The 57,025-nt window shown below is 72.4% G+C and carries 48 protein-coding genes and 1 tRNA gene (1 of these 49 cut by a window edge); 30 read left to right on the top strand and 19 right to left on the bottom strand.

Features of this window, described 5'->3' with window-relative positions; translation table 11 throughout:
* Positions 1-817, bottom strand: the 5' portion of a protein-coding gene (locus E1287_RS14720; protein ID WP_131965483.1) for a protein kinase. Its footprint begins 431 nt before the window's first position; the window shows 817 of its 1,248 coding nt (coding positions 1-817); the start codon lies at positions 815-817; its stop codon lies beyond the left edge, outside the window.
* A gap of 307 nt (positions 818-1,124) precedes the next feature.
* Between E1287_RS14720 and E1287_RS14715 the strand changes: the two genes are divergently transcribed.
* A complete protein-coding gene (locus E1287_RS14715; RefSeq protein WP_131965482.1) occupies positions 1,125-1,964 on the top strand; it encodes a DUF6338 family protein in 840 nt (279 codons plus the stop codon).
* A gap of 7 nt (positions 1,965-1,971) precedes the next feature.
* Here the strand turns inward: E1287_RS14715 and E1287_RS14710 are convergent, their stop codons facing one another.
* Positions 1,972-5,487 (bottom strand): indolepyruvate ferredoxin oxidoreductase family protein, encoded by a 3,516-nt coding sequence (locus E1287_RS14710; protein WP_131965481.1) that lies wholly within the window; start codon positions 5,485-5,487, stop codon positions 1,972-1,974.
* 102 nt (positions 5,488-5,589) lie between these two features.
* Between E1287_RS14710 and E1287_RS14705 the strand changes: the two genes are divergently transcribed.
* The 4 genes from E1287_RS14705 (at position 5,590) to E1287_RS14690 (ending at position 8,288) form a co-directional block, all read left to right on the top strand.
* The gene (locus tag E1287_RS14705) at positions 5,590-6,099 is read left to right on the top strand and encodes an Lrp/AsnC family transcriptional regulator (RefSeq protein WP_243719021.1); all 510 of its coding nucleotides are present in this window, start codon (positions 5,590-5,592) and stop codon (positions 6,097-6,099) included.
* A 111-nt stretch (positions 6,100-6,210) separates the two neighbouring features.
* Positions 6,211-6,849 carry a helix-turn-helix domain-containing protein gene (locus tag E1287_RS14700; RefSeq protein WP_207934219.1) on the top strand — a complete coding sequence of 213 codons (639 nt, stop codon included), beginning with the start codon at positions 6,211-6,213 and terminating at the stop codon, positions 6,847-6,849.
* A gap of 58 nt (positions 6,850-6,907) precedes the next feature.
* The gene (locus tag E1287_RS14695; protein WP_131965478.1) at positions 6,908-7,723 is read left to right on the top strand and encodes an alpha/beta hydrolase; all 816 of its coding nucleotides are present in this window, start codon (positions 6,908-6,910) and stop codon (positions 7,721-7,723) included.
* A 1-nt stretch (position 7,724) separates the two neighbouring features.
* Positions 7,725-8,288 (top strand): dihydrofolate reductase family protein, encoded by a 564-nt coding sequence (locus E1287_RS14690; RefSeq protein WP_131965477.1) that lies wholly within the window; start codon positions 7,725-7,727, stop codon positions 8,286-8,288.
* A 105-nt stretch (positions 8,289-8,393) separates the two neighbouring features.
* Here the strand turns inward: E1287_RS14690 and E1287_RS14685 are convergent, their stop codons facing one another.
* Positions 8,394-8,579 carry a DUF397 domain-containing protein gene (locus E1287_RS14685; RefSeq protein WP_131965476.1) on the bottom strand — a complete coding sequence of 62 codons (186 nt, stop codon included), beginning with the start codon at positions 8,577-8,579 and terminating at the stop codon, positions 8,394-8,396.
* Complete coding sequence (locus E1287_RS14680; RefSeq protein ID WP_165969006.1) at positions 8,570-9,382, bottom strand: helix-turn-helix transcriptional regulator; 813 nt, start codon at positions 9,380-9,382, stop codon at positions 8,570-8,572. Before E1287_RS14680 ends, E1287_RS14685 begins: the two co-directional genes overlap by 10 nt.
* A gap of 122 nt (positions 9,383-9,504) precedes the next feature.
* Between E1287_RS14680 and E1287_RS46610 the strand changes: the two genes are divergently transcribed.
* The gene (locus E1287_RS46610; RefSeq protein WP_131965474.1) at positions 9,505-9,939 is read left to right on the top strand and encodes an ATP-binding protein; all 435 of its coding nucleotides are present in this window, start codon (positions 9,505-9,507) and stop codon (positions 9,937-9,939) included.
* Between the two features lie 380 nt (positions 9,940-10,319).
* Positions 10,320-10,898, top strand: a complete 579-nt coding sequence (locus E1287_RS14670; RefSeq protein WP_131965473.1) for a hypothetical protein — start codon at positions 10,320-10,322, stop codon at positions 10,896-10,898.
* A gap of 24 nt (positions 10,899-10,922) precedes the next feature.
* On the opposite strand, the gene E1287_RS14665 is transcribed toward E1287_RS14670, so the two are convergent.
* Complete coding sequence (locus E1287_RS14665) at positions 10,923-11,999, bottom strand: acetate/propionate family kinase (RefSeq protein WP_347813972.1); 1,077 nt, start codon at positions 11,997-11,999, stop codon at positions 10,923-10,925.
* The gene (locus E1287_RS14660; RefSeq protein ID WP_131965472.1) at positions 11,987-14,422 is read right to left on the bottom strand and encodes a phosphoketolase family protein; all 2,436 of its coding nucleotides are present in this window, start codon (positions 14,420-14,422) and stop codon (positions 11,987-11,989) included. Before E1287_RS14660 ends, E1287_RS14665 begins: the two co-directional genes overlap by 13 nt.
* Before the next feature lie 432 nt (positions 14,423-14,854).
* Between E1287_RS14660 and E1287_RS14655 the strand changes: the two genes are divergently transcribed.
* Positions 14,855-16,165, top strand: coding sequence for an amidase (locus tag E1287_RS14655; protein WP_131965471.1), 1,311 nt, complete (start codon positions 14,855-14,857; stop codon positions 16,163-16,165).
* On the opposite strand, the gene E1287_RS14650 is transcribed toward E1287_RS14655, so the two are convergent.
* The 4 genes from E1287_RS14650 to E1287_RS14635 form a co-directional block, all read right to left on the bottom strand.
* On the bottom strand, positions 16,155-17,699 hold the full coding sequence (locus tag E1287_RS14650) for a toprim domain-containing protein (RefSeq protein ID WP_131965470.1): 1,545 nt from the start codon (positions 17,697-17,699) through the stop codon (positions 16,155-16,157). The two genes, E1287_RS14655 and E1287_RS14650, sit on opposite strands and share 11 nt — an antisense overlap.
* Positions 17,700-17,754: 55 nt before the next feature.
* Positions 17,755-20,514 carry an AAA family ATPase gene (locus E1287_RS14645; RefSeq protein ID WP_131965469.1) on the bottom strand — a complete coding sequence of 920 codons (2,760 nt, stop codon included), beginning with the start codon at positions 20,512-20,514 and terminating at the stop codon, positions 17,755-17,757.
* Positions 20,515-20,666: 152 nt separating this feature from the next.
* Positions 20,667-21,554: a serine hydrolase gene (locus E1287_RS14640; RefSeq protein ID WP_131965468.1), complete on the bottom strand. Its 888-nt coding sequence runs from the start codon at positions 21,552-21,554 to the stop codon at positions 20,667-20,669.
* The gene (locus E1287_RS14635) at positions 21,551-22,546 is read right to left on the bottom strand and encodes a LysR family transcriptional regulator (RefSeq protein WP_131965467.1); all 996 of its coding nucleotides are present in this window, start codon (positions 22,544-22,546) and stop codon (positions 21,551-21,553) included. The genes E1287_RS14640 and E1287_RS14635 overlap by 4 nt, the downstream gene beginning before the upstream one ends.
* 110 nt (positions 22,547-22,656) lie before the next feature.
* Between E1287_RS14635 and E1287_RS14630 the strand changes: the two genes are divergently transcribed.
* Complete coding sequence (locus E1287_RS14630) at positions 22,657-24,321, top strand: penicillin-binding transpeptidase domain-containing protein (protein ID WP_131965466.1); 1,665 nt, start codon at positions 22,657-22,659, stop codon at positions 24,319-24,321.
* A gap of 6 nt (positions 24,322-24,327) precedes the next feature.
* Here E1287_RS14630 and bla read toward each other — a convergent pair whose 3' ends face one another.
* Both bla and E1287_RS14620 read right to left on the bottom strand, forming a co-directional pair.
* Entirely contained in the window at positions 24,328-25,299 is a 972-nt protein-coding gene (gene bla, locus E1287_RS14625; protein WP_131965465.1) for a class A beta-lactamase, read from the bottom strand.
* A gap of 12 nt (positions 25,300-25,311) precedes the next feature.
* Entirely contained in the window at positions 25,312-26,358 is a 1,047-nt protein-coding gene (locus E1287_RS14620; RefSeq protein ID WP_131965464.1) for a LacI family DNA-binding transcriptional regulator, read from the bottom strand.
* A 109-nt stretch (positions 26,359-26,467) separates the two neighbouring features.
* Here E1287_RS14620 and E1287_RS14615 point away from each other — a divergent pair, with 109 nt between their 5' ends.
* On the top strand, positions 26,468-27,673 hold the full coding sequence (locus tag E1287_RS14615) for an MFS transporter (protein WP_243719019.1): 1,206 nt from the start codon (positions 26,468-26,470) through the stop codon (positions 27,671-27,673).
* Positions 27,674-27,694: 21 nt separating this feature from the next.
* On the opposite strand, the gene E1287_RS14610 is transcribed toward E1287_RS14615, so the two are convergent.
* Positions 27,695-29,398 carry a phospholipid carrier-dependent glycosyltransferase gene (locus tag E1287_RS14610; protein ID WP_131965463.1) on the bottom strand — a complete coding sequence of 568 codons (1,704 nt, stop codon included), beginning with the start codon at positions 29,396-29,398 and terminating at the stop codon, positions 27,695-27,697.
* A gap of 84 nt (positions 29,399-29,482) precedes the next feature.
* Between E1287_RS14610 and rsmI the strand changes: the two genes are divergently transcribed.
* Together rsmI and E1287_RS14600 are read left to right on the top strand one after the other, a co-directional pair.
* On the top strand, positions 29,483-30,331 hold the full coding sequence (gene rsmI, locus E1287_RS14605; RefSeq protein WP_131965497.1) for a 16S rRNA (cytidine(1402)-2'-O)-methyltransferase: 849 nt from the start codon (positions 29,483-29,485) through the stop codon (positions 30,329-30,331).
* Positions 30,332-30,397: 66 nt separating this feature from the next.
* Entirely contained in the window at positions 30,398-30,700 is a 303-nt protein-coding gene (locus E1287_RS14600; protein WP_131965462.1) for a hypothetical protein, read from the top strand.
* Positions 30,701-30,725: 25 nt separating this feature from the next.
* Here E1287_RS14600 and E1287_RS14595 read toward each other — a convergent pair whose 3' ends face one another.
* On the bottom strand, positions 30,726-32,516 hold the full coding sequence (locus E1287_RS14595; protein ID WP_243719017.1) for a glycosyltransferase family 39 protein: 1,791 nt from the start codon (positions 32,514-32,516) through the stop codon (positions 30,726-30,728).
* 365 nt (positions 32,517-32,881) lie between these two features.
* Between E1287_RS14595 and E1287_RS14590 the strand changes: the two genes are divergently transcribed.
* Complete coding sequence (locus tag E1287_RS14590) at positions 32,882-34,273, top strand: glycosyltransferase family 2 protein (protein ID WP_243719015.1); 1,392 nt, start codon at positions 32,882-32,884, stop codon at positions 34,271-34,273.
* 207 nt (positions 34,274-34,480) lie between these two features.
* Positions 34,481-36,337 (top strand): hypothetical protein, encoded by a 1,857-nt coding sequence (locus E1287_RS14585; protein ID WP_131965461.1) that lies wholly within the window; start codon positions 34,481-34,483, stop codon positions 36,335-36,337.
* Here E1287_RS14585 and E1287_RS14580 read toward each other — a convergent pair.
* Complete coding sequence (locus E1287_RS14580; RefSeq protein ID WP_131965460.1) at positions 36,334-37,959, bottom strand: glycosyltransferase family 39 protein; 1,626 nt, start codon at positions 37,957-37,959, stop codon at positions 36,334-36,336. The two genes, E1287_RS14585 and E1287_RS14580, sit on opposite strands and share 4 nt — an antisense overlap.
* A 130-nt stretch (positions 37,960-38,089) precedes the next feature.
* Here E1287_RS14580 and metG point away from each other — a divergent pair, with 130 nt between their 5' ends.
* From metG to E1287_RS14535, 9 genes are all read left to right on the top strand, one after another.
* Positions 38,090-39,892: a methionine--tRNA ligase gene (gene metG / locus E1287_RS14575; RefSeq protein WP_131965459.1), complete on the top strand. Its 1,803-nt coding sequence runs from the start codon at positions 38,090-38,092 to the stop codon at positions 39,890-39,892.
* Entirely contained in the window at positions 39,889-40,713 is an 825-nt protein-coding gene (locus tag E1287_RS14570) for a TatD family hydrolase (RefSeq protein WP_131965458.1), read from the top strand. The genes metG and E1287_RS14570 overlap by 4 nt, the downstream gene beginning before the upstream one ends.
* 136 nt (positions 40,714-40,849) lie before the next feature.
* Positions 40,850-41,668, top strand: a complete 819-nt coding sequence (locus tag E1287_RS14565) for a resuscitation-promoting factor (RefSeq protein WP_243719013.1) — start codon at positions 40,850-40,852, stop codon at positions 41,666-41,668.
* Positions 41,669-41,684: 16 nt separating this feature from the next.
* On the top strand, positions 41,685-42,569 hold the full coding sequence (gene rsmA / locus E1287_RS14560; RefSeq protein WP_131965457.1) for a 16S rRNA (adenine(1518)-N(6)/adenine(1519)-N(6))-dimethyltransferase RsmA: 885 nt from the start codon (positions 41,685-41,687) through the stop codon (positions 42,567-42,569).
* 72 nt (positions 42,570-42,641) lie between these two features.
* A complete protein-coding gene (locus E1287_RS14555; RefSeq protein WP_243719012.1) occupies positions 42,642-43,829 on the top strand; it encodes a hypothetical protein in 1,188 nt (395 codons plus the stop codon).
* A gap of 51 nt (positions 43,830-43,880) precedes the next feature.
* A complete protein-coding gene (locus E1287_RS14550; RefSeq protein WP_131965492.1) occupies positions 43,881-44,801 on the top strand; it encodes a 4-(cytidine 5'-diphospho)-2-C-methyl-D-erythritol kinase in 921 nt (306 codons plus the stop codon).
* Between the two features lie 177 nt (positions 44,802-44,978).
* Positions 44,979-45,164 carry a hypothetical protein gene (locus tag E1287_RS14545; RefSeq protein ID WP_131965456.1) on the top strand — a complete coding sequence of 62 codons (186 nt, stop codon included), beginning with the start codon at positions 44,979-44,981 and terminating at the stop codon, positions 45,162-45,164.
* Positions 45,165-45,242: 78 nt separating this feature from the next.
* Positions 45,243-45,464: a hypothetical protein gene (locus E1287_RS14540; RefSeq protein ID WP_131965455.1), complete on the top strand. Its 222-nt coding sequence runs from the start codon at positions 45,243-45,245 to the stop codon at positions 45,462-45,464.
* 52 nt (positions 45,465-45,516) lie between these two features.
* On the top strand, positions 45,517-47,337 hold the full coding sequence (locus tag E1287_RS14535) for an ABC-F family ATP-binding cassette domain-containing protein (RefSeq protein WP_207934218.1): 1,821 nt from the start codon (positions 45,517-45,519) through the stop codon (positions 47,335-47,337).
* 25 nt (positions 47,338-47,362) lie between these two features.
* On the opposite strand, the gene E1287_RS14530 is transcribed toward E1287_RS14535, so the two are convergent.
* Entirely contained in the window at positions 47,363-47,851 is a 489-nt protein-coding gene (locus tag E1287_RS14530; RefSeq protein WP_131965453.1) for a MarR family transcriptional regulator, read from the bottom strand.
* A 128-nt stretch (positions 47,852-47,979) separates the two neighbouring features.
* On the opposite strand from E1287_RS14530, the gene E1287_RS14525 reads away from it, so the two are divergent.
* From E1287_RS14525 to E1287_RS14515, 3 genes are read left to right on the top strand one after another with little or no spacing between them, the layout of a single operon-like run.
* Positions 47,980-50,184: an MMPL family transporter gene (locus E1287_RS14525; protein ID WP_131965452.1), complete on the top strand. Its 2,205-nt coding sequence runs from the start codon at positions 47,980-47,982 to the stop codon at positions 50,182-50,184.
* A gap of 4 nt (positions 50,185-50,188) precedes the next feature.
* The gene (locus tag E1287_RS14520; RefSeq protein ID WP_131965451.1) at positions 50,189-51,382 is read left to right on the top strand and encodes a sensor histidine kinase; all 1,194 of its coding nucleotides are present in this window, start codon (positions 50,189-50,191) and stop codon (positions 51,380-51,382) included.
* A gap of 1 nt (position 51,383) precedes the next feature.
* Positions 51,384-52,028: a response regulator transcription factor gene (locus tag E1287_RS14515; protein ID WP_131965450.1), complete on the top strand. Its 645-nt coding sequence runs from the start codon at positions 51,384-51,386 to the stop codon at positions 52,026-52,028.
* Here the strand turns inward: E1287_RS14515 and E1287_RS14510 are convergent.
* Positions 52,009-52,734, bottom strand: a complete 726-nt coding sequence (locus tag E1287_RS14510; RefSeq protein ID WP_131965449.1) for a patatin-like phospholipase family protein — start codon at positions 52,732-52,734, stop codon at positions 52,009-52,011. The genes E1287_RS14515 and E1287_RS14510 overlap by 20 nt on opposite strands.
* Before the next feature lie 80 nt (positions 52,735-52,814).
* On the opposite strand from E1287_RS14510, the gene E1287_RS14505 reads away from it, so the two are divergent.
* Together E1287_RS14505 and E1287_RS14500 are read left to right on the top strand one after the other, a co-directional pair.
* On the top strand, positions 52,815-53,597 hold the full coding sequence (locus tag E1287_RS14505; RefSeq protein ID WP_131965448.1) for a trans-aconitate 2-methyltransferase: 783 nt from the start codon (positions 52,815-52,817) through the stop codon (positions 53,595-53,597).
* Positions 53,598-53,845: 248 nt separating this feature from the next.
* Positions 53,846-54,208 (top strand): VOC family protein, encoded by a 363-nt coding sequence (locus E1287_RS14500; protein ID WP_131965447.1) that lies wholly within the window; start codon positions 53,846-53,848, stop codon positions 54,206-54,208.
* Positions 54,209-54,238: 30 nt separating this feature from the next.
* Here the strand turns inward: E1287_RS14500 and E1287_RS14495 are convergent, their stop codons facing one another.
* Both E1287_RS14495 and E1287_RS14490 read right to left on the bottom strand, forming a co-directional pair.
* Positions 54,239-55,030: a TetR/AcrR family transcriptional regulator gene (locus tag E1287_RS14495; protein WP_243719010.1), complete on the bottom strand. Its 792-nt coding sequence runs from the start codon at positions 55,028-55,030 to the stop codon at positions 54,239-54,241.
* A 17-nt stretch (positions 55,031-55,047) separates the two neighbouring features.
* Positions 55,048-56,001, bottom strand: coding sequence for an acyl-CoA desaturase (locus E1287_RS14490; RefSeq protein WP_131965446.1), 954 nt, complete (start codon positions 55,999-56,001; stop codon positions 55,048-55,050).
* Between the two features lie 373 nt (positions 56,002-56,374).
* Between E1287_RS14490 and E1287_RS14485 the strand changes: the two genes are divergently transcribed.
* Both E1287_RS14485 and E1287_RS14480 read left to right on the top strand, forming a co-directional pair.
* On the top strand, positions 56,375-56,791 hold the full coding sequence (locus tag E1287_RS14485) for a helix-turn-helix domain-containing protein (RefSeq protein ID WP_165969004.1): 417 nt from the start codon (positions 56,375-56,377) through the stop codon (positions 56,789-56,791).
* A 114-nt stretch (positions 56,792-56,905) separates the two neighbouring features.
* Positions 56,906-56,977 (top strand) — tRNA-Gln (locus E1287_RS14480).
* The last annotated feature ends 48 nt before the right edge of the window (positions 56,978-57,025 follow it).

Genomic DNA, 57,025 nt, shown 5'->3' with positions numbered 1-57,025 from the left:
CCGCGTGCCGGCGGGGCGGGGGCGGCAGGCGGAGCGCCTTCGTCCGGTGGTCGTGCGTCCGGTGGTCGTGCGTCCGGTGGTCGTGGAACGGCAGCGTCGGCTGGACGGGGTCGTTCGCCAGGCCCTTCCTCGGCGCGAACACCGCGTTCGCTGGGCCGTCGTCGTCCTGGGCCAGGAGAGCGGCGATCTCCGTCGCGGACGGCCCGTCCACGGCGGTCGCGTCGAGGCAGCGCGCGGCGATGAAGGCCGGTTCCCCGGACGTCCCGGCCGGGAGGCAGGTGGAGATGATGACGCCGAGGGCGCGCACGTCGCCCGCCTGGCTCTGGGCGCCGGTGGACGGCGCGAGCACGGCGGCCCTCCTGCGGCCGGCCGCGCCGGACGGGCCGGACGCGTTGCGGGCCCTGCGCACGATCCCGCCGATCCCGGTGTCGACGACCTTGACGTCGCCGCAGACGAGCATGACCTTGCCCGGATTCAGATCGCCGTGCGCCACTCCGGCCCTGTGCGCGGCGTCCAGCGCGGCGGCGATCCGCGCGCAGACGCCGATCGTCTCCGGCACGCTGAGCGGGCGGTGGCGGAGCCTTTCGGCGAGCGTCTCGCCGTCCAGGAACTCGGTCACGACGTAGGAGACGAGACGTCCGGACGCGTCACGGGCCTGGTCGCCGTCGTAGACCATTTCCAGCGCGGGATGCGAGAGACCGGCGGCCCGGTTGACGGCCTCCTGGAAGGCACGGCGCAGATCGGTGTGCGCGGACGGCAGCAGCTTCACCGCGACGGGGCGTCCGAGCAGTTCGTCCCAGGCCCGCCATACCTCCAATGCCCCGCGAGCGCGATTAGCCCTATCAGCACGAGTGGTCCTGCCTGCAGGAGAGCCGAGATGCTCCACGAGGCGGTAACGCTCCGCCAGCCGCAAGCCCGATTCCACTCGAACCAACCCTTGTCGTGCTTCCAGGCCGGGCGCGGTCCCCGGCGTACCAGCTGGTACGGGCCGCCCGGCGGACGGGTTCGACCGGGCGCCGAGAACAGCGGGTGGTGATGTTGAGATTCCAGGGGGTAACTGCGAAGATTTGGGGCCCAAGTACCCCAAGCGGGCAGGGGTGACGATGACCGAAATTTCTGTAGTCGTGCCTATCGTTCTCCTGGTCTTGGCGGCGCTTCCCGGGCTGCATTTCGATCAGATCCGCGGCGGCGGTGAGAGGGGCCGGACCGGAAATCCGCGCCCGCAGTTCGCCCGCGTGGTCATCGCGGGGACATTGATCACCACCGGCACGCTGATGGTCCTCGGTCTACTAGGGCGGGAATCGCAACTCAGCTTGCGCCGCCTTCTCGACGAGAACGCCACGCCGCTGCACTCGCCGCTGGTCGCGGCCTGGTCCATCGCCTGCTTTCTCGGTTTCTCTCTGACTTTGTCTGCATTTGCGGCAGTTGTCCTGACGCGGCTGGAGAACCGTCCCGGCCCCGTCCTCGGCCTGCCCCGCACGTCGGCCGCCGCCCGCGCGGCCGCCGTCCGGGCGGACTATTCGGACCGCGAGATCGAACTCGAGATCACGCTGAACAGCGGCCAGACCTATCGCGGAATGCTGGGCGAGGAATGCGCCGCCGGGCGCGGGCACGGGGTCCGCTTCATCGTCCTGTACGGACCGATCTTCCAGCTCGACGGCCACGGGAAACCGCTGCCGCTGGACGCCCTGCACTGGGACCAGATGATCGTCCCGACCCGCGCGGTCACGAGCGTCCTGCTGCGTCCCATCGACGAGCCGCCCGCGGCGCCGCCGCCGTCCGTGACGTTCCGGGGCGTCGCGTCGCGCCATTCCGCGCCTCGCACTAACCTGACCGACCAGCTCAAGACCCTGATCGAGCGGTGCTACGAGGGCCGCCTCGCACCCCGTGCCCTGGCCAAGGTCCTCGCCGTGCAGATCGTCCTCATCGCGCTGGTCGGCGCCCTGTCCAGCGCCTTCTCCTGACCGCGCGCTAGACGACGGCCGGGGAGGGCTCGGAGCGCCAAGCGGTCAGCAGCTCGCCAAGGCGCTCCTCGTAGCGGACGATGTTCGCGGTCTTGACGTCCTCGTAGCCGCGGACCATGTCGGGCAGCTCCGCGATCCGCACGGCCAGGTCGAGCCTCGCCTGCCCGGCGGCGTTGTCCAGGTCGGCGTCGTCCAGACCGGCGACCAGCTCGTTCACGACGGCGACGTAGCCGGTGACGAGGCGGCGCTCGGCGCGGCGCTGCGCCGTCATCCCGAACGGGTCGAAGGGGGTGCCGCGCAGGCGCCGCATCGCGCGCAGCGCGTGGAACGCAGGTCGGGCCGTCCGGCCGAGCGCGATCTTCTTGTCCATCCCGATCACCCGGAGCAGCGGCGGGTGCAGCATGTACCGGACGGACGCGCCCGCCCCGAACTGCTCCTCCACCCGGCGGCCCAGCTCGGGATCGAGGTGCAGGCGGGCCACCTCGTACTCGTCCTTGTAGGCCATCAGCTTGTACAGGTTGCGCGCGACGGCGACCGCGAGCCGCCGCCCGCCGGCACCGGCCGCGCCCTCCGCCGCGGCGACGCGCATGACGGCGTCCAGGTACCGCTTGGCGAGCGCGAGGTCCTGGTACGCCGCGAGGTCAGGGACGCGCACCCGCAGCACGCGGGCCAGCTCGCCGTCCGCACCGGACGCGTCGACCAGGCTCATCGCGGCCGGCGCGGTGCCGTCCAGCGGACGCGCCGCCGGTGCCGACGACGGCGGTTCCGATCCCGCTGCGGCCCAGCCCGGTTCGAGGACGAGCCGGCGCCCCGCCCGGAACGCCTGGACGTTCGCCTCCACCTGGACGCCGTTCAACGCGAGCGCCTCCTCGATCGCGTCCGCCGACAGCGGCAGCAGCCCCGACTGGTACGCGGCGCCGACCACGACGAAGTTGGCCGTGGTCGTGCTCCCGAACCAGCGTTCGGCGAGGCCGAGGGCGTCGAGCGCGACGAGGCGGTCCGCGTCCGTCCGTCCGGCGATCCGCTGCACGAGGGACGCGCTCGGCGGCAGCGACGCCGCCGTGTCCGTGATCATCCGTCCGGTGGGGACCTCGCTGGTCGACACGACCGCGGCGGTGCGGCCCGGCGCGCAGCGGCGCAGGTTCGTCTCGGACGTCCCCGCCAGCGAGTCGAACACGAGATAGGCGTCCGCGCCGCCCGCGCCGACCATCCCCGGACGGTCCCGGTGCTCATCGCCGATCCGCAGGTGCGACACGACCGCGCCCGCCTTCTGGCTCAGCCCGGTCTGATCGAGCGCGCGGGCGTGCCGTCCGTCGAGGAGCGCCGCCATGGCCAGGACCTGGTTGACCGTCACGACACCGGTCCCGCCGATGCCGACGAGCAGGACGTCCGCCGACCGAGGCCGCACGTCGGGCTCGGCCAGGGCGCCGATCTCAGGCAGCGCCGCGTGCGCCTTCCGCTCGCCTGGGACGACCGTGACGAACGAGGGGCAGTCGCCGTCCACGCACGAGTAGTCCTTGTTGCAGGACGTCTGGTTGATCTGCGTCTTGCGTCCGAACTCCGTCTCGACCGGCTCCACGCTCAGGCAGTTCGACTTCACGCCGCAGTCGCCGCAGCCCTCGCACACCGCCTCGTTGATCAGCACGCGGGTCTCCGGGTCCGGGACGAGCCCGCGCTTGCGCTTGCGCCGCGTCTCCGCCGCGCATGCCTGGTCGTACAGCAGCACGGTCACGCCGGGCACCTCGCGCAGCTCCCGCTGGATGGCGTCGAGGTCGTCGCGGTGCCGGACCCGGACGCCGGGCGCCCAGTCCGTGCCGCGCGGGTAGCGGGACGGGTCGTCCGCCACCACCACGATCTTCGCGACGCCCTCGGCGTGCAGCATCCGGGTGATCGCGGCCGGGTCGGAGCCGCCGTCGGCGTCCTGCCCGCCCGTCATCGCCACGGCCGCGTTGTAGAGGAGCTTGAAGGTGATGTTCGTGCCGGCGGCGACGGCCTGCCGGACCGCGAGGCTCCCCGAGTGGAAGAACGTCCCGTCCCCGAGGTTCTGGAACATGTGCCCGGTGCCGCTGAACTTCGCGGCCCCGACCCACATCGCGCCCTCGCCGCCCATCTGCGTCGTGCCGATGCTGCGGTCGGTGAACACGGTCATGACATGGCAGCCGATGCCGCTCGCCGCGACCGACCCGTCCGGGACGACCGTGGACCGGTTGTGCGGGCAGCCCGAGCAGAAGAAGGGCGTGCGCGCGGGCGCGAGGAGATTCACCGCCGGTTTGCGGGGACGCAGCACCGGATCGCGCAGGTCGACATGCTCGGCTCCCACACGATCGGCGAGGAACCGGGCCAGCACCTTGGTGATCCTGTCCGCGTCGAGGCCCCCGTCCGGTGGGACGAGACCGGCGCCGCCTGGACCGTTCTTCCCGTACACGGCCGGGCGCTCCGCCGCCTCGTACAGGACGTCCCTGATCTGCGTCTCGATGAACGCCCGCTTCTCCTCCACCACGACGATCTCGCGGAGCCCGCGCGCGAACTCCCGCATCCGTCCGGCGTCCAGCGGGTAGACCATCGCGAGCCGCAGGAGGCGGACGCCCCGCCTGGCCAGCGCCGCATCGTCCAATCCCAGACGGTCGAGCGCCTCGCGCAGCTCCAGATAGGTCCGTCCTGCGGCGACGAGTCCTAGGGTCGCGTCACCGTCGTCGCCCTCGATCCGGTCGAGGCCGTTGGCCGCGGCATACGCCGCCGCGGCCTGCAACCGGCCTTCCAGGACCTCCGCCTCCAGCGACGTCGTGTCCTTCAGGTCGACGCCGGGCCTGCGGGTCGGCTTCCACGGACGTCCGCGCCAGGCGAACTCGGGCAGCACCGGGTCGGGGACCTGCTCCGCGTCCACGATCTCGTGCGAGTCGGCGACATCGGTCACGACCTTGAAGCCCGTCCAGGCGCCGCTGAACCGCGACATCTCGAACCCGTGCCGCCCCAGCCGCAGAAGGTCGCCTACCGACGCGGGCACGAGCACGGGCATGAACGCCTCCGCGAGCGCCCCCTCCGTCGCGGACGGCAGCGTCGACGACTTGGCGGACGGGTCGTCGCCCACCACCGCCAGCACCCCGCCGCGCTCGGACGTGCCGAGCCAGTTCGCGTGCTTGAACGCGTCCAGCGACCGGTCGACGCCCGGCGCCTTCCCGTACCAGAGCCCGAAGACGCCCTGATAGCGCGGCCCCGGCAGATGATCCACGAGCTGCGACCCGTAGACGGCCGTCGCCGCCAGCTCCTCGTTCACGCCCGGCACGAACCGGATGTCGTGGTCCTCCAGCAGGCGCGCGTCGCGCATCAACTGCTGGTCGAGCCCGCCCAGCGGCGACCCCCGGTACCCGGACACGAACCCGGCGGTCGTCCAGCCGCGCCGCGCGTCCGCGCGCCGCTGGTCGAGCAGCAGCCGGACGAGCGCGTGGACGCCGCCGATCGCGATCCGCCCCCGCTCCCGCTCGAGCCGGGCGCGGATCGGAGAAGGCGAAGCGGTGGTGCTCATGCCTGCATTGAGCCGCCCCGCTGAGCGGTATGCAAGATGAGAGCGGGACAATTAACCAGATTGCTCAAATATGGACCGAACCACCAGCCGGAGCTGAGCATTGTGACCCGACCCACCCTCCTCGACCTGCAGATACTCCGCCGCCTGGTCGAGCAGCCGCGCATCGGCGTCACCGAACTGGCCGCCAAGCTCGGCATCGCCCGCAACACCGCCCACGCCCGCGTCGAGCGGCTCGAACGCGACGGCGTCATCGGGCACCGCGGCCGCGAGGTCGACCTCGGCGCCATCGGCTTCGAGCTGACCGCGTTCGTCACCCTCGAAGTCGCCCAGGGCCGCCTCCGCGAGGCCGCCGCCGCGCTGGCCGCGATCCCGCGCGTCCTGGAGGTCCTCGGCATCACCGGCCAGGGCGACCTGCTGGTCCGCGCGGTGGCCCCGAACGGCAAGCAGCTCCACGAGGTGATCGACTCGATCCTCGCCTGCCCCGGCGTCCGCCGCAGCATCACCTCGATCGTCCTCACCCACCAGGTCCCGTTCCGCGTGGGCCCGCTCCTGGAGGACGAGGAGAAGCGCGCCCGCGAAGCCCGGAAACCGGCCCGCCAGACCGCTCGATAGCCTCGACACGAGACGGAAGGGCGCCGGATGCCGATCGAAAGCGACCACCGAGGTTCCGATTCGCCGTACATCGCGCGCGTCTGGCGCGGGCGGACGAGCGGTCAGGAGAACATGACCTCCGTCGCGACGTCGAACTGGGAGATCGTCTTCTGGGAGTTCGAGGGCGCCGTCCACGCCGCCCTCCGGGGACCCGAGACGATCGCGTCGACCGCGCGGATCGACGGTGAGTCGGAATCGTTCGGGATCACGTTCGCGCACGGGACGTCGATGCCCCACCTGCCGATCGCCCGGCTCGTCGACGCCGAGGTGGAGAGCCCGTACGCCGACGGGCGCAGGTTCGTCCTGCGGGGCGAGGAATGGGAGATCCCCGGCTTCGAGAACGCGGAAGATTTCGTCCACAAGCTCGTGCGCGAGGGCGTGCTCATCCGCGATCCGCTCGTGGACGAGGTCGTGTGGGGCGGCATCGCCAAGGTCGGCGCCCGTTCCGTGCAGCGGCGCGTCGTCACCGCGACGGGCCTGACCCAGGGCGCGATCCGGCAGATCGACCGCGCCAGGCACGCCGCCGTGCTCCTCGGCGAGGGCGCCCCGTCCCTGGACGTCGTCCACAAACTCGGCTACTACGACCAGCCGCACCTGGCGCGGTCGCTGCAGCGGTTCATCGGCCGGACGGCGACGCGGCTGCGGCGGCGCGACGACGGCGACGAGCCCATGTCGCTCCTGTACAAGATCGAGGGCGACGAGCGTTTCTAGGGTGGGTGCCGCCGCGTCGATCAGGGCGCGGCACCGACCACGAGAAAGGTGGGACCCGATGTCCCAGGGCACCGTCACCTCGGCCGACGGCACCGCCATCGCCTACAGCATGTGGGGCGGCGGCGATCCGATCGTCATCATCGACGGCGCGACCGCCCACCGCGCCACCACCCCCGAGAACGCCCAGACCGCGGAGCTGCTCGCCGGCGAGTTCCAGGTGATCAACTATGACCGCCGCGGGCGCGGCGAGAGCGGGGACACCGCACCCTACGCGGTCGAGCGCGAGATCGAGGACCTCGCCGCGATCATCGAGCAGGCGGGCGGCGGCCGTCCGGCGACGGTGTTCGGCTGGTCGTCCGGGGGGCTCCTCGCCCTCCACGCGGCGCAGGCCGGCGCCCCCATCGCGCGCCTGGTCGTGTGGGAGCCGCCGGTCGTCGTCGACGACGCCCGCCCTCCGCTTCCTCCCGACTATGTCGAGCGGCTCGACGCGGCCGTCGCCGAAGGCCGTCCCGGGGACGCCGTGGCGCTGTTCATGACCGCCGCCGCGCTGGTGCCGGAAGAAGCCGTCGCCGAAATGCGCGGGAGCGACTTCTGGCCGGGAATCGAAGCGATCGCGCCGACGATCGCCTACGACGGCCGGATCGTCGGGGACACCATGTCCGGCAAGCCGCTCCGCACCGCCCTATGGGACAAGGTCAACGTGCCCGCACTCGTCCTCTACGGCGACAACACCTGGCCCGCCCTCGCCGCCGGTGCGAGAGCCGTGGCCGACCACCTGCCGACCGCCACGCTGAAAGCGATCCCGGGCGAGAACCACGGCACGACCGCGGACGTCCTCGCGCCCGCGCTGCGCGATTTCGCCAAGGGGGCCTGACATGGGAAAGATCGTGGTGACCGAGTTCATCTCCCTGGACGGCGTCGTCGAGGCCCCCGGCGGCGAGGACTTCAAGTACCCGAACTGGAGCTTCGAGTTCGACCGCGGCCCGGACGGCGAGCAGTTCAAGACCGACGAGGCGCTCGCGTCCGCGGCGCTGCTTCTGGGCCGTGCCACCTACGAGGGCTTCGCCTCCGCATGGCCGCAATACGAGGGCGAGCTCGCCGACAAGTACAACGGCATGCCGAAATACGTCGTCTCCGGCACGCTCACCGACCCCGAGTGGCGGAACACGACCGTGCTTTCCGGCGACCTCGCCGAGGAGGTCGCCCGGCTGAGACAGGACGTCGACGGCGAGATCTCCGTGCCCGGCAGCATCCGGCTCGTCCAAGGCCTGCTCGCACACGATCTGGTCGACGAGATCCGCCTCATGTGGTTCCCCGTGATCCTCGGCCACGGCCGCAAACTCTGGGCGGATACCCCCGACAAGACCGCATGGGCCCTGACCGAGTCGAAGACGTACGGTGACGGCATCCTGGTAACCACCCACCAACGCACCCGCTGACGAGGCCGCCGAAACCGGAGCGCCGAGCCGACCCTCGGGCCGACTCGGCGGTTTCGCGGGAACGGGGAGAGGGCGAGCAGCGGACGAGCTGAGTCCGGTTTCTGGCTAGGAGTTTTTGAGGGTTTGGGTGAGGTGGTGGAGGGTTTGGGGGGTGAGGAGGAGTTTGGGGCCGTCCGGGTTTTTGCTGTCCCGGATGGCGATGGTGTTGTCGACGCGTGCGACTTCGACGCAGTTCCCGCCGTTGCTGGAGCTGCGGCTGGACTTGCGCCACACGGCGGTGCTCAGGTCCATTTCTCTTTCGCCACCTTTGCTATGAGGTCGAGGGACTGGTTCACGGGGTACGCGGCGGACTGAATGGCCGCGAACAGCTCGGTGAGCCGTTTGATTTCGAGGCGATCGGTGATCGTGTCGCCGCTGAGCGCGTTGTCTTTGTAGCCTACCTCGCCCCCGTCTGGCAGGGCTCCGATGGCGAAGGCGCCGGTGATGCCGTCGTGCAGGGTGAGCGGGGCTATCTGGATGCGGACGCGGTGGGAGGAGACTGCCAGGAGGTGCTGGAGCTGGTCGCGCATCACCTGGGGGTCTGCGGTGCCGCGCTGGAGCACGCTCTCGTCGATCACGTACATCAGGTGTGGGACCTTGTCGCCGGTCAGGATGTCCTGCCTCGCAAGGCGGGTCTCGACGGCGGGCTCGTCGTTGTTGAGCAGGTGGGCGACGTAGGCGGGGGTCTGGAGAAGACCGGGGATGACCAGTGGCTCGTAGCCTCGGATGGCGTCGAACTTCGGCTCCTGCATGGCCCAGTCGGTGAACCAGACCGGGACGGCGTTGGTGCCCTTGAACAGGCCGTCCCAGAGGTGGGTCAGGGCCTCGCGGGTCTCCAGGACGCGGTCGGCGCTGAAGGCGAGGAGCCGGTCGGGCCGGGACTCGCCGCGCTCCACGGCGCTGATCGTGCTCTTCGCGTAGGGCGCGCTGTCCTGGATGAGCTCGCACAGGGCGGCGATGCTCAGGTTCGCGGCCTCGCGGTAACGGCGCAGTTCGGAGCCGAAGAGCGCGTTCGGCGATTCCCAGGGGCGAAGATCGTTCGGACGCTGTCCCATTGCTTCCTCTCCCTTGACCATGCATGACCGGGAATGGCCGGTCATGGGCGGCAGTGGCCGCGAAGACCAAGATCACGGCCACTCATCGTGGCTTTCGCAATGCATAGCGTGACACAGGGGAGATGATTTCACCACCGGATTTCGACGGAAAAGGAAACTGGTGGTCTTTCATGATCGATACGGGAACCGAGGTCGGTGCGATTTCCCTAAAATCCTCCGCGCGCGCGCCGGGGAAGGCCCGTAAGTGGCTCGGAGGGGTGTTCCGTGAGCAAAAGCTAGGGTCCGACTACGTCGGACGTGCCGTGGTCACCGAATTGGTGACCAACGTCTATAAGCACACCGACTCGGAACTCGTTTCCGTACGTCTTCTCCTGGAGGACGGCCATCTGGTGGTGGAGGTGGAGGACGGGTCCGACGGAGTTCCGGTCGTGCGGGACGAGGACGACACGGCGGAGTCGGGGCGGGGGCTGCTCATGATGTCGCTGCTCGTCCAGGACTGGGGCGTCCGGGCGCTGGGCAACGGCGGGAAGGTGACGTGGGCGCGGCTCGGCGTGTGAAGGTGGGGCGTTTGCCGGGTGTGGTGTGGTGGTGGCGTGTCCGGTATGGGCACGCCACCGCGGAACGGCACCTGGACGCGCTGGCCTCTGCGATGCGTGAGCGCGGCTGGTCGCATCTGAAGGTCTACGTGGAGTCGCCTCCAACGCTGTGGGTCTTTCCCAAGGACGCAGAGGACGTCGCGTTGAGCGTCAGGGCGAAAAGGGTCCGTGGACGGTGGGTCTACCTGGTTTGGCCTTCCATCGAGTACCCGTGTCATGCGGTCGTCCGTGTGGCGGACCTTCTCAATGACGTACTGCGGGATCGGATGGACCGCAACACGGTCGGTGTTCCGTTGGAAAAGCAGTTGCCGTAGTCGGGGGGCGCTGGCGATGGTGAGGGCATGGACATCACGTTCCATCGGCTCGCCGGAAACCTGTACTTCGCCAGCGCGGTCCGCGACGACGGGGTGACGGTGACGGTCCCCGGCTACGACCGCACCGGCGCGATCCCGCATGATCTCGCGCATTTCGTCGCCGAGCGGGAGTTCGGGATGACGCGGGGCCTGTGGGGGAGCGTCGCCGCGGGGGCGCTGTTCACTGGCATGGCCGTCACGGCGGGACGGCAGAAGCCGCACGCCGCCGAGCGGTCGAAGCGGATCATCAAGGCGCATGCGAAGGACATCGGGCTCGCCGAAGCCGTCGCCGGGGTCGTGCACGACGCGGTGGAGCGCGATCTCGCGCTTGCGGCGGTCATGGCCCGGCTGCGCGCGCACTGGGGGGCGCTCAGCCCCGACCCTCCGCCGGTCGCGGGCGTGGACGCCGCCGTCGCCGCGCTGCGTCGTGAAGCCGAGCGGTGGTCGGCGGTGCCCGTCGACCAGGGCATGAGCCTGACCTGGCCGTTCCCCGCGGAACACGTACCGGGGTCACATCCGGGCAGGGCGCGCACCGGTCGGCTTCCCCGCGCGTCACGCCGCCGGTGAGTGCGGTGCGGGGAGGAGACGTGGTCAGGTGAGGGCCTTCCTGACTCCGGTCGCTATTTCCAGGTCTTCGCGGGCCGTCACCACGAGAGTGCGGACGGAGGCGTCGGCGGACGTGATGTCGGCGTCGCCGTCCGCGGCGGTGTTGCGGTCCGGGTCGATGGAGACGCCCAGGTAGGCGAGGTCTTCGGCCAGGCGCATGCGGACGGACGGGTCGTGCTCGCCGACGCCGCCGGTGAACACGAGGGCGTCCAGGCCGCCGAGTGACGCGGTCATGGCGGCGGCGCAGGCGCGGAGGCGGTGGTGGTAGGCGTCCAGGGCGGCGAGGGCGGTCACGTCGCGTTGCTCGGCGAGTTCGCGGATGCGGCGCATGTCGCCGGTGCCGGTGAGGCCGCGCAGGCCGGAGTCGCGTTCGAGGGCGGAGTTGACGTCCTCGGCGGGGACGCCGTGCTTGATCAGCCACAGCGGGATGCCCGGGTCGATGCTGCCCGCGCGGGACGCCATGATGAGCCCTTCGAGAGGCGTGAAGCCCATGGTGGTGTCGACGGAGCGTCCTTCGGCCACTGCGCAGAGGGACGCGCCGGAACCTAGGTGGCAGATGACCATTCTGGGTGGGGTGGTGCCGAGCGGCTCGGTTGCGCGCCGGACGGCGTAGGAGAACGACAGGCCGTGGAATCCGAAGCGGCGGAGGTTGAACCGTTCTCGCCATTCGGCGGGCAACGCGTAGGTGGCGGCGGCGTCCGGGAGGGTGGCGTGGAACGCCGTGTCGAAGCACGCGACGGCCGGGACGCCGGGCAGGGCGGTGGTGATCTCCGACAGGGCGTGCAGGGACGCGGGCTGGTGGAGTGGAGCCAGATCGGCGAGGTCGTGCAGGTGCTTGATGACGGTGGCGTCGATGACGGTCGGTTCGGTGTATTCGGTGCCGCCGTGGACGAAACGCACGCCGATCGCGTCCGGTTCGGCGGGCATCCCGGCGACGATCCCGGCGATCTCGTGGCCGGGGGCCGAGTCCTCGGCGAGGAGCGTGTCGTCCGGGTCGAGCAGGCTCACCTTCAGGCTGCTCGAACCCGGGTTGACGGTCAGGACGCGCATCAGTACGGCCACGTCCAGTCGCGGATCTCCGGTGCGTCCTGGCCGTGTTCGCGCGTGTAGGCGCGGAGGGCCAGGCGGCGGTCGGCCATGCGCTGGCGGACGTGGGCGACGCGCCCGCCGAGGGACGGGACGCGGTCGATGACGTCCATGACGAGGTGGAAGCGGTCCAGGTCGTTCAGCATGACCATGTCGAACGGCGTGGTCGTCGTCCCCTCCTCCTTGTAGCCGCGGACGTGCAGGTTGGGGTGCCCGGTGCGGCGGTAGGTGAGCCGGTGGACGAGGTACGGATAGCCGTGGAAGGCGAAGATGACGGGCTTGTCGGTGGTGAACAGCGCGTCGTACTCGCGGTCCGGGAGGCCGTGCGGGTGCTCGCTCGGCGGTAGGAGCCGCATGAGGTCGACGACGTTCACGACCCTGACGCGCAACTCGGGGAAGAGCTGGCGGAGCTGGTCGGCGGCGGCGAGCGTTTCGAGTGTCGGGACGTCTCCGGCGCAGGCGAGCACGACGTCCGGGTCGGCGCCGCCGTCACTCGACGCCCATTCCCAGATGCCGATGCCGCGGGTGCTGTGGGCGACGGCCGCGTCCATCGAGAGCCAGTTCAGCGCGGGCTGCTTCCCGGCCACGATCACGTTGACGTAGTCGCGGGACCGCAGGCAATGGTCGCCGACCGACAGCAGCGTGTTCGCGTCCGGCGGCAGGTACACCCGGACGATCTCCGGCTTCTTGTTCATGACGACGTCGAGGAAGCCGGGGTCCTGGTGGGTGAAGCCGTTGTGGTCCTGCCGCCACACGTGGGACGACAGCAGGTAGTTGAGGGACGCGATCGGCCGCCGCCACGCCAGATGCCGGGTGACCTTCAGCCATTTGGCGTGCTGGTTGAACATCGCGTCGACGATGTGGACGAACGCCTCGTAGCTGTTGAACAGGCCGTGCCGTCCGGTCAGCAGATAACCCTCCAGCCAGCCCTGGCACAGATGCTCGCTCAGCACCTCCATCACCTGCCCGGACGGGCCCTGGTGCTCGTCGGTCGGGAGGCGCTCGCCCTGGAAGACGCGGTCGGTCGCGTCGAACACGTCCGCGAGCCGGTTGGACGCGGTCTCGTCCGCGCCCATGATGCGGAAGTTGGACGGGTTGGCCTTCACGACGTCGCGCAGGAACGTCCCGAGCGTGCGGGTCGGCTCGGACGACGTCGTCCCGGGCTTGCCGACCAGGACGGCGTAGTCGCGGAAATCAGGAAGGATCAGCGGTTTCAGCAGCAGCCCGCCATTCGCGTGCGGATTCGCGCTCATCCGCCGGTCGCCCTCGGGCGCCAGGGCCCGCAGGGACGCGACCGGGCTTCCACCGTCGTCGAACAGTTTGTCCGGACGATACGACCGCAGCCATTCCTCCAATTGCTCCAGATGCTCGGGATTGTCGCGCACGCCCGCGAGCGGGACCTGGTGGGAGCGCCACGTGTTCTCGACCGGCTGGCCGTCCACTTCCTTCGGGCCCGTCCAGCCCTTGGGCGACCGCAGGACGATGACGGGCCAGCGCCGCCGTTCGGTGACGCGTCCCTCGCGGGCGTTGCGCTGGATGTCGGCGATCTCGTCCAGGGCCTGGTCGAGCGCGGCGGCCATTTTCCGGTGCATGGACGCGGGCTCGTCACCGCTCACCAGGAATGGCTGATATCCGTAGCCGTCCAGGAGCTGCACCAGTTCCTCTTCGGGAATCCGCGCCAGCACCGCGGGGTTCGCGATCTTGTAGCCGTTGAGGTGCAGGATCGGCAGGACGGCGCCGTCCTTCACCGGGTCCAGGAACTTGTCGGAATGCCAGCTCGCCGCCAGCGGACCGGTCTCCGCCTCGCCGTCGCCGACGATGCACGCCACGACGAGGCCCGGATTGTCGAACGCCGCCCCGTAGGCGTGCGCGAGCGAATAGCCGAGTTCGCCGCCCTCATGGATCGACCCCGGCGTCTCCGGGGCCACATGGCTGGGGATGCCGCCGGGGAACGAGAACTGTCGGAACAGCCTGCGCATGCCCGCGGCGTCCAGCGACACGTCCGGGTACACCTCGCTGTAGGTGCCCTCCAGCCACGCGTTCGCGACGGCCGCCGGGCCGCCGTGCCCCGGCCCCATGATGTAGATCATGTCGAGGTCGCGGGCCTTGATCGCCCGGTTGAGGTGCGCGTAGCAGAAGTTCAGGCCGGGCGAGGTGCCCCAGTGGCCGAGCAGCCGCGGCTTGATGTGCTCCGGCCGCAGCGGCTCGCGGAGCAGCGGATTGTCCAGCAGGTAGATCTGCCCGACGGACAGGTAGTTGGCCGCGCTCCAGTACGCGTCGATCCGCCGGACGTCGTCGTCGGTCAGGCCGGCGGAACGGCCCTTGGGTGAAGGCGTCGCGGGGGAGTGCGTCGCCGGGGAGTGGGTCGTGCTGGACGGAGTCGTGCCGGACTGGGTCATGGGTCCGGCGTCCCCGAGAGAGAACGCCTCAACCGTCACCCGGCGATGCGCGGCGACCGGCGAGCGCGGCGGTTGACAGAGCCACGGCGGCGGGTGTGCGTCCTGGGCCGTGCCGCCGTGGCTTTGTCCCCCCACCTGTCGACGTCCCCGGCTACAAGGGGCGGTGACCGCGTCCGGGACGCGGCGCGGCCACCGCCCCGCCCCCCAGCGAACCGGCGGAAGCATCTGACCAGGTGCGTTGCAGCCTGCCGCGTACTCGCGCGTAAGTTCCGGGGTTTGACGGCGCGCTCGACGGGCGGTCGAGGTTCTGCGACGAGAGGTTCACGCTCCGCGATGAACGAGCCACGCAGCGCGATACGCGGCAGGGGGCTCGTCGCCGAGCGGTCTGTCATGGTACGCAGTTCGGAGCGCCGTCTGGACGAGACGGTACTGATGGGAGGCGGTATGGGCGGGTTCTTCACCGGACGGACGCTCGCGGACCTCGGGCGCGATCTGCGTTCCGGCGACGCGTCGGCGGCGGGACTGCTGGCGCACGCGTTCGCGTCGATCGGCACGGAGGCGAACGCGGAGCTCAACGCGTTCGTCACCCTCGACCGCGAGGGCGCCGAGGCGGCCGCCAAGTGGGCGGACGAGGAGCTCGCGTCCGGCATCGACCGCGGCCCGCTGCATGGGATCCCGGTCGCGGTGAAGGACATCATCGACGTCGCCGGCCTGCCGACCGGCATGGGATCGGCGCACTTCACCGGGCATGTCGCGGAGACGGACGCGGCCTGCGTGACGATGCTGCGCGACGCCGGCGCCGTGATCGTCGGCAAGACCGGCACGCACGAGTTCGCGTACGGCGGCAGCGGCGACGTGTCGGTGAACGGGCCGGTCCGCAACCCGCACGACCGGGAGCGGATGTCGGGCGGCTCCAGCAGCGGCAGCGCGGTCGCCGTCGCCGCCGGGATGGTCCCGCTTGCGCTCGGCACGGACACGGGCGGGTCGGTGCGGATCCCCGCGGCGTTCTGCGGGATCGCCGGGTTCAAGCCCCCGTTCGGCGCCATCCCGACCGAGGGCGTGTTCCCGCTGTCGCCGTCGTTCGACCATGTGGGCGTCCTCGCCGGCTCCGCGGACGACTGCCGGATCGCCTACCACGCGCTGACGGGCCCGGCGGAGGCCGTCCCGTCGCCCGTCGACGACAGCGCCCCGCACGGGCGCGTCGCCTGGATCGAGCCGGAGACCGCCGACCCGGACGTGGTGCGGACGGTCCGGGCGCTGTTCCCGGACGCCCCGGCCGAGCCGCTCGGCCTCTTCGAGCTGCGGCGGATCTTCAGGGCGATCCAGGACTGCGAGGCGTACGAGATCCACGCCGAACGCGTCGCGGCTGCGCCCGAGCTGTATCAGCCGCCGACGCTGGAACGCCTGGAGCAGGCGGCGCGGACGCCGGGCTGGCGGTACCTCCGGGCGTTCCGCGAACGGGACGGGTTCGCCCGGCAGGTGGCGGGGCTGCTGGACCGCTACGACCTGCTGGCCCTGCCGACGATGCTGATGACCGCCCCGAAGATCGGTGAGACGGAGGGGCCGTTCGGCCGGCACGCCCCGGCGCTGGTGGCCCTCACCTGCGCGTGGAACGTGCTGGGCCTGCCCGCGCTGAGCGTCCCGGCCGGGACGGTCGGCGGCCTGCCGGTCGGGGCGCAGCTCGTCACGCGGCGCGGCGCCGAGAGCCTCCTGTTCGACATGGCGGCGCGGCTCACGGGCTGACGGTGTCCACCAGCACCTCGGTGATGAGCGCGGGCGGCACGTCGACGCGGGACGCGACGCGGACGACCTGGCGCGCCGCCTCCGCCGGGCGGACGGCGATGACCTTGGACGCGGCGCGGATCGCGGCGAGGCGGTCCTCCGGCGTGGCGAGCGTCCCGCCCGCCCGCTCGACGGCGGCGTCGACGGCGGCGTCGATCAGCGGCGTCCGGGTGCGGAGGGCGTGCAGGACGGCCGCGCGGCCTTCGGCATGAAGGAGGCCCGCGGGGTCGAGGCCGTCGGGCAGGCCCGCGGTCTCGACCGGGCCGCCGACTCCGGCGAGCCGCTCCCAGGCCCGGACGGTTCCGGAGCGTCCGGCCGGGTCGCCGTCCAGCGCGACGAGGACGCCCGCGGTCTCCAGATCGGCGGCCTCCCCGAGCGCGTCCAGTTGCGCGGCGGTGAGGGCGAGGCCGCAGGTCGCGACGGCCGCGTACTCGGCGGGGCCCGCCATCGTGACGGCGATCGCGTCCAGCGGCCCCTCGACGAGGACGGGACGCGCCCCGGCGGCGAGCCGGTCGCGGGCCTCGTGCAGGCCGTAGAGCAGCTCGCCCTTGTGGAAGAGCGGCGTGTCGGGGCCGTTGAGGTATTTGGGTCCGGGGCCGCCGTCGCGGCGGCGGCCGATGAAGCCCGCGATCGCGCCGTCCGGTGTCCGGATCGCGAACATGGCGCGGTCGCGGAAGGTGTCGCGGAGCCGTCCCGCGCCGCCGCCGGGACGTGCCAGCCCGGCGGCGGCGATGTCCTCGTCGCCGTGGCCGAGCCCCCGCAGGTGGTCGGTGAGCGCGTGCGGGCCCGCGGGCGCGCAGCCGATCTGCCAGCGGCGTTGCACGCCCGGCGGGAACCCGCGTCCGGCCAGGTAGCCGGGCACCCAGCTCGCCGCGAGCCGGGCACGGAAGAAGCGCTGGGCGTCCGCCATGATGCCGCCTTGGGATGCGCCCGACACGCGCCCGTGCAGGCGCCGGGCCGTCCGGAGGACGCGGTCGCCCAATCCCGGGCCCGCCCAGAACGCCCGCGCCGGGAAGGCGGGCATGGGCGGGTCCAGCCCGAGCCAGGCCGCCACGAGGTACGCGATCGACTCGGCCTCGATCCGCCGCACGCCCCGCTCGGGGGCCTTCGCCGTGATGGCCGCGAGGTGGCGTCGGGTATCGGGCGGGGGAGGCCCGGATCGGTCGGGGAGCGGGAGGCCGTCCGTCTGCGAGACGTCGAAGACGGCGCGCGGCGCGCCCGTCCGGCCGAGGACGCGGATGCCCGTCTCGCCCTTCTTGACCTGGCGGCCCGCCCAACGCCACTCCTCGTAGGCGCGGACGTCCGTGGCCCCGCGCCACTGCGCGCTGATCAGCAGGATGGCGGTGTAGCCGTGGCGGCGGCCGTGCAGGACGGCCCGTTCCAGCCACCACGACCAGGGGCGCGTCCCGTCCCGCAGCCGGGCCGTCTCCTGGTCGGCGATGCCGCGCAGGAGGCGCCGGTCGTCCGGTCGCATGGAACGGTCGTCCGGTCGCATGGAGCCTCCTCGCCGTCGAGCGGGCGGGGAAGCCACCTACGTCATACCCGCCCGCCTACAGATACAGGCCGAAGAATTCCTCGGGATGCTCCAGGAGCGGCGGCAGATCGTCGGCCGTGAGCGTGATCAGTTCCTTCTTGGTGGGCGTCCGGCCCGCCTTCTTGCCGGTGCCCTCGCTCTTCTTCTTGGCGGCGAAGGCGGCGGTCGCGACGCGGTCGGCCTGGTTGGCGACGGCGACGTCCAGCATGTTCCGCATGAGGCGGCCGTTGCCGAACGACGGGCCGCGGGGCGCGCGGCGCAGCATCGCGAGCAGGACGTCGTCGGTGCCGGGCGCGAGCTTGAAGCCGTCCGCGGCGGCGAGCTGCCCGAACACGGTGATCAGCTCGTCGTCGGTGTAGTCGGGGAAGTGGATCTGCTTGGGGAAGCGCGAGTCCAGGCCCGGGTTGGCGGCGAGGAACTCCGCCATCTCCTGCTGGTAGCCGGCGACGATCACGATGAGGTCGTCTCGGTGGTCCTCCATCAGCTTGACCAGCTCGGCGATCGCCTCGTGCCCGTAGTCGCCCTTCAGCGGGGACTGCGTCAGTGTGTACGCCTCGTCGATGAACAGGACGCCGCCGAGCGCGCGCTCCACCAGCCGGCGGGTGCGCGGCGCGGTCTGCCCGATGTACTCGCCGACGAGGTGCGCGCGGGACGCCTCGATCAGATGCCCGGACGACAGCACCCCGAGCCGCTTGTAGATGCGGCCGAGCAGCCGCGCCACCATCGTCTTGCCGGTCCCGGGGTTGCCGGTGAACACCATGTGCCGGGTCGGCGGGGTGATCCGCAGCCCGGACTCGCTGCGCAGCCGCGCCGCGTGCGTCCCGGCGACGATGAGCGCGATCTCGTGCTTGACGGTGTCGAGGCCGGTGAGGGAGTGCAGCTCGGCGAGCGGGTTCCCGGCGGCGAGCGAGGTGTCCAGCGTCTCCGGGATGTCCTGCTTGCGGACGACCGGCTTCGCGTCCCGGCTCTCGTCCTCCGGCGCTGTGCCGTCGGCCGCCTGCGCCGCGTCCTTGGCGGCCCGGGCGCGGACGGCGGCGACGACCTGGTCGGCGAGGTGGGGGGCGAGGCGGGCGTTGCGGAGCGTCTGCATCGGCGGCGTCGCGGCCAGCAGCGCGCCCGCCGCCTCCACGGCCTGCCGGGTGCCGCGGGCGCCGCGGGCGTCCAGCGCGCGGCGGAACAGCTCGGCGTGGCCCTCCGCGGTGAACGGGCGGGTCCGGGCGATGCGGAACCGCTGCGGCAGGACGGGGTTGATCTCGCGGATCCGGTCCTCGCCGCCCGCGTCGCACAACGCGACCACGTGCAGGTCGGGGTGGACGGCCAGCAGCCGGTGCAGCTCGGCCGCGATCGCCTCGCCGTTCCCGGGGTCGGTGACGATGCCGTCCAGGCCCTCGACGATGAGCAGCCGGTCGCCCGCGCAGTCGCGGGCGTCGGCGTGCAGCTTGGCGACGGCGTCCGACAGCCGCTGCCCGGTGAACAGGTTGTCGGTGACCCAGTGCGGATCGCGGCCGAACGCGAGGGCCTTCGCCAGCTCCTGCGCCGCGTCGCGCTTGCCGGTGGCGTCGGGCCCGGCGAGCAGCAGCCGGACGGGTTCGTCGCCGCGGGTCAGCTCCTCCAGCGCCTGAACCACCTCGGGCTGCCCGACCAGCGACGTCGTGATCTCCGGACGTCCGCGCGTGCGCGACCCGGCGGCCCCGGGGGCCTTCGCCGGGACGCTCTTCAACGTCTCGGTGAGCGGGTTCACGACGCGGCGGCGCGGCGCGTACAGGCGGCGCAGGTCGGTCTGGAACTGGCCGACCGGGATCCACTCGGCCTTCGGGAACCACGGGTCGCCCGGCAGCCCCTGGACGACGGCGACGAACCGCATCGCCATGTCGAGCCAGCCCCGGCAGGCGTCGGCGGCCCCGGCGACCAGCGCCCGGACGAGCCACGCCCGCGTCCGCTCCTGCCACGCGCCCGGCTTGAACCCACGCCGCTCGCCGGGGAACCGCTGCTGCAGGTCGCCGTAGCGGTCCTCGCCCAGCGCCACGGCCAGCTCCGCCGGGACGTGCTCCATGCTGCCCTGCAGCAGCAGCTGGATCAGGTGGACCTCGACGCTCTCCTCGCGCGGCGCCACCTCCGTCAGGTGCTCGTAGGACGCGAGCAGCCCCCCGCACACCCACTCCAGGTAGCCGACCGGTCCGAGCAGCTCGGGCACCGCGGTGACGATGTCGTCGCCCGCGTGCGCGTGCCAGTGCTCCCGCAGCTCCATCTTGGGGAGGTTGACGTCGCATTCGGGCGGGTCGTCGTACATCCGCAGCAGCGCCTTGCGGCGTTCCTCCAGCGGCTCGACGCCCTCCAGGACGGACAGGCAGTCGCGCGCCAGCTCGATCGCCGGCTCCCGGTCGGGCGCCTCGATCAGCCAGTCGACCGGCGGGCGCCACCGGCCGCCGGGCGCGTCCCAGCGGGTCATTCGGGTGCTGAGCGGGCCGGGGTTGACGAGGTGCTTGTACAGCAGCCGCTCGGGGAGCTGCGACCACGAGCCCGCCTTGATCGCGCCGCCGCCGGGCAGGAACGCCAGGATGCCGAAGATCTCCGCGGTGACCAGCGACGCGGGCAGCGTCAGCAGCTTGTGCTCGTCGGTGGTCAGGTCGGCGGCCCGCGGGTCGGCCGCGAGCCCGTCGATCCGGTCCGAGATCTCCTCGAAGAGCCCGTCGGGGACGCGCCACGGGCCGTGCGAGTAGACGTCGAGCACCGGCTCGTCGGTGAGCAATAGCTCCAGATGCTCCGGCAGCCGCAAAGAAGTCTCCCCAAGAACGATCAAAGCAGGGGTACAGCCTACGTTTCCCGAGGGAGTGCCGGGTTAGCGGTCCGTCCAATCGGAGGTATTGGGGCTGTCACGTTCGGTCGCCCGGGCGAGGCGTCTCCCATCCCGCTCCGAGCCCGGTCCGATCAGGGGCGGCGGAGGTGCTCGACGGCGAGGCGGGCGGCGGTGCCGATGACGGCGTCGGCCTGCGGCAGGACGGCGACGGGCAGCGGCGATCGCGTGAACACCGCGACCGCGTACCGCCCGCCGTCGGGGTACTCGACGACGCCGACCTCGTTGCGGAGCGTCGGCAGCGTCCCGGTCTTGCCGCTGACGACCACGTCGTCGTAGGGGAACCCGGACGACAGCCGGTGCGGCCAGACCTGGAGCCCGAACAGCCGGCGCATCGCCGCGCAGCCGGCGGGCGGCGCGGCCTCGTCCCGCCAGATCATCGACAGCAGGCGGGTCATGTCGCGGGGGGTGCTGCGGCTCGTCCGGGCGGGGTCGAGGGCGCGGAGGCGGGACCGCACGCCGGGCTCGTCCAGCTTCGCCCACACGTCGGCGACGCTGCTCGCCCCGGCGTCCGCGAGCAGGGTCTCGTGCAGCTCGCGTCCGCTGACCTCGACGGCGGTGCCGCGCAGCCCGAGCGCCGCGGACGCCGCGTTGACCGCGTCCCGGCCGACCCGCTCGAGCACGACGTCGGCGGCCGCGTTGTCGCTGACCGTGATCATCAGGAAGGCGAGGTCGCGCAGCGACAGGCGCGCCTCGTCCAGCATCCCCGACACCCCGGTGGGCCCGGTGGTGCGGCCCTCGGCGGGCAGCGTGACCTGCTCGGACGGGTCGATGAGCCCCTCTCCGGCCTGCCGGTGGAAGGCGACGAGCAGCGGCACCTTGAACACCGACGCGAGCACGACGGGCGCGTCGGCGCGGACGGCGACCTCCCGTCCGGTGTCGATGTCGACGGCGTGCAGGAACCCGGTGACGCCGGCGGAGCGGAACTCCTTCTCGATGCGCTCCACCGTGTCCGCGCTCATGCCAGGAACCCGGACGACGGGCGCGGGACGACCCGGCGGGCGAGGGCGCCGTCCAGCGGCGCCATCCCGGCCTCGCTGCGCAGCACGGCGGTCGCGACGGCGGTGAAGTCGGCGATCGCGCGGGCGTGCTCGGGGTCGCGCGCCCGGCGCCACACGCACGACGTCCGCCACGAGAGCGGCTCGCCGACCAGGGGACGCCACGTCACCCCGGCGGAGTCGTCGGTGCGGGGGACGAGCGCCACCGCCGTCCCCGCGAGGACGAGCCCCAGCGCGAACTGCGGATGCCGCGCCTCGTGGACGGCGGCGGGCGCGTACCCGTGCCGCCGGCAGGCAGCCAGCAGGTCGTCGTGCGCGCCGGGCGCGTCGCCGCGCGGCGGCACGACCAGGTCGAACCCGCGAAGGTCGGCCAGATGCACTTCGGCGGGCGGGTAGGTTGTGGGCCCGTCGTGGGGGTCGGTGAGCCCGGGGGAGGAGGCGGTGGGGAGCAGGACGCCGAGCGGTTGGGCGAGCATCGGGCCGAGGTCCAGGTCGCGGGTGTCGCACGGGTGCCGGACGACGCCGGCGTCCAGCGCGCCGTCGGAGAGCGCGCGGACCTGTTCGGCGGTGCCCGTCTCGCGCAGGTCGAGCCGCAGGTCGGGGCGGCGGTCGCGGAAGGCGGCGATGAGCGCGGCGACGATCGTCCCGCCGAGGTCGCTCGGCACGCCCGCGCGGACCGTGCCGGCCTCGCCGCGCCTGGCCCGCTCGGCGACGGAGTAGATGCGCTCCACGCGGGTGAGGATGTCACGGGCCTCGTCCAGCAGGAGCCTGCCGGGCGCGGTGAGCTCCACCCGCCGGCTCGACCGGTCGAACAGCCGGACGCCGAGCTCCCGCTCCAGCCGCTGGATCCGCTGGCTGAGCGGCGGCTGCGCCATGCCGAGCCGCTCCGCCGCGTGGCCGAAGTGCAGCTCTTCCGCGACGATGACGAAGCACCGCAGGTGGCCGACGAGGTTCACGACCAGGGATCATATCAATTCAGATATATCTGTGACATAGATATCAATCTTGGACATTTCGCCGTCGAGCTGGTGTTCTTGTGGCCTCATTCAGGGGGAGGAGATCGAAGATGCGCCGATCCGGAAGGGTCACGCCGCGGGTGTGGATCGCCGCGGCGATCGCGACGGCGGTCGTGGTCGCGGGAGCGGGGACGGTGTGGTTCCTGAGCCGGGGAGACGACCCGAGGGACACCGCCGAGCGCTACCTCGCGGCCTGGACGAGCCGCGACTACGCGGCCATGAAGGCGCTGACGGACGGTCCGCCCGCCGACTTCGAGCAGCGCCTCACCAGGATGTACGACGACCTCGGGCTCACGTCCCAGCGGTTCACCGTCGCGTCCGTGGGCGGCGCGGACGGCGGGAAGGCGGGCGCGTCCTACGGCGCCGAGCTGCTCCTCGCCGGTACCCGCACGTGGACGTACGAGGCGCCGCTGCCGCTCGTCGAACGGGACGGCGAATGGCGCGTCCGGTGGTCTCCGCAGCTCCTGTACCCGGAGCTCCAGGAGGGGCAGCGGCTGGACGCCGGCCGCGCCTGGCCGGAGCGCGCCGCGGTCCTGGCCGCCGACGGCAGCACGCTGAGCGGCTCGCCGTCCGGCTCCGCGCGGCAGCTCGCCGGGCCGGTCGGGCCCGCGTCCGCCGAGGCGGCGAAGAAGCTCCGCGCGCCCTACCGCCAGGGCGACCCGGTCGGCCTGGACGGCCTCCAGAAGCAGTACGAGCGGCGCCTCGCCGGGACGCCCGGGCTCGCCGTGCAGATCGTCGGCGCGGACGGCACCCCGGTCAAGACGCTGAAGCGGTTCGACAGCTCTCCGGGCGAACCGCTGAAGACGACCATCGACCCGAAGGTGCAGGCCGCCGCGGGCAAGGCGCTGAGCGAGGCGAAGAAGCCGGCCGCGATGGTCGCGCTGCGCCCGTCCACCGGGGAGATCCTCGCCGTGGCGAACAAGCCCGGCGGCTACAACCGCGCGCTGATGGGCCAGTACCCGCCCGGCTCGACGTTCAAGGTCGTCACCGCCGCCGCGCTCGTCGCGGGCGGCGTCGGCGCGGGCACGAAGGTCGCCTGCCCCGCCACCACCACGATCGGCGGCCGCTCGTTCCACAACTACAAGCACGAGGACTTCGGGACGGTCCCGTTCCGCGAGGCGTTCGCGCACTCGTGCAACACCACGTTCGCGCGCCTCGCCGTGGACAAGCTGGGCGAGAAGCGGCTCGCCCAGGTCGCGTCCCAGTTCGGGTTCAACGCGCCGATCATCGCCGGGGTGCCGGCCGTCCGCGCCGCGTTCCCCGCGAACAAGGACGACACCGCGTTCGCCGCCGCGTCCTTCGGGCAGGGCAAGGTGCTGACCAGCCCGCTCAACATGGCCGCCGTCGCCGCGGCCGCGGCGGACGGCACCTGGCGGTCGCCGCGCCTCGTCAGCGCCGCCGACACCGTGCACGCCGCGGACGCGGGCGGACGCAGGCCCGAGCCGCCGAAGAGGCTCGAACCGGCCGTCAAGAAGGCGCTGCAGACGATCATGCCCGCCGTCGTCAGCGAGGGGACGGCGTCGGGCGTCGCGTTCCCGTCCGGGACCGCGGGCAAGACCGGGACCGCCGAGTTCGGCGAAGGCGAGAACCCGCCGACCCACGGCTGGTTCATCGGCTACCGGAAGGACGTCGCCTTCGCCGTGATCGTCGAGGGCGGGGGGACGGGCGCCGAAGCGGCCGCCCCCATCGCGGCGAACTTCCTCAAGGGGCTGTGACGCGGCTCAGCGCAGCGCCTGGGTGAGGACGCGGGCGGTCTCGGCGACGGCCCGCTCGTCGGCTTCGGCGCCCGCGCCCGGCCTGGTCGTCAGGATCGCGATGACCAGCGGGGCGCGGGACGGCGGCCAGACGATCGCGATGTCGTTGGCGCTGCCGTAGACGCCGGCGGTGCCGGTCTTGTCGCCCGCCGTCCAGCCCTCGGGCAGCCCGGCCCGGATGCGCGCGCCGCCGGTCACGGCGGCCTTCAGCCAGCCGATGAGCCGGTCGCGATCGGCGGGGGCGAGGGCGTCGCCCACCGTGAGGGCCCGCAGGCTCCCCGCCCAGGCGCGCGGCGTGGTCGTGTCGCGCCTCTCGCCCGGCTTCCAGTCGTTGAGGCCGGGCTCCCAGCGGTCGCTGCGGCTGACCGTGTCGCCGAGCGAACGGAGAAACGCGGTGAGGCCGGACGGTCCGCCGATCTGTTTCAGCAACAGGTTCCCGGCCGCGTTGTCGCTTCGCGTGATCGTCGCGTGGCACAGGTCGGCGACGGTCATTCCGGTGCCGACGTGTTTCTCGGTGACGGGGGAGAAGGGCGCCAGGTCGCTCTTCTTGTAGCGGATGACGCGGTCAAGCAGCCCGGGGTCGGAATCGCGCGCCTTCCGCAGGACCGCCCCGCAGACGATCGCCTTGAACGTGGAGGCGAACGGGAACGTCTCGTCCGCGCGGTGCCCGACGAAACGGCCGGTGCCGGTGTCGACGGCATAGGCGCCGATGCGCACGTCGCGGGCCTTCTCAAGCCCGCGGAGCTTCGCCGTGACATCGCTTTGGGACGGCGCTTGGGACGGCGCGGCCTGCGCGGAGACCCGCGGGCTCTGCGGCGCGCTGCTCTTCGACGCCGGAGGGGCGGCCTGGGAGTCGCAACCCGCGATGGCGGCGAAGGCCGCAAGGGCGAGGACGGCGGCGCCGAGCGGCGTCCGGAACCGGGGACCGGGAGTCTTCATGAAGGAGCGCACCTAGGAGGAGGACGGTGGAGTCGTGGAGCCGCGGACGATCAGTTCCCCCGGCAGGACGCGGGGCGGCGGACGGCGCCCGGCGAGGAGGTCGAGCAGCGCCGTCATGCCCTGCGCGCCCAGCTCCTCCGCGGGCAGCCGGACGGTCGTCAGCTCCGGCTCCAGCGCGGTGGCGAGCAGGACGTCGTCGAACCCGGTGACCGACAGGTCGCCCGGGATGTCCAGCCCGCGCGCCCGCGCCGCCTTGTACGCGCCGGCGGCGATCAGGTCGTCGTCGCAGACGAGGGCGGTCGGTGGATCGGCACGGTCCAGAAGCCGCGCGGCGGCGTCCCTGGCCGAGCCGGCGTCGATGGCGCACGTCGCGCGGAGCAGGGCCGAGCCGGGCACCCTGCCGAGGGCGCCGGCGAGGGCGTCGGCGCGGGCGCGGAACGTCCACTGGTCGACGCCGGCGGCCACATGCCCGATGCGGCGGTGGCCGAGCGCGGTGAGGTGGGCGACGATGTCCCGCATCCCGTCCGCGACGCCGAAGTCGACCGTCGGGGGGCGCGGCATGGAGTACGGGCCGGACGGTCCCGCCGGGCCGCTGTCGAGCATCACGGCGGGCGTCTGCCGGAACTCGCCGAGCGCCTCGACGGCCAGCGAGGACGCGAGGACGCCGTCGATCGCCTCGTCCGGCACGGCGAACGGGCTGTCGACCCCTTTCCCGCCCGTGCGGTCCGGGCCTTCCGTGCCGTCCGGCCAGGTGGAGACCACGACGCCGAACCCGTGCCGGGACGCGACGCGCGCCGCGCCGGTGTAGACGGGCCCGAAGAACGGCGCGGTCAGGGTCGGGACCATCAGCAGGACGGTCCGGGTCGTGCCGAGCCGCAGGTTCCGGGCCGCCTGGTTCGGCCGGTAGCCGAGGCGAGCGGCCGCGCTGCGCACGCTGCGGGCGGTGGCGGGGGAGACCCGGCCCGTCCACTTGCCGCCCAGCACGAGCGAGACCGTGGACTGCGAGACCCCGGCCTCCTGGGCCACGTCCTTGCTGGTGGGACGGCTGACTGCCGGCACCTGCGCCTCCCTGGCCGATCATGGACGAATTCAGACTAGCGCCGCGCGCTCCGGAAGTGGTACGTATGACCCGGCGAGTAATACGTATGACGGGGCGAAATACGGGGGCATGATGCGGGGTTATGTCGTCTTCCTGCGGCGGCCGTACGCGGGGAGGCTGCTCGGCGCGACCCTCCTCGGCCGGCTGCCCAACGGCATGGGGATGCTCGCCGTCGTGCTGCACGTCCGGGCGGACGGCGGCGGCTACCCCCTCGCCGGGACGCTCGCCGCGATCCTCGGCCTGGCGACGGCCGCCGGGCAGCCCGTCCTCGGCCGCGCCATGGACCGGTTCGGGCAGCCCCGCGTCCTGATCCCGGCCGCGCTGGCGTCCGCCGCGGGCTTCGGGCTCCTCGCCGCCGTCGGCGCCGGCCCGCTGCCCGCGGCCGTCCTCGCGGTGGTCGCCGCCGGGTTCGCCACACCGCCGCTGGAGGCCGGGCTGCGCGCCCTCTGGCAGGACGTCCTGGACGGCCCCGAGCAGGTCGACGCCGCCTACGCGCTGGACGCCGCGTCCCAGGAGCTCCTCTTCACCTTCGGGCCGCTGCTCGTCGTCGCCGCGGCCGTCGCGAGCACCGAGACCGCGCTGCTGCTGACCGGCGCGCTCGGCATCGCCGGGACGCTGATCGTCGCGCTGTCCGGGCCGTCCCGCCGCTGGACGGGCGAGCCCCGCGCCTCCGACTGGGCCGGGCCGCTGCGGTCGCCCGGCCTGCGGGTGCTGCTGCTGTCCCTGGCCTGCGCGGGGATCGCGCTCGGCGTGTACGCGGTCGCCGTCGTCGCCTACGCCGAACGGCAGGACAGCGACGTCGCGTCCGGGCTGCTGCTGGCGTGCATGGCGGGCGGCGCGCTCGCGGGCGGGATCGTCTACGGCGCCCGGCGGTGGGCGGGCGCGCCGCATCGGCGGCTGCCGTGGCTGCTGGCCGCGCTCGCCGCCGGGTACGTCCCGCTCGTCCTCGCGCCGGGCCTCGCGGCCATGTCGGTGCTCGCGTTCGCGTCCGGCGTCTTCCTCGCGCCCGTGCTGGCGTGCAGCTTCACCCTCGTCGACCGGCTCGCGCCGAGCGGGACCGTAACCGAGGCCTTCGCGTGGGTCGTCGCGGCGGTCGGCGCGGGCAGCTCGGCCGGCTCGTTCGCCGCCGGCCTCGGGCAGGACCTCGCGGGCGTTCCCGGCGCGTTCGCGGGGGCCGGGGTGGGCGGTGTCCTCGCCCTGGTCTTCTGCCTGGCCGGCGGCAGGACGCTCCGTCCGCACCCCGCCCCGGCCGTCGCCGCCAAAGCCTCCGTCTGACCCGCATCCGGCCGCCGGGGGTCAGACCCAGGAGCCGAACCAGATCCGCTCGTGCCAGTCGTCGTACGGGATCGTCTCGGCCGAGAGGATCGGGTGGAAGTACGCGAAGTTCGCCAGCACCACCAGCAGGAACGCGCCCGCGGCGGCCGCGCCGACCAGCCGCCGCAAACCCGCGCCCGGCGGGGGCGGCCCCGGCTGCACGGCCGTGTGCGCGCCGCCGTAGCCGGGAAGGGTGGACGCGTCCTCGGGCGTGTCCCCGTAGTGCGCGCCGTAGCGCTCGCCGGGACGGGCGGCGTGCGCGCCCGCGTACGAGGCGGGCGCGGGCCCCATCAGATACCCCAGGACCAGGACGACCGCCAGCACCATGAACGGGATCAGCGGCGTCGCGTAGAACAGGAACATCGTCCGCTCGGCGAACGCCGACGGGAACCAGGTCAGCCAGCCGGCGAGGAAGCCGAGCAGGATCGCCCCGGCCCGCCAGTCCCGCAGCATGACCCAGATGATCGCGACGGCGATCAGCGCCGCCAGCGCGCCCCACCACAGCGCGGGCGTGCCGATCCCGAGGATCTCGCGGGAGCAGCGCGTCGCCTCGCCGCAGGCGTTCTTGGGCTCGGTGTAGAAGAACGCGACCGGACGCCGCAGGACGGGCCAGTCCCACGGCCACGACTGGTACGGATGCTTGTCGTCCAGCCCGGTGTGGAAGTCGAGGATCTGCTTGTGGTGGCGCCACAGGTCGGGCATCGCCTCGAACGGCCGCCAGAGCACGTTGCCGGACGCCTCACCGCGTCCCCAGGCGCCCGGCTTGAAGATCCAGCCCCACCACGTCGCCAGGTAGGTCAGCAGCCCGACCACGACGAGCTGCACGAACGCCGGGACGGCCTCCAGCGCCAGCATCCCGGTGAACGGCGCCCGGACCCCGGCCGCCCGCCGGGCGCCGTAGTCCCACAGGATGACCATCAGCCCGAACGCGGCGACATAGAAGATGCCCGTCCACTTGGTGGCGCAGGCGAGGCCGAGGCAGACGCCCGCGCCCCACCGCCAGCCGTGCACGAGGAACGGCCCGTAAAGGGACGTGTCCCCTCGATCGAGCTTCTCGGCGAGGACGCGGCGGGAGCGGTCGCGGTCGTTCACCAGGCACGCGAACCCGGCGAGGACCCAGAACATCACGAAGATGTCGAGCAGCGCGGCGCGGCTGGTCACGAACGCGAGGCCGTCCACCGCGAGCAGCAGCCCGGCGGCGCAGCCGAGCATCGTCGACCCCGTCATCCGGCGCGCGACCCGGCACAGGATCAAGACCGACAGCGTCCCGGCGAGGGCGGGGACGAACCGCCAGCCGAACGGCGTCGCGCCGAACATCCACTCGCCCATCGCGATCATCCACTTGCCGAACGGCGGATGCGCGACGAACGAGGGGCCGTCCGTCCAGATGTTGGCGTTCTGATCGGCGATCAGCAGCTTGTCGGCGTCCTTGACGGTGTTGTGCTCCCAGCCGAACTCCAGCAGGGCCAGCGCGTCCTTGGCGTAGTACGTCTCGTCGAACACCACCGACTTCGGCGACCCGAGCCCGTCGAACCGCAGGTAGCCGGCGAACAGCGTCACCAGGAGCGGCCCGAGCCAGGACAGCAGCGGGTTGCCGGGGATCGCGGGCGCGAGCCATTCCCGGAGCGGGGGCGGTCTCCGCCGTGACCCGGTGGCGGGCGCTTTCACGAGATCCGTCGTCGCCATCCAGTCATCGTACGGGCGGCCGGACCCCGCCGCTTTCGGGCGAGGAACGCGGTACGCGGCGCGGGTGGAAGACTGGGGCGCGTGATGGGGACCCTGGTGCTCGGGGCGGCGCCGATCGGGCGGCCGGAGGACGCGTCGGCGCGGCTGCGGGCGGCGCTGGCGGACGCGCCGGTGATCGCGGCCGAGGACACCCGGCGGCTGCGGCGGCTCGCGGGCGACCTCGGCGTGCCGCTCACCGCGCGGATCGTGTCGTACCACGACCAGAACGAGAAGGCCCGGGCGGACGAGCTGCTGGCCGAGCTGCTCGCCGGACGGGACGTCCTCGTCATCACCGACGCGGGCATGCCCGGCGTCTCCGACCCGGGGTACCGGCTCGTCCGCGCGGCCGTCGCCGAGGGCATCCCGGTGTCGGTGCTGCCCGGCCCGTCCGCCGTCACGACAGCGCTGGTGGCGTCCGGCCTGCCCACCGACCGGTTCTGCTTCGAGGGGTTCCCGCCGCGCAAGCCGGGGGAGCGGGCCCGGCGGCTGGACGCGCTCGCCGGCGAGCCCCGCACGATGGTGTTCTTCGAGTCCCCGCGCCGGCTCCCGGCGACCCTCACCGCGATGGCGGACGCGTTCGGCGCCGGCCGTCCGGCCGCCGTCTGCCGGGAGCTGACCAAGACCTACGAGGAGATCCGCCGGGGGACGCTCGGCGAGCTCGCCGCGTGGGCGGAGGGCGGCGTGCTCGGCGAGATCACGCTGGTGGTCGGCGGGGCGCCCGAGCCGGAAGGGCTGTCGGACCCGGTGGAGCTGGCCGCCGCCGTCGCCGCGCGCGAGGACGCCGGGACGCCCCGCAAGCAGGCCATCGCGGAGGTCGCCAAGGAGAACGGCGCCCCCAAGCGGGTGGTCTACGACGCCGTCGTCCGCGCCAGGAACGTCCGCGCCGGGAAGTAGCGGTCACGGGAATCCGGGGCGCACTATGGAGTTGGTGGCGTCGCCACGGATGCGGAGGTGAGAGCCGTGCGGGACGCATGGTCGAGCCACGAGGTCTGGGTCTTCGAGTGCCTCAACTGCGCGACGACCTGGAACGAGGAGCTGGAGGCCCGCCATTACGGCGACGGGCACGGGAACGAGGCCGTCATCTACGAGCGCGGCGGCCAGCCCTGCCCGACGCCCTGGGTGGACCGTTCCTGCCCGAACTGCCAGAGCCAGAACGTCAAGGCGCTGTCCGCGATGAAGGGCAGGCACGGCGAGGTGCCGGTGGCGCGCAGCGGCAGCGACGTGGCGATGGTGTTCCACCTTCGCCGCATGCACGCCTGGTGAAGCGGGCCCTTGAGAGCCCCGAGGGCTAGGCGAACGGGGTCTTGGGGTCGGCGTCCTTGGGCGTTGCCTCGTCCTGGCCGCGCCGGGATTTCGGAACGGCGCGGAGGGTGCGCGTCCAGCCGGCGGCCGTCGCGCGGGCCTCGGGCCTGAACGCGGCCCCGGCCGCGAGCGCGGCGAGGGGGATGGCGGGCAGCACGTACCGGTAGTCGAACTCCGCGGTCGCGGCGGGCGCCAGCAGGAGGCCGGTCGCGAGCGTCCACGGCAGGAGCGCCTCGCCGCCGAACCGCCGCCACAGCGGGACGAGCCCCGCCAGCCCGATGAGCAGGATGGCGCCGATCATCGTTCCGCGCAGGTAGAAGACGTCCTGGTAGCCGCGGGCGACCCCGGCGAACGGGTCGACGACCTGGGTGCGGGCGTCGCCGCGCTCGTAGGCCCTGGCCTCCGCGGACGCGATCCCGCCGCCCGGCATGTGCCATTCGGGCAGCGGCCTGCTCTTCTTCCCGAACTCGTACTGCGAGTACGTCGCCTCGTCGGGGAACACCGTCCGCTCCCAGCGGAACACGCGGAAGAAGTCGTGCGCGACGACCTGGAGGTAGTCGAAGGGCTGGGCGATGATCGCTCGCTTGGCGAAGTCGTTGCCGAGCGCGTTGTTCTCCGGGCTGAACCGCGTGCCGGTGTAGCGGTTGAGCGGCGACTGGGCGTTCCAGATGCCGTCCTGCGAGTTCGGCAGCCGGTTCGCGGGCTCGGTGCAAAGCGGGTACTCGCTGACCGGCAGGTCCTTCATCTGGTGGCAGTCGGCGAACTTGTAGACCCGCGCGTACAGGAAGATCCCGTTGCTCTCGGTGATCGCGAACTTGTCGCTTTCGGCCTTGTACCAGCCCATATAGGCCAGCACGGGCAGCATGCAGGCCGCGAGCGTGGCCGCCATGATCTTCCAGCCGCTGCGCCGGATCAGCATGTACACCAGGACGCCGAGCAGCACCGGCATGCCGACCGACCGGGTCAGCCACGCCAGCCCGACGATCAGCCCGACCGCCGCGGCGATCTTCCAGGACGGCCGGTCGCGCCACAGCAGCAGCGTGACCGCGCTCATCACCAGGAACGTGAACATCGTGTCCGACAGGACGAGGTGTTCGAGCTGGAGCTGGTAGGCGTCCAGCAGCACGGGCGCGGCGGCGAGCGCGGCGCCCCAGCCGGGCAGCCGGAACCTCCGCCGCAGCAGCGCGTAGATCATCACGCCCATCGCCAGGCCCATGAGGTGCTGGACGGCCGCGACGAGCACGAAGCTGTGGAACGGCTTGAGGACGAGCAGGAGGAACGCGTACCCGTCCGGCCGCAGCGGATGCGGGTAGGGGTCGGTCGCGACGTGCAGGTAGTCGAAGCTGTCGTTGAAGAACATCACCGGCTGGTAGCCGAGCATCGCCACGACGCGGAGCAGCGCCGCTGTGGCAATGATCACACTGAACGCGGGATTCCGCCGGGCGAGCTCCCACAGGCCGCGGCCGCGCCGCCTGCCCTGGGAGTCGGCGGCCTCGTCCTCCGGCGCGCCGGACGGATCACCCGGTTCCGTGCCCGTCGCCGAGCCGGAGTCGGCCTCCTTGAGGGGCCCGACCTGCTGGTCCTCGTCGGGGACCGGGACGGTCGTCGTCCCGCCGGGCGTGTCGCCCGAACCTGACGCGCCGGGCCGCCCGTCCGCGTCCTCGGCGGCTCCGTCGGCCGCGTCCGCCGTGGCCAGGGCGGTCCCGCCCGTGCCGCCCGGCGCCGCCGCCGCGTGCCCCGTGCCGGCCGCGGTGCCCCGCGGCGATTCGCCCGCCACTGCCGCACCTCCCCTTCGGTGTCCGGCCCCCTGTCCGGCGGCACTGCGTTCTCCGGCGCGCGTCACAGCCGACCCACCCCTTCCGGGCCGCTGTGCCCGTATGCTTGACGTCCTAGCCTGCTAGCCTGCCGCCCGCGAACGTGGCGGTGACGTTTTTTGGGTTGCGATAGGGCAACACGATACGGGTGCTCTTGACGAGAGCGGCCATCAATACCCGTCTCCGGCAGGCATCATGAACCACTGGATTCATGAACGACGACGGGCCGCCGCGCAGAACAACTGAGATTAGTGGATCGTCCCGCCGGCGGTCATCAGGGGAAACGCCATCAGGGAAAAACGTCACCAGGGGTAACGAAGGAGATCGCGTGGAACTCTCCGTAGTGATGCCGTGTCTGAACGAGGCCGAGACGGTCGAGACCTGCGTCCGCAAGACGATCGGTTTCTTCGAGGACAACGGCATCGACGGCGAGGTCGTCATCGCCGACAACGGCAGCACCGACGGCAGCCAGCAGCTCGCCAGGGACGCGGGGGCGCGTGTCGTGCCGGTCATCGACAAGGGGTACGGCAACGCCCTCATGGGCGGGATCCGCGCCGCGCGCGGCCGGTACGTCGCGATGGGCGACGCCGACGACTCCTACGACTTCACCACCCTCGGCCCGTTCCTGGACGAGCTGCGCGACGGCGCCGACCTCGTCATGGGCAACCGGTTCAAGGGCGGCATCGCCGACGGCGCCATGCCGCCGCTGCACCGCTACCTCGGCAACCCGGTGCTCAGCTTCGTCGGCCGGCTGTTCTTCCGCAGCAAGATCGGCGACTTCCACTGCGGGCTGCGCGCCTTCGACAAGGAAGCGATCATGCGGCTCGGCCTGCAGACCGGCGGCATGGAGTTCGCCAGCGAGATGGTCGTCAAGGCGACCCTGCAGGGGTACGACATCCGCGAGGTCCCGACGACGCTGTCGCCGGACGGACGCACCCGCGCCCCGCACCTGAACACCTGGCGCGACGGTTGGCGCCATCTCCGCTTCCTCATGCTCTACAGCCCGCGCTGGCTGTTCCTCATCCCCGGTCTCGTCTTCATGACGCTCGGGCTGCTCGCCGGGATCGCGCTGTCGACCGGCCCGGTCACGGTCGGGGAGATCGCGTTCGACGTCGACACGCTGGTCGGCGCCGGCGCCGCGCTGGTGATCGGCTTCCAGGCGGTGCTGTTCGCGCTGCTCACGAAGGTCTACGCGATGCAGGAGGGATTCCTGCCGCACGACCAGCGGGTCCAGAAGATCATCGACTGGTGGAGCCTGGAGCGCGGGCTGCTGCTCGGCGGGCTGCTCGCCGTCGCCGGTCTCGGCGGCCTCGTCGCGTCGCTGCTGCACTGGCGGGTCAACAGCTTCGGCGAGCTCGACCCGCGCGAGTCGCTGCGCATCGTCGTCCCCGCCGCCACCGCGCTCGTGATGAGCCTCCAGGCCATCTTCGCCTCCCTGTTCGTCAGCATCCTCGGCATCCGCCGCCGCCAGCACCCGCCGATCGTGGACGCGGCCGAGGAGGCCGCCGGGGTCGTGGACGCCGCCGCCCGCCGGGTCGCGAAGGACGACGAGTCCGCGAAGGTCTCCGCCGGGAGCCGCACCACCGGGAAGCCGGGCGCGGCCAAGTCGGGCGCGAAGTCGGGCGCGGCGAAGTCCGGCGCGACGAAGCCGGGGGCCACGAGGGCCGCCGAGAGCGACGAAGGCGACCAGAGCGACGAGGACGGCGCGTCCGGCCGGTAACCCGCCGATCCGTGCCGATCCGGTCGCCAACCCGTCGCCCAAGGATTGTCAACATCTGAAAAACACGCGGGACAGACCGTCGCGAAAGCCGAGAACCCGCTGAGCGTTCCCGGGCCTCGAACCGGTGCCCCTGCAGTGTTGTGACAGGCTTGACCGGCGATGGATCACCGTTCTCTGACAGCCCGGCGCCCGGGGGGCCGTACGTCGATGAGCACGCCAACGCCGGCCGGCGCGGGGACCGCGCCGCCGGCCCCGACCGCGGCCCCGTCAGCGGCCCGGCCGGCTGTCAGCGCACGCCCGCCGGTCGCGCCGCCGGACCGGCGCCCCGCCCCGTCCCGGCCGAGCCGCCGCCGCTGGGCCTGGCTGTTCGTGCTGGGCTGGGCCGCGCAGGTCGCCGTCCGGCTCGTGCTCGGGTCCGGGCAGACGGTGCCCGTCGCCACCCCGGACGAGTCCGGCTACCTGTTCGCCGCCCGCGTCCTGACCGGCGGCACCGACGCGGACATGTCGTTCGGGACCGTCTACCGCGGCGGGTACCCGCTGCTGCTCACCCCCGCGTTCTGGTTCGGCGACGACCCGGTGAGCGTCTACCGCGGCGCCCTGGTGATCAACGCGCTGATCAGCGCCGCCATGCTCCCGCTGGCCTACCTGCTGCTGCGCCGCCTGCGGGTGCGCAGGCGCTGGTCCTACGTCTTCGGGCACGTGACGGCGGTGCTGCCGTCCGTGCTGTTCTACTCCGAGTTCGCGCTGACCGACGCGATCCTGCCGGTGATGCTGGTCGGCTGGCTGCTGCTCGTCCACGCGTGGCTGAGCGCCCCGCCGCCGGCGGGTCCGCGTTCGTCCGTCCGGCTGAACCTCGCCGGGGCGGGCGCGTCGCTGATCGTCGCCTACGCCTATGCCTGCCACACGCGCGGCGCGGTCCTGCTGGCCGCGCATGTCGCGCTGCTCGCGGCGGCGCTGGTGTGCCGGTGGCGGTCCTGGCGCGCGACGGGTCTCGCCGCGCTCGCCGCCGCCGCCGGGACGGCCGCCGGGATGCTGCTGAACCGGTCGCTGCTGCCGCACATGTACCCGCAGGGGGACAACGACCTGGGCGGCAACGTCGTCCGGCGGCTCACCTCCGAGGACGGCTGGGGCTGGATGCTGTCGCTCGGCACCGGACAGGTCTGGTACCAAGCCGCCGCGACCGGCGGGATGGCGGCGATCGGCCTGGTCGCGGTCGCGTTCGTGGCCGTCCGTCCCGCCGGAACCCCGCTGGGCGCGCCGGGACGGACGCGGGCGCTCGCGCTCGCCGTCATCGCGATCGTGGCGGGCATCGCGTTCGCCACCTCGGCGGCGCTGCCGGTCGAGTACCGCATCGGCAACTACGTCTACGGCCGCTACCTCGCGTCCATCACGCCGGTGCTGTTCGCCGTCGGCGTCGCGGTCCTGCTGCGCGGGTCGCCGCGGACGCTGCTGTGGGCGACGGCCTCAGCGGCCACCCTGACGGTCGTCGCCGCGTGCGTCGTCCAGTGGTATGCGGGCGATCTGCTCACCCTGTACAAGCACACGCCCTACGACTTCCCGGAGACGTCGTTCCTGACGTGGGACTGGGAGTCGTTCCAACTGTGGCACGCCACGGCGACCGCGCTCGTGCTGCTGTGCGCGTCGGTGGCCGTCGTCCGGCTGCGGCGCAGCGGACCGCTGCTGCTCGCGGGCGTGCTCGCCGTCGTCGCGGTCGGGATGTCCGTGACGGCGACCGACCGCATCGCCCGGCCGCTCGTCCGCGACGAGACCGCGCACACCGACATCAGGCAGAGCATCGACCTGCGTCGGCAGCGGTCGATCGCCGTCGACTGGAACGTCCCGTGGACGATCCGGCTGTCGCACTACTACTGGGCCTGGTGGAGCGACGGCAGCGTCTTCGACGCCCGCTGGACGCCCCCGCCGCAGAACGTGGACATGATCGTCCTGGCGTGGCCGAAGGACAAGCCGGCCGCCGAGTCCTGGCCGAAGGGCGCCCCGCCCGGCTGGCGGATCATCGACAGCCGCCGCACCGTCCAGGGCGACTGGGTCGCCTGGGCGCGCTAGTCCTGCCGTGGCTGGGGCGGTGGGTTCCAGAGCTGGAGAATGCCGTCGGATGAGCGCCACATCAGGCGCCAGCCCTGCGTCGGGTCCGGACGCCAGCCGCCCGCGATCTGCGACTCCATGCCGCGCCACCGCGTGTACAGCATCGGGCCCTCGGTCGCGTTCCGCGGGATCTGCGGCATGTAGTGCGGGAAGTCGCGGATCTCGCCGCGCCAGACCGGGTCGCCCCACACGTCCCGCGTGTAGAACGTGAGGGTCTGCGCGAGCCGCCGGTCGGCGCAGATCAGCGTGATGTCACGGTGCCCGGCGAGGTAGCCGCGCAGCTCGCCCCACGCCTTGTCGCGCGGCAGGTCGGGGACGGCCCGGACGGCGGCGACCCCGTACACCCCGCCGAGCGCCACCACCAGCACCGGAACGACCAGGGTGCGCAACCGCCGCTGGGACAGCAGGTCGGACGGCAGCATCCGGAACATCAGGATCAGCGAGCCGAAGCCGCCCGCCAGCAGCGCGGGCAGCACCGCGAACCAGTACCGCTGCAGCCACGCCCGCAGCGAGATGTCGTTCGGGTCGAGGACGCCGGAGAACAGCGTCAGCGGGACGGCGAGGCTGCAGAACCACACCAGGATCAGCGCGAGCCGCCGGTCGTGGGTGACGGCCCAGCCGAGGGTCGTCAGCACCAGGGCGGCGGTGAAGATCATGCCGAGCTCGTTCCAGTCGTGCATGGCGCGCAGGAACGAGCGGGCGGCGAGCTCGCGCGTCACGTAGTCGCGGGACTGGCCGCCGTGCTCAGCGGCGGAGATCAGCCCGGCCAGCGGGCTGCCCCACACGAGCTGGTTGTGGACGAGGCTGACCGCCAGGATCAGCAGCATCGGCGCGCCGACCGTGACGTTGCGGCGCCACGGGATCCGCAGCAGCGCCAGGTAGACCGGGATGGGGAGGAACAGGAACGCCAGGAACTCCCGGACGAGGAACGCCGAGCCCATGCACACCCCGGCGAGGATCAGCATGCGGGTCTGGGCGCGTCCCGTCCTGCGGCTCGCGACGACCAGGCCCGCCATCCCGATCGCGAACAGCCCGGCGCCGGGCATGTCCGGCAGCACCGCCCCGGTCGACCAGGTGATCTCGCGGCCGAACGGGTTCGTCATCGTGAAGAACGGGTGGATCAGCAGGATCGCCGCGGACGCCACGCCCGCCACGTCCCCGAACAGCGACCTGACGACCAGGTACGTCCCGACGAAGAACGCGCAGCCGCCGAGCGCCGCGACGGCGAAGAAGCCGGCCTGGCCGTCCCCGAGGACCTCCTGGACGAGCCGCGCGGGCAGCACCAGGCCGATCCGGGTGACCTGGTGCGGGACCTCGTCGAACGGCCACACCGTCAGCGGGACGTCGGGCCAGTCGCGGGCGGCGAGCCACACGTAGTACGGGTCGAAGTACAGCGGCGGCGTCATGATCACCCACTGCACGAGCACCGTGGCCGCCGCCACCAGCAGGGACAGCCACACGACCCGCCGCGTCCGCCGGACCCGCCCCGCCGCGCGTGCCGGCAGGGCTCGCCGCGGCTCGTCCGGCTCGGTTCCGGTCGCCGCCTCGCCGACGGCCGGCTCGTCGGACGTGGTCTGGGCCATGCCTGGCTCCGCCTCCGCTGATCAGTGCTGCCGATGCCCGGGACCGCTGAAGCCCGGGCGAATGCCCCTGAAACGACGGACCAGGCTACTCGCGTGCCGCGCCGTCCGTGACGCGACTACCCTTGATTCCATGTCCTCGTCAAGCCGTCATATCTTGACCGCGCCCGCCTGGCCGTACGCCAACGGGCCCCGTCACATCGGGCACGTCTCCGGTTTCGCGCTGCCCGCCGACATGTTCAGCCGCTACCAGCGGATGGCGGGTAACACGGTACTCATGGTCAGCGGCACCGACGAGCACGGCACGCCGATCCAGGTCCAAGCCGACAAGGAGGGCGTCTCCGCCCGGGAGCTGGCCGACCGGTACAACGGTGTGATCGCACAGGATCTGCACGGCCTCGGCATGACCTACGACCTGTTCACCCGGACGACCACGCTGAACCACTACGCCGTCGTCCAGGAGATCTTCAAGGGCCTGTACGACAACGGCTACATCTTCCCGCAGAAGACGATGGGCGCGATCTCGCCGTCCACCGGGCGGACGCTCCCCGACCGCTACATCGAGGGCACCTGCCCGATCTGCGGATACGACGGCGCGCGCGGCGACCAGTGCGACAACTGCGGCAACCAGCTCGACCCCGTCGACCTGATCAACCCGGTGTCGCGGATCAACGGCGAGAAGCCGAAGTTCGTCGAGACCGAGCACTTCATGCTCGACCTGCCCGCGTTCACCGAGGTCCTCGGCCGGTACCTGCGCGGCAAGCAGAACGGGGCGCTGGCGTGGCGTCCGAACGTGCTGAAGTTCGCGCTGAACCTGCTGGACGACATGCAGCCGCGCGCGATCAGCCGCGACCTCGACTGGGGCGTCCCGATCCCGCTGGACGGCTGGCGCGACAACCCGGCGAAGAAGCTGTACGTGTGGTTCGACGCGGTCGTCGGGTACTTCTCCGCGTCCGTGGAGTGGGCGCGGCGGTCCGGCGACCCGGAGGCGTGGCGCGCCTGGTGGCAAGACCCGGACGCCCTGTCCTACTACTTCATGGGCAAGGACAACATCGTCTTCCACGCCGAGATCTGGCCGGCGATGCTCCTCGGCTACAGCGGCCAGGGCGACAAGGGCGGCACGCCCGGGTCGCTGGGGGCGCTGAACGTGCCGACGGAGGTGGTGTCGTCGGAGTTCCTGACGATGGAGGGCAAGAAGTTCTCCTCGTCCCGCCAGGTCGTCATCTACGTGCAGGACTTCCTCGCCCGCTACGACGTGGACGCGCTGCGCTACTACGTCGCGGTCGCCGGGCCCGAGAACCAGGACACCGACTTCACGTGGGCGGAGTTCGTCCGCCGCAACAACGACGAGCTGGTCGCGGCGTGGGGCAACCTCGTCAACCGGTCGGTGAACATGGCGGCGAAGAACTTCGGCGCGATCCCGGAGGCGGGCGACCTCACCGACGCCGACCGGGCGCTGCTGGAGCGCAGCCGGACTGCGTTCGCGGCGGTGGGCGCGGAGCTCGAACGGTCCCGGTTCAAGAACTCGATCACCGAGGCGCTGGACGTCGTCCGCGACGCCAACAAGTACCTGTCCGACCAGGCGCCCTGGAAGATCAAGGACGACCCGGCCCGCGTCAAGTCGATCCTGCACACCGCGCTGCAGGTCGTCGACGACGCGAAGACGCTGCTGACGCCGTTCCTGCCGCGCTCGTCGCAGAAGGTCTACGAGATGCTCGGTGGCGAGGGCGAGTGGAGCGGCACGCCGGAGCTGCAGACCGTCTCGGAGGACGGCGGCCCCGACTACACCATCCTGACCGGCGACTACGCGACCGAGGCGCGCTGGGAGTCCACGCCGATCAAGCCGGGCGTCCCGCTGGCGAAGCCGGTCCCGCTGTTCACCAAGCTCGACGCGTCCGTGGTGGACGAGGAGCTCGCCAGGCTGGAGAACCGTTGAGCCGGGACGGGGACGGGCAGAGCTCGCGCTCGTTCCCGCCGCTTCCCGAGCGCCTCCCGGTGGACGTGTTCGACAGCCACTGCCATCTCGACATCGTCTCCACCCCCGTGCAGGAGCAGCTGCGGTCGGCGAAGGCGGCGGGCGTCACCCGGATCGTCACGATCGGCTGCGACCTGCCGTCGTCGCGGTTCGCCGCGGACACCGCCGCCGAGTTCGACGACGTGTACGCGGCGGTCGCGATCCACCCGAACGAGACCACCGGGATCTCCGACGCCGTCCTGGAGGACGTGGCGCGGCTGGCCGCGCACCGGAAGGTCCGCGCGATCGGCGAGACGGGCCTGGACTACTACCGCGACTGGGCGCCGAAGGACGACCAGCACCGCTCCTTCCGCGGCCACATCGAGATCGCCAAGCGGACCGGCAAGGCACTCGTCGTCCACGACCGCGACGCGCACGACGACGTCCTGCGCGTCCTGGACGAGGAGGGCCCGCCCGAAACAGTCGTCTTCCACTGCTATTCGGGCGATGCGCAGATGGCTGCGATCTGCGCCGAGCGCGGCTATCTGATGAGCTTCGCCGGGAACGTCACGTTCAAGAACGCCGAGCCGCTGCGGGAGGCGCTGAAGGCGGCGCCGCTCGACCTGGTGCTCGTGGAGACCGACGCGCCGTTCCTGACGCCGCTCCCGCACCGGGGGAAGCCGAACGCCTCGTACCTGATCCCGCACACCGTCCGCGCGATGGCGGAGGTCAGGGGCGTGGACGTGGCGGAGCTGTGCACGGCCATCGCCGCCAACGGCGAACGCGCCTTCGGCCCCTGGTAAGGCCGCGGCGGCGGCCCGCGCCCCGGAGGGGTCGGCGGGACGCATGTGAGCGATGTGGTGGCGGAGACGCGGCGGGCGGCTCTAATCTCTGGCCTCTGAGCGGGCGCCCCTGAGCCCGACCCCCCTTGGAGGTACCGTGCGTCGCCACCCCCTGCGTCGTCCTGCCGTCCCTGTGCTGCTGGCCACGGCGCTGTCGGTGCTGGGGGCGGGGTGCGGCGGCGACGGATCGGCCGGTCCCAAGGCCGCCGCGGACGCGCCGCGCGCAGACGCGCCCGCACCGCACAAGGTCGTCATCATCGTGGACGGCAAGTGGACCGAGACGATGACGACCGGCACGACCGTCCGGCAGGTCCTCCAGGAGGCCGGGGTCGCGCTGGGCCAGTACGACCTCGTCAAGCCGACCATCGACCAGCCCGCCGGGGACGTCGTGAAGATCCTGCGGCTGCTGTCGGCGCCGAAGACCTTGGCCGTCAAGGTGCCCGCGAAGACGATCCGCAAGAAGAGCGCCTCGGTGCCGCCGTGGGACGAGAAGGTGCTGCGCGAGGGCCGCCCCGGCATCAAGATCGTGACATGGGCGTACGTCCGGCGGCCGGTCGGGAAGGGCGGGAAGCTCAAGCCCGTCAAGAAGGTCATCACGCAGCGGATCAAGCGGAAGCCCGTCGCGCGGGTCCTCGCGGTCGGCCCCGAGTCGGCCGGCACCGGCTCGGCGGCCAGGCTGAACTGGCGCGGTCTCGCGAGCTGCGAGTCGAACAACAACCCGAAGGCCGTGAACCCCGCCGGGTACTACGGGCTGTACCAGTTCTCCATGGCCTCGTGGGCGTCGGTCGGCGGCAAGGGCAAGCCGTCGGACGCCAGCGCGGCCGAGCAGACCTACCGCGCGCAGCTCCTCTACAAGAGGGTCAACGGCCGCTGGCAGGGCCAGTGGCCCAACTGCGGGAAATTCCTGTTCTCCTAGCTGGAACAATCGGGGCGTGGGGGAGACACAGGCGGCGCTGCTGGGCCCGGCGGACGTGCGCGAGCTGGCGGAACGGCTCGGCGTCAGGCCGACGAAGACGCTCGGGCAGAACTTCGTCATCGACGCGAACACCGTCCGGCGGATCGTCCGGGCGGCCGGGGTGCGCCCCGGCGACGTCGTGATCGAGGTGGGGCCCGGGCTCGGGTCGCTGACGCTCGCGCTGCTACCGGAGGCGGAGCGCGTCGTCGCCGTCGAGGTGGACCGGGCGCTCGCCGCGGCGCTGCCCGGCACGGCCCGGGCGCGGGCGCCGGATCTCGCCGGACGGCTGGAGGTCGTCCACGCCGATGCGATGAAGATCACACGGGTGCCGGGGCCCGAGCCGACGGCGCTCGTCGCGAACCTGCCGTACAACGTGGCGGTGCCGGTCGTCCTGCACCTGCTGGCCGTCCTGCCGTCGCTGCGGACCGCGCTCGTGATGGTGCAGGCCGAGGTCGCCGACCGGATGGTCGCCGCGCCCGGCGGGAAGATCTACGGCGTCCCGTCGGTGAAGCTCGCCTGGTACGGGCACGCGCGCCGGGCCGGGGCCGTCGGGCGCGCGGTGTTCTGGCCCGCGCCGAACGTCGACTCGGGCCTCGTCGCGTTCACCCGCCGCGAGCCGCCGCCGACCGTCGCGACCCGCGAGGAGGTGTTCGCCGTGGTGGACGCCGCGTTCGCGCAGCGCCGCAAGACGCTGCGCGCCGCGCTGGCGGGCTGGGCCGGGTCCGCGGCGGCCGCCGAGGAGGCGCTGCGCGCCGCGGGTGTGGACCCCCGGACGAGGGGAGAAGCTCTGGACGTGGCCGCCTTCGCCCGGATTGCCGAGTATGGTCCTTCACGCCGGGGAGATCAGCTCCCGACCCCCTAGGGCGTGTTCTCAGCGGGGGCATGTTTCCAGCAGAGCGTTTTTCGGACGCGGAGTGCTGCGGGGAGCCGGGGGATGGACGGCTCCACGGGGGACACTGGACAGGACGAGCCGGAGGTCGATGTGAAGGGGCGTTCGCGGACGGCGCGGGCGAGGTTGCCGATCCTGGGGACGGCCCTGCTCGCCACCGCGGCGATGGTCGCGACGGTGGCGGCGGGCTGCGGCGGCGCGGGGGCCGCGCCGAAGATCACGACGACGGCGCGGGCGGGCGTGGCCCCGGTGCCGCCGAAGGAGGGGGCCTACTTCGGGGCCTGGGTGCCGCCGGAGGGCGAGGGAGGGCCGTCCGCGTCGGGGTCGCCGTCGCCTTCGGGTTCTCCATCGGAGTCGCCCTCGGGCACTCCGTCGGGGTCGGCGTCTCCGTCCGCGAAGCCCACCGGCAAGGACGCGGACAAGCCCGGCATGGCCCCGGTCGTCGGCTTCGAGCAGGAGCTCGGACGGCAGCTCGACATCGTCCAGACCTACCGGAGCTGGACGTCGGAGTTCCCCGCCGGGCTCGAGGAGTCGGTCACCGAGGGCAACCGCTACCTGCTGCTGACCTGGGGCGGCGCGGACACCAAGAAGATCGTCCAGGGGGAGTACGACGCGCTCGTCCAGCGCCGCGCCCGCGCCGTCAAGGCCCTCGGCAAGCCGGTCTTCCTGCGCTGGTCGCGAGACATGGACAAGGCGTCCAACAAGAAGCGGGTGCACGCCCCGGCCGACTTCGTCGCGGCCTGGAAGCACCTGCGGGCGATCTTCAAGCAGGAGCGGGTCGACAACGTCGCGTGGGTGTGGTGCCCGACCGCGCGCGGGTTCGGCGGCGGCGACGCCCCCGCCTACTACCCCGGCGACGATCAGGTCGACTGGATCTGCGCCGACGCGCAGCCCGGCACCGACTACGAGTACCGCGACCTGTCCGAGGCCGTGAAGATGTTCCTGCAGTGGGCGCGGGACCGCGAGAAGCCCATCATGATCGCCGAGTTCGGCGTCCCGAAGTCCTACGGCGAGCGGCGCGCCGAATGGCTCAGGGAGGCGGCCAAGACGCTCCAGGACCCGCAGGTCAAGGCCGTCGTCTACTTCAACTCCGACGAGCAGGCGGCGAACGCCCGCGACAAGCGCCGCGCCTACTCGGTGACCGGCGACAAGCACACCGTCTCGGCGCTCCGCGAACTCGCCACGACCCCCTATTTCAACCCCCGCAACCTGCCCGTGACCAGCGGAGACTGACCCGGAACGCAACCAGTCGGGATTGGCCGTAGGGTTTCGAACGTGACCGCAGTGAGCGTACGCGTCCCCGCCAAGGTCAACCTGCAGCTCGGCGTGGGGCCGATCCGCGACGACGGCTACCACGACCTCGTCAACGTGTTCCACGCCGTCTCCCTCTTCGACGAGGTGACAGCTGGGGACGCGCCCAGCCTGGAGGTGAGCGTCCAGGCCGCCCCGTACTCGCGGGTGGACGTCGGCGGCGTCCCGGTCGACGGCGGCAACCTCGCGGCGAAGGCGGCCGGGCTCGTCGCCGCGCGGCTCGGCGTCGAGCCCCGCGTCGCGATCCGGATCCGCAAGGCCATCCCGGTGGCGGGCGGCATGGCGGGCGGCAGCGCCGACGCCGCCGCCGCGCTGGTCGCCTGCGCGCGGCTCTGGGACGACCGCGACAACCCCGCCCTCACCCGCGACGACCTGGTCGAACTCGGCGCCGAGCTGGGCAGCGACGTGCCGTTCGCCGTCCTCGGCGGGACCGCGGTCGGCGTCGGACGCGGCGAGCGGCTCACCCCCGCCCTGACCCGCGGGACCTTCCACTGGGTGTTCGCGACCGCCGACGGCGGACTGTCCACGCCCGCCGTCTACGCCGAGTGCGACCGGATCCGCGCTGCCCAGGGGGAGGCGGCGGCGCAGCCGGTGGTCTCGGAGGCGCTGATGACCGCGCTCGCGACCGGCGACGCCAAGGGGCTGGGCGCGGCGCTGGCCAACGACCTCCAGGCGGCGGCGCTGTCGCTGCGGCCGTCGCTGGGACGCGTCCTCGACGCGGGCCTCGATCTCGGCGCCGCCGGGGCGCTGGTGTCCGGTTCCGGCCCGACATGCGCCTTCCTCGCCGAGACCGAGGAGGACGCCGGAGAGCTCGCGGAGGCGCTGGACGGGACGGGCGTCGCCCGGCAGATCCTGCGCGCCCAGGGCCCCGTCCCGGGCGCGGCGGTGGTGTGACGCCCGGTTCCCGCTGGTGTGACGACACCGATACCCTGGGGCTTCACGATAAGAAGCTTTCCTAATAAAAAAGGGTAGATGCGCTTGTCACACAAGCGAACTTCTTGCACACGGCAGGCGTCTTGTACCCGTGACACCGATGCACTCAAGCGCTGATCCTGCCGGCGAGGTGGAGCGATGACGTACCTTTCCGGGCTGCTGGCCATCATGGCGATCGCGATGATGGCGACGCTCGTCCTGCTGGCCGTGCGCCGCGACCGGGACCTCCGCCGGAACGCGCCCGGCTCCGTCGTCGCGGGACGGGCGCGGGCCGCTAGCCTTGAGGCGCAGGCCGAGGGCCCGACGCCTCCGGCCCTGCGCTGACCCGCCACCGCGCCCGCGCCGTCCCCCCGAGGCCCTGCGCGGCCCCCGTCCCCCCGACCGACCCGCTGAGGACGACCAATGTCGACCGTCGCACCGCTGGGGCTCCTCCTGCTCCTGATCGTCGTGCTGGGGCTCGTGGCCGTGGTCGTGGTGATCATCGTCGCCGCGTCCTCCAACCGGAACAAGGGCCAGAACCCCGGCCCACCGCCCGGCTATGGCCCGCCCGGCTACGGCCCTCCGCCAGGTCAAGGCCCGCAAGGCCCGTACGGCCCGCAAGGCCCGCCCCCGCCCGGCGTCTGACGGGCCGGGTCTGACTGAAGGGGGCTCCGGGGCCAATAGGCTTGATGGCGTCGTGAATCTGATCAACCTTGAGAACGTCGCCAAGGCCTACGGGCCCGAGCCGCTGCTCGACGCCGTGTCCCTCGGCCTGGACGAGGGCGACCGCGTCGGCGTCGTCGGCCGCAACGGCGGCGGCAAGAGCACCCTCGTGTCCGTCCTCGCGCGGGAGACCGAGCCCGACGCCGGACGCGTCACGCATGCGCGCGGGCTGCGGCTCGGCCACCTGGCCCAGCGGGACGACTTCGCCGAGGCGGCGACGGTCCGGTCCGTGGTGCTGGGCGACCGCGCCGAGCACGAGTGGGCGGGGGACGTCCGCGTCCGCGACGTCCTCGGCGGCCTGCTCGCCGACCTCGACCTGGACGCGCCGCTCGCGGGCATGTCCGGCGGCGAGCGCCGCCGTGTCGCGCTGGCGCGGCTCCTCGTCCCCGAGTCCGACCTGCTGCTGCTGGACGAGCCCACCAACCACCTCGACATCGAGGCCATCGACTGGCTCGCCCGGCACCTGAAGGGCCGAAAGTCGGCCGTCCTCGTCGTCACCCACGACCGCTGGTTCCTCGACGAGGTCACCGACCGGACATGGGAGGTCGTCGACGGGAACGTCGAACGCTACGAGGGCGGCTACTCCGCCTACGTCCTCGCGAAGGCCGAACGCGCCAGGATCGCCGCCGCGACCGAGGCGAAGCGGCAGAACCTGCTGCGCAAGGAGCTGGCGTGGCTGCGGCGCGGCCCGCAGGCCCGCACATCCAAGCCGAAGTTCCGGGTGGACGCCGCGCAGGCGCTGATCGCCGACGAGCCGCCGCTGCGCGACTCGGTGGAGCTGACCCGGTTCGCGACCGCGCGGCTCGGCAAGACCGTCTACGACGCGGAGGACGTGACCGTCCAGGTCGGCAGCGCTTCTGGCGACGGCGGCGCCCGCACGATCTTCGAGCGGATGACGTGGCGTCTCGGCCCCGGCGACCGCGTCGGGCTGGTCGGCGTCAACGGCAGCGGCAAGAGCACGCTGCTGCGCCTGCTGGACGGCTCGGTGTCGCCGGTGGCCGGGACGGTGGTGCAGGGCAAGACCGTCCAGCTCGCGCATCTGACGCAGAACCTCGAAGACCTGGAGCCGTCCAGGCGCGTCCTGGAGTCGGTGGAGGAGATCCGCCGCCGCATCACCGTCGGCAAGCGCGACTGGACCGCGAGCCAGCTCCTCGAACGCCTCGGCTTCCACCGCGAACGCCAGTGGACGCCCGTCGGCGACCTCTCCGGCGGTGAACGGCGCCGCCTGCAGCTGCTCCGCCTCCTGATGGGCGAGCCCAACGTCCTCCTGCTGGACGAGCCCACCAACGACCTCGACATCGAGACGCTCACCGAGGTCGAAGACCTCCTGGACGGCTGGCCCGGAACGCTGGTCGTCGTCAGCCACGACCGGTACTTCCTGGAGCGCGTCACCGACCACGTCGTGGCGCTCCTCGGCGACGGGCGCGTGTCGATGCTGCCCGGCGGCGTCGACGAGTACCTCGAACGCCGCGCCGCCGGGACGGCCCCGAAGCCCGCCCGCGCCGAGAACGCGTCCGTCCCCGCGGCGAAGGCCGCTCCGGCGGCCTCGGCAGCGGCCAAGGCCGCGCCCAAGCCGAAGGGCGGGCAGGACTGGAAGGCCCGCAAGGAGCTCGACCGGCTCGAACGCCGCCTGGAGAAGCTCGCCGGGCAGGAGGCCGACCTGCACGAGCAGCTCGCGGCGCACGCCACCGACTACGCCAAGCTCCAGGAGCTCGACGGGCGGCTGAAGGAGATCCAGGCCGAGGCCGCCACGGTCGAGGAGGAATGGCTGATGCTCGCCGAGGACCTCGGCTGACCGGCCCGGCTCGCGACCGGCCCGATCACTCGTCGAACGGGATGAGCAGGATGCGGAGCAGGTCCGCGAGCGCGTCGTGCTGGGCGGGGCTGAGGCCCTCGAGGATGGCCTCCTCCCGTTGGAGGAGATCGGCGAAGGCGGCGTCCACCCGGGTCATGCCCGCGCTGGTGAGCCGGACCTGGACGCCGCGCTTGTCCTGCGGGTCGGGGTGCCGCTCCACGAGCCCGGCCGCCGCGAGCCGGTCGATGCGGTTCGTCATCGTGCCGGACGTGACCAGCGTGGCGTGCAGCAGCCGTCCCGGGCTGAGCTGGTAGGGGCTGCCCGCGCGGCGCAGCGCCGTGAGGACGTCGAACTCCCACGACTCCAGGTCGTGGTCGGCGAACACGCCGCGCCGGGCGCGGTCGAGGTGCCGGGCCAGCCGGGACACGCGGCTGAGGACCTGCAGCGGCCGGACGTCCAGGTCCGGACGCTCGGTGCGCCACGCGGCGACGAGCCTGTCCACCTCATCTTGCATGCCGTCACCCTACCTGTATCTTGATATCAAGAGAGGTGTCCGGCCGCGGGGGTCCACCGGTCGGTGGACACGAAGTTCAGCCGGACGGGCCTCATGCGCAAAGGATGCCCGCAGCGAGCATTCTCAGCATGACGAACCCCTCATTGATCATGGCCCGGTGGAGCGCCGGGCATCCCTGGCGGGCGATCGCCGGATGGTTCCTGTTCGTGGTGATGTGCCTCGGCATCGGGATCGCCGTCGGCGGGAACGCCGCCACCTCCGAGGACTTCCGGATCGGCGAGGCCGGACGGGCCGAGGCGATGGCCGCCGAGGGCGGCCTGCAGCAGAAGCCCGTCGAGCACATCCTGATCACCGCGAAGCCCGGCACGGCCGCCGGGCTCGACGCCCCCGCCGCCGACGCCGCCGCCCGCGACGCCGCATCCCGGATGAAGCGGCTCCCGGAGGTCGAGTCGGTGTCCGCGCCGATCCGGTCGGACGGCGGGAACGCCGTCCGCGTCGAGGTCACCCTGCGGGGCCCCGAACTGGACGGCAAGAAGCACGTCGAGCCGCTCATCGCGCAGACCGCCGAAGTGCAGGCCGCGCATCCCGGCGTCCGGGTGGAGGAGACCGGCGGGCCGTCCATCAGCAAGGGCATCGAGAAGCTGCGCGGCGAGGACCTGGCGCGCACCGAGGTCATCGCGCTGCCCATCACGCTGATCACGCTGCTGGTGGTGTTCGGGTCGGTGTCGCTGGCCGTCGTGCCGATCGTGCTGGCGCTGACGTCGATCGCGGCGGCCGTCGGCCTGTCGATGCTGGCCTCGCACGTCTTCCCAGACGCCGGCGTCAGCGCCAGCATGATCCTGCTGATCGGGATGGCCGTCGGCGTCGACTACACCCTCTTCTACCTCAAGCGGGAACGGGAGGAGCGGGCCAGGTCCGGCGGGCGGCTCTCCCCGCAGGCCGTCGTGGAACTGGCGGCGGCGACGTCCGGACGCGCCGTCGTGCTGTCCGGGCTCGCGGTCGCCGTCTCCAGCGCCACCCTCTACATCGCCGACGACGTCATCTTCTCGTCCATCGCCACGGGCGCGATCGTCGTCACGCTCGTCGCCGTCGTCAGCTCGCTGACCGTCCTGCCCGCGCTGCTGGCCAAGCTCGGCCAGTGGTCGGAGCGCCGCGCCGCCCGCCGGGCCCGCCGCGGCAAGCCCGCCCGGCTCCCGAAGTCGAAGGACGGAGGCCGGATCACCACGGCGATGCTCCGTCCCGTCGAGCGCCGCCCCGCCGTGACGCTGATCGTCGGCGTTCTCGTGATGCTCGCGCTGTCCGCGCCGCTGCTGAACCTCAACCTCACCGACATGGGACGCGAGTCCCACCCGCGCGACATCCCGGCCATGCAGACCTATGACCGGCTGAACGCGGCGTTCCCCGAGCTGAAGTCGATGCACCAGGTCGTCGTCCGCGCCGACCCGGGCCGCGCGGACGAGGTCACCGCCGCGCTCCGCGCCCTCGCCGCCCGTACCGGGGACGACGCGCGCTTCACCGGCACCCCCGAGCTGCGCACCTCGCCGGACGGCCGGATCAGCCTCCTCGAACTCGCCGTCCCGCACTACGGCAGCACGGACGAGGCGCAGTCGTCCCTGACGACGCTCCGCGACGAGTACGTGCCCGCCACCGTCGGGAAACTGGGGGACGCCGGCGTCGCGACGGCCGTGACCGGCGACGTCGCCCGCTACGCCGACTACCCCGCGCACCAGGAGCGCAAGCTCCCGATGATCATCGGGTCGCTGCTGCTGGTGACGTTCGCGATGACGGTGTGGGCGTTCCGCTCGGTCGCGCTCGGCCTGGTCGGCGTGGTGCTGAACCTGCTGTCCGCGGGCGCGTCGCTCGGGCTGCTCACCCTCGTCTTCCAGGGGACGTGGGCGGAGCGCGCGCTCGACTTCACCTCCACCGGGTCGATCGGCTCCCGGGTGCCGCTGTTCCTGTTCGTGATCCTGTTCGGCCTCTCCATGGACTACCAGGTCTTCGTGATCAGCCGGATCAGGGAGGCCGTGCTGGCGGGCGCGTCCACCCGGGACGCGGTGCTCGGCGGGATCCGGAACTCGGCGGGCGTCGTCACCAGCGCCGCGTTCGTGATGGTCACCGTGTTCGCCAGCTTCGTGGCCCTGCACATCATGGAGATGAAGCAGATGGGGTTCGCGCTGGCGGTCGCCGTCCTGCTGGACGCCGTCGTCATCCGGATCGTGATCCTGCCGTCGCTCATGCTGCTGCTCGGCGAGCGGAGCTGGTGGCCGTCCCGGCCGTCCCGCCGGACGGATGACCCCGTGGTCACCGAGCCGCCGCTGGAAAACGTAGTCTGACGGCATGGCGCAACGGGCACTACGCCGCTGGTACGCCGCCTTCTGGCTGACCCTCGGACTGGTCCCGCAGGCCATGGGCGTGTGGGACCAGCCGGACGCGACGAAGTCCACCACGCTGGCGCTGCTGGCCGTGCTCGCGCTCGCCTACCCGATCACCGGGACGTTCCCCGGCGACCCCGCCGTCCGCCGGTACGCGTTCCTCGGCGTGCTCATCCTCGGGATCGGCGGCGTCTCCTACCTGATGGACGGCGCCGCCTCCCTGCTGATCGTGTCGCTCCCGCACTTCTGGATCTTCGCGGGAGGCCCGCGGCGCGCGGTCGTCCTCAGCGGCGCCGCCGCCGCGGCCACGGTCGCCGGGAACGTCGTCCAGCAGGGCCGGGACGGCGAGGTCCTCACCGGCAACGCGATCGCCACCCTCATCGGCTACGCGGCCGGGGTGCTGTTCGGGCTGTGGATGCACCGGGTCGTCGGGCAGCGCGACGAACGCGCCCGCCTCCTCGCCGCCGACCTGGAGACCACGCAGCGGGAGCTCGCCGAGGCGCAGCGCCGCCAGGGCGCCGCCGAGGAACGCGAAAGGCTCGCCCGCGAGATCCACGACACGCTCGCGCAGGGCTTCGCGTCCATCGTCGTCCTGGCGGAGGCGGCCCGGAACAGCCTCGACGCGGACCCGCGCCGGAGCGCCCAGCAGCTCCTCTCGATCGAGCAGACCGCCCGCGAGAACCTCGCCGAGGCCCGCGTCCTGGTCGCCGCGGGCGCCGGCGGCTCCGGCGCGCAGGGCGGCGCGGCGCCCGCCTCGATCGCCGCGGCGCTGCGCCGCACCCTCGACCGGTTCGCCGAGGACACCGGGCTCGCCGTCACCGCCGACCTGCCCGAGGTCGACTGCGACCGGACGGCCCGGATCGCGCTCCTGCGCTGCACGCAGGAGTCCCTGGCCAACGTCCGCAAGCACGCCGGCGCGACCACGGTCGGCGTCGTCCTCGAACGGCGCCCGCACGGCATCGAACTGGAGATCACCGACGACGGCCGCGGCTTCATCGTCGCCGGCGCCGGAGACGCCGCCGGCGGGTCGCGCGGGTTCGGCCTGGAGGGCATGCGCCGCCGCCTCGCCGAACTCGGCGGCGAGCTGACCGTGACCAGCTCGCCCGGCGACGGCACCCGCGTCTTCGCCCTGGTCCCCCCGCATCCCGGTGAGGCATGACATGACCGACGGCAGGCTCCGGATCATCGTCGTGGACGACCACACGGTCATGCGCGCGGGCGTCGTCGCGCTGCTGGCCTCCGAACCCACCCTCGACATCGTCGGCGAGGCCGGCGACGGGTGCGAGGCCGTCGAGCTCGTCGGGCGCCTGCGTCCGGACGTGGCGCTCCTCGACCTGCGCATGCCCGTCATGGACGGCGTCGCCGCCACCGAGCGGATCGTCGCGAGCGGCGCCGCGACCCGCGTCCTGGTCCTCACCACCTACGACACCGACGCCGACATCGAGCACGCGATCGAGGCCGGCGCCATCGGCTACCTCCTCAAGGACACGACCCGCGACCAGCTCGTCGACGCGATCCACGCCGCGGCCCGCGGCGAGACCGTCCTCGCGCCCCGCGTCGCGGAGAAGCTCGTCGCCCGGATGCGGCGGCCCGCGCCCGTGACGCTGACGGCGCGGGAGACCGACGTCCTCAACGCCGTCGCGGACGGGCTGTCCAACGCCGACATCGGCCGCCGCCTCGTCATCGCCGAGGCCACCGTCAAGACGCACCTGCTGCGCATCTTCGCCAAGCTCGACGTCAGCGATCGCACCCACGCCGTCGTCGTCGCCCTCGACCGCGGCCTCATCAGCCGGCCGGGCCCCTGACCGCCGCCGCGATCAGCTCCGCCGCCGCGGGGGCCTGCCGGAGGCCCTCCCGGTACGCGGGCGTCCAGCGCGCCATGTCGCCGACGTCGTCGCCGAACGCCTCGCGCGCCCGCTCATCGGGGACGATCCAGACGTCGGCCCCGGAATCATCCGGCGTCTGGGGGAGCGGCTCGATCAGGACGACCGTGCCCGCGCCCGCCGCGAGATGCGCGTTGGACCCGCCGCCGAACGCGCCGTCCATGTAGCGGCGGCCCCCGATGGTCACCGGCTCGGCGAACCCGGGCGCGGCGCTGCTCGCCGCGACGGCCGCCGTCAGCGGGACGCCGTCGTCGCTCCCGTCCCACACGACCGGCTCGCCCGACTCGACGTCCACCGCGGTGACGAGCAGGTGCCGCCCGCCGGGCCATTCGTCGGTCCCGACGAGGTACTCCATTCCGGCCCGGTGGCGTTCCTCGGGCAGCACCTCGTCCGGCGGCCTGTCCCGGCCCTGGAGCGGCAGCTCGGCCACCGCGGCGAGATCGCGTCCCGTCGTGATCATCGCACCGGCGATCGCGCCCGCGGACGTCCCGACGATCAGCGCCGCGGCGGCCGGGTCCACGCCCGACCGGCGCAGCCCGGCGGCGAGGCCCGCCAGCCATGCCGTCCCGACCGGCCCGCCCGGCCCGAGCACCAGCGCCCACCCGCCCGATCCTCCGCGCCGCCTCATGGCGGCGAGCCTAAAGCGCCACTCCCGGACGACCCTGTATCTTGACATCGAGACAAGCGTCGAGCCGGGCAGGGCGGACTATGAACACGGTGTGGGACCCCGCGCAGTACGAGGCTTTCGGCGGCGAACGCGCCAGGCCCTTCCGCGAACTCGCCGGCCGCCTCGGCGGCCCCGCCCCCGCCCGCGTCGTCGATCTCGGCTGCGGGACGGGGGAGCTGACCGCGACCCTCGCCGCCCGATGGCCGGACGCCGTCATCGACGCCCTGGACAGCTCGGCCGAGATGATCGCCGAGGCCCGGCGGCGCGAGATCCCGGGACGGCTGACCTTCCGCGTCGGGGACGTCGCGGCGTGGCGCCCCGAGGGGCCCGTCGACCTCATCGTCAGCAACGCCGTCCTGCAGTGGGTCCCGGAGCACCTCGACCTGCTGCCCCAGTGGATGGACGCGCTCACGCCGGGCGGACGGCTCGCCTTCCAGGTCCCCGGCAACTTCGGCGAGCCCAGCCACGTCCTGCTGCGCGAACTGGGCCGCTCCGACTGGTGGCGCGACAAGCTCGGAGCGCTCCAGCGGGACGTGCCCGTCCTCGACGCGGCCGGCTACCTCGACCTGCTGATCCGCCACGGCTGCGCGGTCGACGCCTGGGAGACGACCTACATCCAGGTACTGCACGGGGACGACCCCGTCCTCGAATGGGTCAAGGGCAGCGCGCTGCGCCCCGTCCTGTCCGCACTCGACCCCGGCGAGACGGAGGAGTTCCTCGACGCCTACCGGGACAGGCTGCGGCAGGCGTACCCGTCCGCGCACTACGGCACCGTTTTCCCGTTCCGGCGGATCTTCGTGGTCGCCACCCGGCCGGATTCTTGACCTCAAGATATCGGCTGGTGCATCCTATGTCTTGATGTCGAGAGATGCCGTGCGCGGCCCCGGCATCCCAAGGACGGGGTGCCGCCCGGTCCGGCCGAGGGCGACTCGTTCCCCTGCGGTGTGCCATCTCGGACGGACGGGCGGCGTCCGGCGTATCCCGGCCTCGCGACCCGAGGCCGGCGACCCCTGGCCGGCGGCCGCCCGGACGAACTCCGGCCGGCCGCCGGTGTCACACCGAGGAGCCACAGATGATCACCGGTGTCCACCACGTCCTCCTCGCCGCCCCGCCCGGCAGCGAGGACGCGCTCCGCGCCTTCTACGGCGGCGTCCTCGGCCTGGACGAGACCGCCAAGCCGCCCGAGCTCGCCAAGCGGGGCGGGGCCTGGTTTCGGGGCGACGGCGTCGAACTGCATCTCGGCATCGAGCGCGACTTCCGTCCCGCCCGCAAGGCCCATCCGGCACTCCTCGTCCGCGATCTGGACGAACTCGCCGCACGGCTCCGCGCCGCGGGCCACGACGTCACGCCGGACGGGCTGTTCCCCGGACATCGGCGGTTCTACGCCGACGACCCGGTCGGCAACCGCCTCGAATTCCTGCAGCCGGCGCCCTGACGCGCTGACGCACCAGCGCCACAGTGCTCGTTACGCGGACGGGTCGGCGATCTCTGAGTCGCGGCGACCCCTGCGCTGCGCCTTGGCCGCGGCCTTCTCTTCCCTGGCGGCGGCCCTCTCCTCGGCCTTCTCCGCCTTCGCGGCGGCCTTCTCCGCGCGCTTCTCCAGGCGCTCGAGTTCCTTGCGGCGGCGGCGCGGATCGAGCGACGGCCTCGGCTCCAGGCCCGACAGGCCGTTCCACGCGAGGTTCACCACGTGCGCGGCCACGTCCTCGCGGCGCGGCTTGCGGACGTCCAGCCACCACTGGCCCGTCAGCGCCACCATGCCGACCAGGCTCTGCGCGTACAGCGACGCGAACTTGTCGTCGTAGCCGTGCCGGTCGAACTCCTGCGCGAGGATGTACTCCACCTCACCGGCGATCTCGCTCAGCAGGCTCGCGTAGCTGCCGGTCCCGGTGCCGCCGTGCGAGTCGCGGACGAGGATCCGGAAGCCGTCCGGGTTCTCCTCGATGTACTCCAGCAGCGCCAGCGCCGCCTTCTCCAGCTTGCTCCGGTAGTGGACGGCCGAGTTCAGCGCCTCCGTGACGAGCCGCAGCAGCCGCTCGAACTCCCGGTCGACGACGACGGCGTACAGGCCCTCCTTGCCGCCGAAGTGCTCGTACACCACGGGCTTCGACACGCCCGCCGCCGAGGCGATCTCCTCCACCGACGTGCCGTCCAGCCCGCGCGCGGCGAACAGCGTCCGCCCGATGTTCAGCAGCTGCTCGCGACGTTCCTTGCCGGTCATCCGCTTTCTGCGGGTCCTGGGAGCGGGTTCTGTCACGGGATCAATTGTGGCGCTCACACCGCCTGCTTGGTGCGTTTCGCGGCCAGCCGGTCGGCGTTCGGCCACCGGACGTCATAGGCCCAGCCCGCCTTCTCGAACAGCCAGATGAACCGCGCGCTGATGTCGATCTGCCCCTTCAGCACCCCGTGACGTGCGCACGTCGGGTCCGAATGGTGCAGGTTGTGCCACGACTCGCCCAGCGAGGGAATGGCGAGCCACCACACGTTCCGGGACTTGTCGCGGACCTCGAAGTCCTCCTTGCCGAACGTGTGGCAGATGGAATTGATCGACCAGGTGACGTGGTGGACGAGCGTGATCCGGACGAACCCCGCCCAGAACAGCGCCGTCAGGAACCCGGCCCACGACATCGAGACCATGCCGCCGATCAGCGCCGGGAGCAGGAACGACACCGCCACCAGCCCGGGGAACGCGAGATGGATGCGCCTGATGTCCGGGTCGTCGAGCAGGTCCTTGGCGAACCGGCGCTTGGACGTCCGGTTGCCGTCGAACAGCCACCCGTAGTGCGCCCACGCCAGCCCCTTCGTCAGCGCCTTCCAGTCGTTGCCGAAGCGCCACGGGGAGTGCGGGTCCATCTCCTTGTCCGAGTGCTTGTGATGACGGCGGTGGTCGGCGACCCACATGATCACGGGGCCTTCGATCGCCAGGCTCCCGGCGATCGCCAGGAAGACCTTCAGCGGGCGCTTGGCCCGGAACGAGCCGTGCGTGAAGTGCCGGTGGTACCCGACCGTGACGCCGCCCGCGGACAGCACGTAGAACACCGCCATGAGGACGACGTCCGTCCAGCCGAGGAAGCTGCCCCAGGCCAGCGGGATCGCCGCGAACAGGGCCAGGAACGGAACGCCGGTGAACACCGCGACCAGCACTCGTTCGGCGTTCCCCTGGGGGACGGGCTCTGTCTCCGGGCGCTTCTGCGGTCGGGGCGGATCCACGGCCGGCGCTGTCGTCATTGCGTCACCACTCCCTGCGGCTTCGGGGCCTTACCTACGCCAACGTAACCTACGGAACCGTAGGTTGGAACCTGGTCAACGGTAAATTCAGGAGGAAACTGCCCCAACAGGCAACAAAACACTCTTCTGTCTCTGTCGCCCGACTACGCCCTTGTGTCCCGGACGCACGGAAGAATGGCGATATGCCCCTCACCCAGGACGAACGCGCAACGCTCGCCGAAGGTTCGCTGGCCGGCCGTCCTGGGATGGCATGCCCCGTCCGGGACGCCCTACTCCAAACCGGTAAAATCGACCGGACCTTTACAATGCACTAGGTAACGAACTGACTACGAGGGGTTAAATTCGCCGATAAGCTTCCCTCATGAGTGGACCGATGCCGGACGAGATCCGAGACAAGCTCAAGCCCAAGGCCATCGAACTCCGCCGCCAAGGCTGGACCTACCGCGAGATCGCAGGCTCGCTCGACATCTCCATCAGCACCTGCTCCCTCTGGTTAAGGGACGTCACCGCCCCGCCACGGCCGGGCCATGAACAAGAACGGGTCGCGGCGATGTGGAAGTCGCGCTGGGAGCCGACACACATCGCACGCGAGGCCGGACGCCAGGAGGTGAAGCTCGCCGCCTGTCGGGAGGCCGGTGAGCTCTCCGAACGAGAGACGCTGTTGGCCGGTGCGCTCGTCTACTGGTGCGAGGGGGAGAAGGACAAGTCCTACCGGCGCCGTGAACGGGCGCCATGCTTGGCCCCGGAGCTGCTGATGCTCGCCTCCTCGCGCGTTCGGATCAGAGCATGAAGGAGATCGTCAGCAGGCGGTGCGCCTCGGGGGAATGAGGTGGGCTCGTCTGCGCGTGTGTGAGTATCGTAGGGACCGGTCGGCGTGCAGGTCCCATGCGAGCCGTCCGATCGGTCCGCCGTAGCGTAATTGGCAGCGCAGTAGGTTTTGGTCCTAAAGGTTCAGGTTCAAGTCCTGGCGGCGGAGCTGTCTGAGTATCCGCGTCTGCTCCCCGGTGGGCGGCGGGGTGACAGG

Origin of the sequence: Actinomadura sp. KC06 (assembly GCF_004348735.1) — a bacterium.
GTDB lineage: Bacteria > Actinomycetota > Actinomycetes > Streptosporangiales > Streptosporangiaceae > Spirillospora.
The sequence above is the reverse complement of the archived record's forward strand: the minus strand, read 5'-3'. Positions and strand labels throughout refer to the sequence as shown.

What these genes read in the sequence shown, in the direction of transcription:
- E1287_RS14530 (WP_131965453.1), bottom strand. Translation starts at nt 47,851, where the DNA reads ATGCAAGATGAGGTGGACAGGCTCGTCGCCGCGTGGCGCACCGAGCGT.
- E1287_RS14695 (WP_131965478.1), top strand. Translation starts at nt 6,908, where the DNA reads ATGTCCCAGGGCACCGTCACCTCGGCCGACGGCACCGCCATCGCCTAC.
- E1287_RS14610 (WP_131965463.1), bottom strand. Translation starts at nt 29,398, where the DNA reads ATGGCGACGACGGATCTCGTGAAAGCGCCCGCCACCGGGTCACGGCGG.
- E1287_RS14640 (WP_131965468.1), bottom strand. Translation starts at nt 21,554, where the DNA reads ATGAGCGCGGACACGGTGGAGCGCATCGAGAAGGAGTTCCGCTCCGCC.
- E1287_RS14520 (WP_131965451.1), top strand. Translation starts at nt 50,189, where the DNA reads ATGGCGCAACGGGCACTACGCCGCTGGTACGCCGCCTTCTGGCTGACC.
- E1287_RS14545 (WP_131965456.1), top strand. Translation starts at nt 44,979, where the DNA reads ATGACGTACCTTTCCGGGCTGCTGGCCATCATGGCGATCGCGATGATG.
- E1287_RS14505 (WP_131965448.1), top strand. Translation starts at nt 52,815, where the DNA reads ATGAACACGGTGTGGGACCCCGCGCAGTACGAGGCTTTCGGCGGCGAA.
- E1287_RS14685 (WP_131965476.1), bottom strand. Translation starts at nt 8,579, where the DNA reads ATGGACCTGAGCACCGCCGTGTGGCGCAAGTCCAGCCGCAGCTCCAGC.
- E1287_RS14485 (WP_165969004.1), top strand. Translation starts at nt 56,375, where the DNA reads ATGCCGGACGAGATCCGAGACAAGCTCAAGCCCAAGGCCATCGAACTC.
- E1287_RS14680 (WP_165969006.1), bottom strand. Translation starts at nt 9,382, where the DNA reads ATGGGACAGCGTCCGAACGATCTTCGCCCCTGGGAATCGCCGAACGCG.
- E1287_RS14630 (WP_131965466.1), top strand. Translation starts at nt 22,657, where the DNA reads ATGCGCCGATCCGGAAGGGTCACGCCGCGGGTGTGGATCGCCGCGGCG.
- E1287_RS14525 (WP_131965452.1), top strand. Translation starts at nt 47,980, where the DNA reads ATGACGAACCCCTCATTGATCATGGCCCGGTGGAGCGCCGGGCATCCC.
- E1287_RS14540 (WP_131965455.1), top strand. Translation starts at nt 45,243, where the DNA reads ATGTCGACCGTCGCACCGCTGGGGCTCCTCCTGCTCCTGATCGTCGTG.
- E1287_RS46610 (WP_131965474.1), top strand. Translation starts at nt 9,505, where the DNA reads ATGATTTCACCACCGGATTTCGACGGAAAAGGAAACTGGTGGTCTTTC.
- E1287_RS14510 (WP_131965449.1), bottom strand. Translation starts at nt 52,734, where the DNA reads ATGAGGCGGCGCGGAGGATCGGGCGGGTGGGCGCTGGTGCTCGGGCCG.
- E1287_RS14650 (WP_131965470.1), bottom strand. Translation starts at nt 17,699, where the DNA reads ATGCGACCGGACGACCGTTCCATGCGACCGGACGACCGGCGCCTCCTG.
- E1287_RS14580 (WP_131965460.1), bottom strand. Translation starts at nt 37,959, where the DNA reads ATGGCCCAGACCACGTCCGACGAGCCGGCCGTCGGCGAGGCGGCGACC.
- E1287_RS14490 (WP_131965446.1), bottom strand. Translation starts at nt 56,001, where the DNA reads ATGACGACAGCGCCGGCCGTGGATCCGCCCCGACCGCAGAAGCGCCCG.
- E1287_RS14500 (WP_131965447.1), top strand. Translation starts at nt 53,846, where the DNA reads ATGATCACCGGTGTCCACCACGTCCTCCTCGCCGCCCCGCCCGGCAGC.
- E1287_RS14660 (WP_131965472.1), bottom strand. Translation starts at nt 14,422, where the DNA reads ATGACCCAGTCCGGCACGACTCCGTCCAGCACGACCCACTCCCCGGCG.
- metG (WP_131965459.1), top strand. Translation starts at nt 38,090, where the DNA reads ATGTCCTCGTCAAGCCGTCATATCTTGACCGCGCCCGCCTGGCCGTAC.
- E1287_RS14655 (WP_131965471.1), top strand. Translation starts at nt 14,855, where the DNA reads ATGGGAGGCGGTATGGGCGGGTTCTTCACCGGACGGACGCTCGCGGAC.
- E1287_RS14710 (WP_131965481.1), bottom strand. Translation starts at nt 5,487, where the DNA reads ATGAGCACCACCGCTTCGCCTTCTCCGATCCGCGCCCGGCTCGAGCGG.
- E1287_RS14690 (WP_131965477.1), top strand. Translation starts at nt 7,725, where the DNA reads ATGGGAAAGATCGTGGTGACCGAGTTCATCTCCCTGGACGGCGTCGTC.
- E1287_RS14670 (WP_131965473.1), top strand. Translation starts at nt 10,320, where the DNA reads ATGGACATCACGTTCCATCGGCTCGCCGGAAACCTGTACTTCGCCAGC.
- bla (WP_131965465.1), bottom strand. Translation starts at nt 25,299, where the DNA reads ATGAAGACTCCCGGTCCCCGGTTCCGGACGCCGCTCGGCGCCGCCGTC.
- E1287_RS14700 (WP_207934219.1), top strand. Translation starts at nt 6,211, where the DNA reads ATGACCTCCGTCGCGACGTCGAACTGGGAGATCGTCTTCTGGGAGTTC.
- rsmI (WP_131965497.1), top strand. Translation starts at nt 29,483, where the DNA reads ATGGGGACCCTGGTGCTCGGGGCGGCGCCGATCGGGCGGCCGGAGGAC.
- E1287_RS14585 (WP_131965461.1), top strand. Translation starts at nt 34,481, where the DNA reads ATGAGCACGCCAACGCCGGCCGGCGCGGGGACCGCGCCGCCGGCCCCG.
- E1287_RS14515 (WP_131965450.1), top strand. Translation starts at nt 51,384, where the DNA reads ATGACCGACGGCAGGCTCCGGATCATCGTCGTGGACGACCACACGGTC.
- E1287_RS14555 (WP_243719012.1), top strand. Translation starts at nt 42,642, where the DNA reads ATGGACGGCTCCACGGGGGACACTGGACAGGACGAGCCGGAGGTCGAT.
- E1287_RS14615 (WP_243719019.1), top strand. Translation starts at nt 26,468, where the DNA reads ATGATGCGGGGTTATGTCGTCTTCCTGCGGCGGCCGTACGCGGGGAGG.